Annotated in this window: 46 protein-coding genes and 1 pseudogene (2 of these 47 cut by a window edge); 14 read left to right on the forward strand and 33 right to left on the reverse strand. The window is 40.9% G+C overall.

Going from position 1 to position 57,671, the window contains the following annotated elements; genetic code table 11:
• A protein-coding gene (locus CXF95_RS03345) for a HipA domain-containing protein (RefSeq protein ID WP_101197376.1) crosses the window boundary here: on the forward strand, positions 1-604 show its 3' portion. The gene continues 410 nt to the left of window position 1, outside the view; 604 of the gene's 1,014 nt are visible here — the last part of the coding sequence; its start codon lies off the left edge, out of view; it ends in the stop codon at positions 602-604.
• Between the two features lie 1,201 nt (positions 605-1,805).
• Positions 1,806-2,387 (forward strand): PEP-CTERM sorting domain-containing protein, encoded by a 582-nt coding sequence (locus CXF95_RS03350; protein WP_157828054.1) that lies wholly within the window; start codon positions 1,806-1,808, stop codon positions 2,385-2,387.
• Here CXF95_RS03350 and CXF95_RS29895 read toward each other — a convergent pair.
• On the reverse strand, positions 2,323-2,862 hold the full coding sequence (locus CXF95_RS29895) for a hypothetical protein (protein WP_198556485.1): 540 nt from the start codon (positions 2,860-2,862) through the stop codon (positions 2,323-2,325). The genes CXF95_RS03350 and CXF95_RS29895 overlap by 65 nt on opposite strands.
• Entirely contained in the window at positions 2,790-3,182 is a 393-nt protein-coding gene (locus tag CXF95_RS31335; RefSeq protein WP_198556494.1) for a group II intron maturase-specific domain-containing protein, read from the reverse strand. Before CXF95_RS31335 ends, CXF95_RS29895 begins: the two co-directional genes overlap by 73 nt.
• A gap of 1,078 nt (positions 3,183-4,260) precedes the next feature.
• On the opposite strand from CXF95_RS31335, the gene CXF95_RS03370 reads away from it, so the two are divergent.
• Positions 4,261-5,019: a hypothetical protein gene (locus CXF95_RS03370; RefSeq protein ID WP_101197379.1), complete on the forward strand. Its 759-nt coding sequence runs from the start codon at positions 4,261-4,263 to the stop codon at positions 5,017-5,019.
• Positions 5,020-5,084: 65 nt separating this feature from the next.
• Here the strand turns inward: CXF95_RS03370 and CXF95_RS03375 are convergent, their stop codons facing one another.
• Positions 5,085-5,426 carry a Grx4 family monothiol glutaredoxin gene (locus CXF95_RS03375; RefSeq protein ID WP_101197380.1) on the reverse strand — a complete coding sequence of 114 codons (342 nt, stop codon included), beginning with the start codon at positions 5,424-5,426 and terminating at the stop codon, positions 5,085-5,087.
• Positions 5,427-5,717: 291 nt separating this feature from the next.
• Between CXF95_RS03375 and sodB the strand changes: the two genes are divergently transcribed.
• From sodB to CXF95_RS03395, 4 genes are all read left to right on the forward strand, one after another.
• The gene (gene sodB, locus CXF95_RS03380) at positions 5,718-6,299 is read left to right on the forward strand and encodes a superoxide dismutase [Fe] (RefSeq protein WP_101197381.1); all 582 of its coding nucleotides are present in this window, start codon (positions 5,718-5,720) and stop codon (positions 6,297-6,299) included.
• A gap of 112 nt (positions 6,300-6,411) precedes the next feature.
• Complete coding sequence (locus CXF95_RS03385; protein ID WP_101197382.1) at positions 6,412-7,341, forward strand: S-adenosyl-l-methionine hydroxide adenosyltransferase family protein; 930 nt, start codon at positions 6,412-6,414, stop codon at positions 7,339-7,341.
• A gap of 10 nt (positions 7,342-7,351) precedes the next feature.
• On the forward strand, positions 7,352-7,651 hold the full coding sequence (locus tag CXF95_RS03390; RefSeq protein WP_101197383.1) for a VF530 family DNA-binding protein: 300 nt from the start codon (positions 7,352-7,354) through the stop codon (positions 7,649-7,651).
• A 42-nt stretch (positions 7,652-7,693) separates the two neighbouring features.
• Positions 7,694-8,797, forward strand: a complete 1,104-nt coding sequence (locus tag CXF95_RS03395; protein ID WP_101197384.1) for an NADH:flavin oxidoreductase — start codon at positions 7,694-7,696, stop codon at positions 8,795-8,797.
• A 69-nt stretch (positions 8,798-8,866) separates the two neighbouring features.
• On the opposite strand, the gene CXF95_RS03400 is transcribed toward CXF95_RS03395, so the two are convergent.
• The 3 genes from CXF95_RS03400 to CXF95_RS03410 all read right to left on the reverse strand — a co-directional run bounded on the left by CXF95_RS03400 (position 8,867) and on the right by CXF95_RS03410 (position 14,752).
• Positions 8,867-11,596, reverse strand: coding sequence for a pitrilysin family protein (locus CXF95_RS03400; protein ID WP_101197385.1), 2,730 nt, complete (start codon positions 11,594-11,596; stop codon positions 8,867-8,869).
• A gap of 214 nt (positions 11,597-11,810) precedes the next feature.
• A complete protein-coding gene (locus tag CXF95_RS03405; protein ID WP_101197386.1) occupies positions 11,811-13,859 on the reverse strand; it encodes an NADPH-dependent 2,4-dienoyl-CoA reductase in 2,049 nt (682 codons plus the stop codon).
• Positions 13,860-13,900: 41 nt separating this feature from the next.
• Positions 13,901-14,752, reverse strand: a complete 852-nt coding sequence (locus CXF95_RS03410) for a crotonase/enoyl-CoA hydratase family protein (RefSeq protein ID WP_101197387.1) — start codon at positions 14,750-14,752, stop codon at positions 13,901-13,903.
• A 153-nt stretch (positions 14,753-14,905) separates the two neighbouring features.
• On the opposite strand from CXF95_RS03410, the gene CXF95_RS03415 reads away from it, so the two are divergent.
• Positions 14,906-15,538 (forward strand): TetR/AcrR family transcriptional regulator, encoded by a 633-nt coding sequence (locus CXF95_RS03415; protein WP_101197388.1) that lies wholly within the window; start codon positions 14,906-14,908, stop codon positions 15,536-15,538.
• Between the two features lie 54 nt (positions 15,539-15,592).
• Here the strand turns inward: CXF95_RS03415 and CXF95_RS03420 are convergent, their stop codons facing one another.
• Together CXF95_RS03420 and CXF95_RS03425 are read right to left on the reverse strand one after the other, a co-directional pair.
• Positions 15,593-15,808: a TIGR02450 family Trp-rich protein gene (locus tag CXF95_RS03420; protein ID WP_101197389.1), complete on the reverse strand. Its 216-nt coding sequence runs from the start codon at positions 15,806-15,808 to the stop codon at positions 15,593-15,595.
• 157 nt (positions 15,809-15,965) lie between these two features.
• Positions 15,966-16,844 carry an OmpA family protein gene (locus CXF95_RS03425; protein ID WP_101197390.1) on the reverse strand — a complete coding sequence of 293 codons (879 nt, stop codon included), beginning with the start codon at positions 16,842-16,844 and terminating at the stop codon, positions 15,966-15,968.
• Positions 16,845-17,003: 159 nt separating this feature from the next.
• On the opposite strand from CXF95_RS03425, the gene rnt reads away from it, so the two are divergent.
• The gene (gene rnt, locus CXF95_RS03430) at positions 17,004-17,630 is read left to right on the forward strand and encodes a ribonuclease T (RefSeq protein ID WP_101197391.1); all 627 of its coding nucleotides are present in this window, start codon (positions 17,004-17,006) and stop codon (positions 17,628-17,630) included.
• Between the two features lie 60 nt (positions 17,631-17,690).
• On the opposite strand, the gene CXF95_RS03435 is transcribed toward rnt, so the two are convergent.
• Entirely contained in the window at positions 17,691-18,296 is a 606-nt protein-coding gene (locus CXF95_RS03435) for a peroxiredoxin C (protein WP_101197392.1), read from the reverse strand.
• A 278-nt stretch (positions 18,297-18,574) separates the two neighbouring features.
• Between CXF95_RS03435 and CXF95_RS03440 the strand changes: the two genes are divergently transcribed.
• Positions 18,575-18,769: a bacterioferritin-associated ferredoxin gene (locus CXF95_RS03440; protein WP_101197393.1), complete on the forward strand. Its 195-nt coding sequence runs from the start codon at positions 18,575-18,577 to the stop codon at positions 18,767-18,769.
• Positions 18,770-18,860: 91 nt separating this feature from the next.
• Here CXF95_RS03440 and CXF95_RS03445 read toward each other — a convergent pair whose 3' ends face one another.
• From CXF95_RS03445 to purL, 3 genes are all read right to left on the reverse strand, one after another.
• Entirely contained in the window at positions 18,861-20,786 is a 1,926-nt protein-coding gene (locus CXF95_RS03445) for a M1 family metallopeptidase (protein ID WP_101197394.1), read from the reverse strand.
• A 200-nt stretch (positions 20,787-20,986) separates the two neighbouring features.
• Positions 20,987-21,151: a hypothetical protein gene (locus CXF95_RS29900; protein WP_198556486.1), complete on the reverse strand. Its 165-nt coding sequence runs from the start codon at positions 21,149-21,151 to the stop codon at positions 20,987-20,989.
• 301 nt (positions 21,152-21,452) lie between these two features.
• Positions 21,453-25,349 carry a phosphoribosylformylglycinamidine synthase gene (gene purL, locus CXF95_RS03450; protein ID WP_101197395.1) on the reverse strand — a complete coding sequence of 1,299 codons (3,897 nt, stop codon included), beginning with the start codon at positions 25,347-25,349 and terminating at the stop codon, positions 21,453-21,455.
• Between the two features lie 308 nt (positions 25,350-25,657).
• Here purL and mltF point away from each other — a divergent pair, with 308 nt between their 5' ends.
• Positions 25,658-27,046 (forward strand): membrane-bound lytic murein transglycosylase MltF, encoded by a 1,389-nt coding sequence (gene mltF / locus CXF95_RS03455; RefSeq protein ID WP_101197396.1) that lies wholly within the window; start codon positions 25,658-25,660, stop codon positions 27,044-27,046.
• Positions 27,047-27,392: 346 nt separating this feature from the next.
• On the opposite strand, the gene tadA is transcribed toward mltF, so the two are convergent.
• Positions 27,393-27,878: a tRNA adenosine(34) deaminase TadA gene (tadA, locus tag CXF95_RS03460; protein ID WP_101197397.1), complete on the reverse strand. Its 486-nt coding sequence runs from the start codon at positions 27,876-27,878 to the stop codon at positions 27,393-27,395.
• Between the two features lie 194 nt (positions 27,879-28,072).
• Between tadA and CXF95_RS03470 the strand changes: the two genes are divergently transcribed.
• Positions 28,073-28,315, forward strand: coding sequence for a hypothetical protein (locus tag CXF95_RS03470; RefSeq protein ID WP_198556488.1), 243 nt, complete (start codon positions 28,073-28,075; stop codon positions 28,313-28,315).
• A 500-nt stretch (positions 28,316-28,815) separates the two neighbouring features.
• Here the strand turns inward: CXF95_RS03470 and CXF95_RS03475 are convergent, their stop codons facing one another.
• The 3 genes and pseudogenes from CXF95_RS03475 to CXF95_RS03485 all read right to left on the reverse strand — a co-directional run bounded on the left by CXF95_RS03475 (position 28,816) and on the right by CXF95_RS03485 (position 32,183).
• A complete protein-coding gene (locus CXF95_RS03475) occupies positions 28,816-29,355 on the reverse strand; it encodes a DUF6436 domain-containing protein (protein ID WP_157828055.1) in 540 nt (179 codons plus the stop codon).
• Positions 29,356-29,386: 31 nt separating this feature from the next.
• Positions 29,387-30,865: a methyl-accepting chemotaxis protein gene (locus tag CXF95_RS03480; protein WP_101197399.1), complete on the reverse strand. Its 1,479-nt coding sequence runs from the start codon at positions 30,863-30,865 to the stop codon at positions 29,387-29,389.
• Between the two features lie 878 nt (positions 30,866-31,743).
• Positions 31,744-32,183: pseudogene (locus tag CXF95_RS03485) on the reverse strand (ThuA domain-containing protein).
• Between the two features lie 797 nt (positions 32,184-32,980).
• Between CXF95_RS03485 and CXF95_RS03490 the strand changes: the two are divergent.
• On the forward strand, positions 32,981-35,131 hold the full coding sequence (locus tag CXF95_RS03490) for a PQQ-dependent dehydrogenase, methanol/ethanol family (RefSeq protein ID WP_101197400.1): 2,151 nt from the start codon (positions 32,981-32,983) through the stop codon (positions 35,129-35,131).
• A 242-nt stretch (positions 35,132-35,373) separates the two neighbouring features.
• Here the strand turns inward: CXF95_RS03490 and CXF95_RS03495 are convergent, their stop codons facing one another.
• From CXF95_RS03495 to guaB, 5 genes are all read right to left on the reverse strand, one after another.
• Complete coding sequence (locus CXF95_RS03495; protein WP_101197401.1) at positions 35,374-36,540, reverse strand: 1-acyl-sn-glycerol-3-phosphate acyltransferase; 1,167 nt, start codon at positions 36,538-36,540, stop codon at positions 35,374-35,376.
• A gap of 129 nt (positions 36,541-36,669) precedes the next feature.
• Complete coding sequence (locus tag CXF95_RS03500) at positions 36,670-37,224, reverse strand: YaeQ family protein (RefSeq protein ID WP_101197464.1); 555 nt, start codon at positions 37,222-37,224, stop codon at positions 36,670-36,672.
• A 46-nt stretch (positions 37,225-37,270) separates the two neighbouring features.
• On the reverse strand, positions 37,271-37,729 hold the full coding sequence (locus CXF95_RS03505; RefSeq protein ID WP_101197402.1) for a GNAT family N-acetyltransferase: 459 nt from the start codon (positions 37,727-37,729) through the stop codon (positions 37,271-37,273).
• Between the two features lie 59 nt (positions 37,730-37,788).
• Complete coding sequence (gene guaA, locus CXF95_RS03510) at positions 37,789-39,366, reverse strand: glutamine-hydrolyzing GMP synthase (protein WP_101197403.1); 1,578 nt, start codon at positions 39,364-39,366, stop codon at positions 37,789-37,791.
• A 74-nt stretch (positions 39,367-39,440) separates the two neighbouring features.
• Positions 39,441-40,910, reverse strand: coding sequence for an IMP dehydrogenase (gene guaB, locus CXF95_RS03515; RefSeq protein ID WP_101197404.1), 1,470 nt, complete (start codon positions 40,908-40,910; stop codon positions 39,441-39,443).
• 138 nt (positions 40,911-41,048) lie between these two features.
• Here guaB and xseA point away from each other — a divergent pair, with 138 nt between their 5' ends.
• On the forward strand, positions 41,049-42,395 hold the full coding sequence (gene xseA, locus CXF95_RS03520) for an exodeoxyribonuclease VII large subunit (protein ID WP_101197405.1): 1,347 nt from the start codon (positions 41,049-41,051) through the stop codon (positions 42,393-42,395).
• Between the two features lie 201 nt (positions 42,396-42,596).
• Here the strand turns inward: xseA and der are convergent, their stop codons facing one another.
• The 12 genes from der to lon form a co-directional block, all read right to left on the reverse strand.
• Positions 42,597-44,048, reverse strand: a complete 1,452-nt coding sequence (gene der, locus CXF95_RS03525) for a ribosome biogenesis GTPase Der (RefSeq protein WP_101197406.1) — start codon at positions 44,046-44,048, stop codon at positions 42,597-42,599.
• A 104-nt stretch (positions 44,049-44,152) separates the two neighbouring features.
• Positions 44,153-45,382 carry an outer membrane protein assembly factor BamB gene (gene bamB, locus CXF95_RS03530; RefSeq protein ID WP_101197407.1) on the reverse strand — a complete coding sequence of 410 codons (1,230 nt, stop codon included), beginning with the start codon at positions 45,380-45,382 and terminating at the stop codon, positions 44,153-44,155.
• 10 nt (positions 45,383-45,392) lie between these two features.
• Positions 45,393-46,016 carry a tetratricopeptide repeat protein gene (locus CXF95_RS03535; RefSeq protein ID WP_101197408.1) on the reverse strand — a complete coding sequence of 208 codons (624 nt, stop codon included), beginning with the start codon at positions 46,014-46,016 and terminating at the stop codon, positions 45,393-45,395.
• 71 nt (positions 46,017-46,087) lie between these two features.
• Positions 46,088-47,368 (reverse strand): histidine--tRNA ligase, encoded by a 1,281-nt coding sequence (gene hisS, locus CXF95_RS03540; RefSeq protein ID WP_101197409.1) that lies wholly within the window; start codon positions 47,366-47,368, stop codon positions 46,088-46,090.
• Positions 47,369-47,498: 130 nt separating this feature from the next.
• The gene (ispG, locus tag CXF95_RS03545) at positions 47,499-48,617 is read right to left on the reverse strand and encodes a flavodoxin-dependent (E)-4-hydroxy-3-methylbut-2-enyl-diphosphate synthase (protein WP_101197410.1); all 1,119 of its coding nucleotides are present in this window, start codon (positions 48,615-48,617) and stop codon (positions 47,499-47,501) included.
• Positions 48,618-48,648: 31 nt separating this feature from the next.
• Positions 48,649-49,584: a RodZ domain-containing protein gene (locus tag CXF95_RS03550; RefSeq protein ID WP_101197411.1), complete on the reverse strand. Its 936-nt coding sequence runs from the start codon at positions 49,582-49,584 to the stop codon at positions 48,649-48,651.
• Between the two features lie 9 nt (positions 49,585-49,593).
• The gene (pilW, locus tag CXF95_RS03555) at positions 49,594-50,769 is read right to left on the reverse strand and encodes a type IV pilus biogenesis/stability protein PilW (protein WP_101197412.1); all 1,176 of its coding nucleotides are present in this window, start codon (positions 50,767-50,769) and stop codon (positions 49,594-49,596) included.
• A gap of 42 nt (positions 50,770-50,811) precedes the next feature.
• Complete coding sequence (locus CXF95_RS03560) at positions 50,812-51,957, reverse strand: bifunctional tRNA (adenosine(37)-C2)-methyltransferase TrmG/ribosomal RNA large subunit methyltransferase RlmN (protein ID WP_101197413.1); 1,146 nt, start codon at positions 51,955-51,957, stop codon at positions 50,812-50,814.
• A gap of 128 nt (positions 51,958-52,085) precedes the next feature.
• A complete protein-coding gene (gene ndk, locus CXF95_RS03565) occupies positions 52,086-52,517 on the reverse strand; it encodes a nucleoside-diphosphate kinase (RefSeq protein WP_101197414.1) in 432 nt (143 codons plus the stop codon).
• A gap of 446 nt (positions 52,518-52,963) precedes the next feature.
• Entirely contained in the window at positions 52,964-54,838 is a 1,875-nt protein-coding gene (locus tag CXF95_RS03570) for a SurA N-terminal domain-containing protein (protein WP_101197415.1), read from the reverse strand.
• Positions 54,839-55,082: 244 nt separating this feature from the next.
• Positions 55,083-55,355 (reverse strand): HU family DNA-binding protein, encoded by a 273-nt coding sequence (locus tag CXF95_RS03575; RefSeq protein WP_034899285.1) that lies wholly within the window; start codon positions 55,353-55,355, stop codon positions 55,083-55,085.
• A gap of 238 nt (positions 55,356-55,593) precedes the next feature.
• Positions 55,594-57,671: the 3' portion of an endopeptidase La gene (lon, locus tag CXF95_RS03580; protein WP_101197416.1), read on the reverse strand. It continues 289 nt past the right edge of the window; only the last 2,078 of its 2,367 coding nucleotides appear in the window; its start codon lies beyond the right edge, outside the window; it ends in the stop codon at positions 55,594-55,596.

Here is a 57,671-nt window from a genome sequence, read left to right on the forward strand (position 1 = left end):
TCACAAAAGCGGCCAGCGCCTTTTCATCGAAGACGCCGCCAGTTTATGTTTGGTTGCTCCCGTTAATAAAGGCAGTGATGCATTATCGTATGAACACACGCTCAATACCTTATTCACCGTTAGCGGCCAAAATCGCGGGGTTACCTTAAACGGCTTTTTACAGGTGCTGTTCGCTTATATTGTCGGCAACAATGACTTACACCTGAAAAACCTTTCCTTATTTAGACAACCAAATTCGCATTCGCACCTTATGACGAATTTTACGCCGCTTTATGACGTGCTATCAGTTGCACCCTACCCAAAGTATTATGATGGGGACTTGACTCTGTGCCTACTTCATAGCGAGGTGGATGCTGATTTTTCTGAGGCATATAATCAGTACGGTTACTATACCGGTCACGACTTTCTTGTATTTGGACAGCGGATCGGGCTTTCTCGTCACGCAACCCAATCATTGATAAAGAAGCTTTGTACAACGGTTGAGCGTACATATAAATACATTATCGATGCATCTCAATGCCCAGATGATATGAAGTCCATTATCACATTACACATTGCGGACAGACTTGACAGATTGTCACGCCCTTACCTACTAAAGCCTTAACAGTAGGGGTATCCAAACATGCTAACCTCATCACAAGATACATCGATAAAACCTACGTAATGACCAGCTCATGTTTCTTACATGATAGGACTTATCAGATTGGCTGCCTTTGTATTGACTCGTTTAGGGCTGCTTTTGCTTCATTGAAATGCGGGCAACTAGTGCTCTAAGAATGCTATTCGATGCGAATATCCAAAAACGTGTGAGGTTGAGCAATGGGTAATGGGAAAAGCGCCACTAAATTACCAATGAAATCAGTTGGATAAAAGACGACATGAGTAATTGACCGTGTTGAGGCATGCTTAATCGCTGTTCACTAAAGGTTTTAATCTGACTAACAGGTTTGGAGAGAACAGAGCAGGATTTATCAACGACGCCTTTTCGAAGCCGTCCGTTGTCTCAATCCCAATGGACGGAAGTTTAGCGATGTAACAACTAACTTCTGCAATTCGCTTATTTCTGCTAGTCAGCTATTGGGCGGGTAAGTGCAATACCCGTCATTCGGAGTCACTACAGTTAAACTGATTTTCGCGATAAATTGTAAGTCTAGTTCGCAGCCCAAATAGACAGCTAACGACCTATAGCTGACGTTAGAGAATTCGATCTATCAGACTATATTGAGCGTAAATCAGACATATGATTAAGCCATTGTGAGAGGCGAAATTGGTTTTTAGATAACTAAATTATTTATGGCTATTTAATCTTGTTCTGACCCCGATATTTATTGTTCTGACCCCGATATTTACTGACCCCGATATTTAGACCTGACCCCGATATTTAGACCCCGATATTTACTCACAACATCATTATTTACATACCATCAAACACCACACTTTCGCTGCATTATTAGCAAACCACGGCAAATGAAGCGATGGCAGAGCCCGTGGATGGCCCGCACAGATGACATTTCTATTTCATCCACTTTTAGATAAATTAAGAAGTGTCCGGTTTTTTTACATATTTTATATGTTAATTTTATTGTGATTCATAAGCAGTTGAAATAAATGAATGTTATATATTTAGGCATGATATGTGCTAGAGGATCTACCTGGCTGATTTTGCCAGCTAGATATGAAGAACATGAAAGATTATTTATTTTTAAGTTATGATAAATAACGTTTTTTTAACTTTACCCTTTTCCTATAATAATGTTTTAGGACGAACAATCGTCTCAGGCACACATACTTAAGGGATCTCACTATTGATTTTTAGGAATATATTTATGTTAAAGAAGTTACTACCCCTTATTTTTTTATTTACTGGGTTTCAGGTTAATGCAGCAATTATAGTTGATAACGATACCTACACCACTGTTGACGGCCTAGATTGGTTAGATTGGACGGCGACGATGGGACAGACACAGGCCGCAGCCTTGGGTGACAACGCAGGGTATAGGGGCGCTACTTATGCCGAGCAGGTGCATCTTAATGAAGCGATGTTTGGCACCACATTCACCTACGACTCGGACGGTTTCGACGTTTCGTTTGACGAAATAGCGAACGCTACTAAAATTATCGATTTTATTGCCCTTTTCGGTGCTACTGCCATTGGTGGCCGTTCGTACGCGATGTCGGAGGGTGCAGGATTAGTCGGATTCGACGGCCCAAATAGATTCATGCTTGCCGGATTGTACCCACATATATGGGGCGCCGCCGGTGCGTCAGCTTCGACGATCGGGATCGCATTGGTTAGAAGTTCGGCCGTCCCAGAACCTTCAATTATCGCGCTATGTGGATTAGGGCTCGTCGGTATTGGGTTTGCTCGTAGACGCCGTCAATCTTAATACTCAGTAGTCCTGCGGTAGCCCATTGCTGCCAACGTTTTACATACTGACCTAAGGCTAAAGCCATCTCAATCGAGGTGGCTTTTTTCATTCTTAGTTGTTCATAAAGCTGTCTGTCATGCAATACGTGTTTTTCTACCGTCTTTGCTGCGACGGATAAGTGTTTACCATCAAAATGGTAACCGAGAAAATCCCAGCCCCGACTGATTTTACCGATAAAGGTTTTATCCGGCGCTTGCTCGATTTTTAATTCATTAAAGTGTTGATTGACTATTTGCACTGCCTTACGCAAGTGCCAGCGAGTTTTGGCTAATACAATGAGTCGAGTAGCCCGAGCGAACTGCCCCCTCAGGCTCTCACAGAACCGGACGTGAACGTCTCCGCTCATCCGGCTCTTATCAATCAAGCCTTCGCATACAACAATCGCCAGTGAGCAAACAACCACGGTTGCTTGTGTGCAATACGATTTAACCATTGCGCTGCTCGTCTTCGATGATTGCGTAAACGTTTATACTTTCGCGTCGCCCACATAATGAGACGACGATCTAAGCATTTAAGGGTCGGGTATAACGCTGACTTGTAGTAACGCCCATAATAGTTGATCCAACCTTGAATGATCGAATTGAACATTTGGGCAAGATCTTCCAGTTCTTTGTCGCTACGTAATGGCCAGTTCCAATCACGTGATTTGTGCCGGATTGCTTTTGCAGCCTTGTTGCTGATTGCCGGAGTGAAATTAATAAAGTATTTTCCCCACCGATTCTTTGAACGGCGAGAGCGAAAGGTATAACCCAGAAAATCAAAACTGACTTCTGCATAATCCCCTCGCCTGTCATCATCTTTACAATAGACAACTTTCGTCTTTTTAGGATGAAGGCAAAAAAGGGGTCAAGTTGCTTGCTTCACAATACTCTTGATCAATTCCTCGAATAGGCTAAAAGACCTGCGGGGTCGTTGAAAATCGATAGGGTCAGTGAAATTGATTGACCAGAAGTTCAACGGCGGCTTATGGCACATGGCTGAAGGATAGAGGAAGTTGATGTTGAAGGGTTTTAGCAGCAAAATGCAGCAATATAATTCTTCGTTTGTATGTCTGCTATGTCGGAAAACTTGCCACTAGGATTCCGACCGATAGCATCCACAAATATCAAAAGAGTGAACAATATATTCAGTTTGGGCTACGACCGTTCCTCGCTCTTTGAAGACCTTCATATTATGAATATTCCCCCAAAACAGTAAATTACAACGCACATTTTTACTGGTTAAACCTACACAATCAAGAATTTCATTATGCCACTTTTCCAACTCTCTTCTAATAATCATAGAAGTGCTGGTGTGGATATAAGTTTGGTCTAGTTGTGTCATTTTGTGGTTCAAAATCCGCTCAACGATATAATAATCCACTCCCATATCCCTTAAGTACGAAGAACCATATTTCCTTAAATCATATAGGCTAAACTGCTTATTTGTTATTTTAGCTAGCTTATTTGCTGCCTGTGATTCTGAAATTGGCTTGTAGCCTTTTCGCTGCGGGAAGAGAAACTTTTAGCGAGTTTTATATCTTTGCCAAACTCTGTATTTTTTAAGTAAAACAAGCATTGCTTGGGTTATAGGATGCGATATAGCCAGCCCTGACTTGGTGTTCTCGCTGGTATATGCCAGAGCATATTGTCAAAATAAAGATTAAGATGTTGCACATACGTTGCACAAAATTAAAAAGACTTATAAAACACCTACATATCAATAATTTAAAAACATAAACGCTAAACAGGTGGGGATACCATTGGGTTCAAATAAAATACATTCAACTTCTATCTTATTGATCTCATAGCTATGTATAATCAACTGCATATTCACTTTAATAAAGAATGATATGGCAACCGACCCGTTAGATGATATGCCGAAAATAAGGCTAGAGAAAGATGACTTAGATTCTTTTCATCGCACTAGAGCACAAGCAACCAATAAAAGCTCAAAAAAAGCTAACCTGCCAGATGAGTCACCTTCTGTATCGAACTCCCCATCTTGGTTGGCTATTTTGTTTGTACTTTTGGTTATTGTTGGCGCAGCAGGTTATTGGTCGTTTGAACAATTCAAGGTGTTACAACAAGCACAAAGCCGTATTACAGATCTTGAAAGCCGTCTGTCTGCAACGGGTGAAGATATGGACCAATCAGCTGCAGCCTTACAAATTAAAGTATCCGAACTAAGTGCTAAGACTGAGGATTTGTGGGGCCAAATGGACAAACTTTGGGCATCCGCTTGGCGACGAAACCAGAGTGAAATTGGTGCATTAAATAAAACCGTCATGTCGCTAAAAGCATCAACGGAACAAAGTTCAAAAAGCCTGAACAGTAATACGGCGAATAACAATACAAGCATTGGATTAGTTAAAGAGCAATTGGAGGGTCAAGCGAACTTGCTAAAACAGTTAAATGATAAATTTGGTCAAATCAATAATATAGACGCCGATTTTGAACAGCAACTTGCAAGTTTACGTGAAAAGCTAATATCCACTGCATTAGCAAATAATGACTTAACCAATCAAATTGATGACTTACGTCGAAGAGTCATGGCTGCAGAAAAAAAAGCCAATCAAGTAGAAAACATGCTTACTGGGCCAACTTCGTAGCATTGGTAAATTAAAGATAAAAAAATAGAGCGCTTAGCGCTCTATTTTTTTATCTGGCGTTGGGTTTATTCAGCTGGACTTTCATCCGCTCTTTTAGCCGCAGACTCTTTAATTAAAGTCTGCAATTCGCCTTGTTGAGTCATTTCCATAATGATGTCACAACCTCCAACTAACTCGCCATCAACCCAAAGCTGTGGGAAAGTAGGCCAATCTGCATATTTGGGTAATTCAGCTCGGATATCAGGGTTTTGTAAAATATCAACATAAGCAAACTGCTCGCCGCAAGACATCAATGCTTGGGTGGCTTGAGCAGAAAAACCACAGTTAGGTAATTTAGGTGAGCCCTTCATATATAAAAGTATGGGATTTTCTTCGATTTGTTGCTTAATTTTTTCAATAGTATCCATAACGACTCTCATTTAAATTCTGTTGTTGATGATCTGGCGACAAGTTTAACGTTTTCAAGTAATGATTAATACTCTACTGATCTTTTGTTAGATCGTTTTAATAACTTAGTCGTATATAGATAAGCGTAATAAACTGTTTTTACACTTGAAAAATATTCTCATGTCGCAATATCTTTGTTCTCGGCAAATTAGTTTTAATAAATAACAAACCAGTGCTTTTACATAGCAGCATAAAGTACTAGCATTTACCGATCAAATTAAAATACACATCACACTTTATGGAGAAATAAAATGGCTTTTGAATTACCAGCCCTTCCTTACGAAAAGAACGCACTAGAACCACATATCTCTGCTGAAACCTTGGAATACCACTACGGTAAACACCACGCAACTTATGTCACTAAGTTAAATGGTTTAGTTGAAGGCACTGAAATGGCCACTAAAAGCCTTGAAGAAATCGTCAAAAATTCTGAAGGTGGCGTGTTTAATAATGCAGCACAAATCTGGAATCACACATTTTACTGGAACAGTTTAAGCCCAAATGGCGGCGGCGAGCCTACGGGTGCTTTAGCTGATGCCATTAACGCTAAATGGGGCTCATTCGCAGACTTCAAAGCCGCGTTAAATGATAAAGCAGTTAACAACTTTGGTTCTAGCTGGACTTGGTTAGTGAAAACAGCTGACGGTAGCCTTGATATAGTCAACACTAGCAACGCAGCAACACCTTTGACTGATGCGAGCCTGACTCCATTAATGACAGTTGATTTGTGGGAACACGCCTACTACATTGATTACCGTAATGTTCGTCCTAAGTACCTTGAAGGTTTCTGGGCATTAGTTAATTGGGACTTTGCTGCGGCAAATTTCGCTTAATAGCTAACTATCCAAAAAATAAATATTAGCCCTGTTAATCAGGGCTTTTTTTTTGCTATTTTTCAGCAGACAATGATGATGATGATAAGAAAAAATATAAAAAGAGAAATTTATGTCAGTTACTAAGATAATTTGCGTCATTGTTATGACTTTTTTCATCCAACTTTCACACTCGGCTTATGCTAGCGGTAACGGCATTGTAGTATTCCAATCAGATTTTGGTTTGAGTGATCAAGCTGTATCAGCGATGCATGGCGTAGCATTGGGAGTGGATAAAGACCTTAAAGTAGAAGATCTAACGCATGATATTCCTGCCTATAACATATGGGAAGGGGCATATCGTTTGGATGCAGTCGCTGACTTTTGGCCTGCTAACACAGTATTTGTTTCGGTTGTCGATCCTGGCGTAGGCAGTGAACGAAAATCAGTAGTACTAAAAACCAAGACTAATCATTATTTTGTCACACCTGACAACGGTACTTTAACCATAGTGGCGAAACGATTAGGTATTGCTGAGGTGCGAGAAATAGACGAAAAAATCAATCGATTAAAAGGCAGTGAGGCATCCCACACCTTTCATGGCCGTGATGTTTATGCTTACACCGGGGCCCGTTTGGCAGCCAGCGCCATCAACTTTGAACAAGTTGGGCCTAAATTAGCACCCGAAGTGTTAAATATCCCGTTTGAGGCAGCACGTATCGAAGACAATAAGTTAATTGGTGGTATTCCCATATTAGATCCCGCTTATGGCAACGTATGGACCAATATTCCGATGTCATTATTGCTGTCGCTCACAAAAGCGCAAGACTATGGCAGCCTCTATACACAAGAATTTTTAGTCACCGTAGCGCAAGGGGGTAAGTCTGTCTTATCTGAAACAATCAGTTTTGAACGTTCCTTCGCAGGTGTAGACGAGGGACAACCTCTACTTTACGTTAATAGTTTAGAAAACTTAGCGTTAGCACTCAATCAGGCTAACTTTGCCGCCAAATTCGATATTCAAGCTGGCGGTGAATGGCGAATTGAAATTGCACCTAAATAAAGAACTCCTAATGACTGAACAACAAAACAACCCACTACATGGCCTGACGTTACAGTTCATTCTTGAAACACTTGAAAAGCAGTTGGGCTTTGAAACAATGGGCCAACAGGTCAAGATAAATTGTTTTACCAGTGAACCTTCGATTAAATCTAGTTTGAAGTTTCTGAGAAAAACGCCTTGGGCAAGAGAAAAGGTTGAGCAGCTGTATTTATCCACTATTAAGACTTCGGCCAGTCAAAAGGTTAACAAGCCAAGGGAAGCATTTGTTTGGCCAGATATAACAAAAGATGATGCTGATAAAAATACCTAAGTATCTTTATTAAAGTATCTAAATCAATTCAAGGAAATCTGAATGAGCAAAAATGTAGACTCACTTTTTAAACCTTTTAACTTAAAAAGCTTGTCACTTAAAAATAGAATTGCCATGGCGCCTATGACACGCAGCTTTTCACCAGAAGGCATTCCCACTGAAGATGTAGCGAGTTACTATCGCCGCCGCGCAGAGAGTGGCACCGGTTTAATCATTACCGAAGGTACAACTATTAATGATCCGGTTGCAACCATGGATGGAAAAGTCCCCAAAATATATGGCCAACAACCTCTAGCAGGTTGGGAAAATGTTGTGAAGGAAGTACATGCAGCAGGGGGAAAAATCATGCCGCAACTATGGCATGTTGGTATGGCGCGCAACCCGCAAAAAGCCCCCTACCCTGAATTACCTAGTGTTGGACCTTCAGGTCTGTTGTCACCGGGTAAAAAAGTGGCAGAGCCTTTAACTGTGGCGCAAATTCATAACCTAATCGAAAGTTTCGCCAGCGCAGCCGCCGATGCAAAACGTATCGGTTTTGATGGCATCGAAATTCACGGTGCACATGGTTATTTAGTCGATCAGTTTTTCTGGAGCGGCACCAACCAACGCACAGATGAATGGGGCGGAAGTATGGCTAATCGTGGCCGTTTTGCGGTAGAAATCGTCAAAGCCATACGCGCAGCTACTGGCCCTGACTTTCCCATTCTATTGCGTTACTCTCAATGGAAGCAACAAGATTACACCGCTCGTTTGGTAGAGACACCACAACTATTAGAAGAGTTTTTGGCACCTCTGAGTGATGCTGGCGTAGATGTTTTTCATTGTTCTACCAGACGTTACTGGGAGCCTGAATTTGAAGGCAGTGACTTAAACCTTGCTGGCTGGACTAAAAAACTCACAGGCAAACCAACAATGACCGTAGGCTCTGTTGGGTTAAACGGGGACTTCTTTGGAGCCTTTGCAGGTAAAAGCTCTAGTACCCGCTCGATAGATGATTTAATCGAACGTCTTGATAAAGGCGAATTTGATTTAGTCGCTGTAGGCCGAGCTTTACTGCAAGATCCTCAGTGGGCAAACAAAGTCCGCAAGGGAGATATGAACGAACTAGAAACCTATTCAGGCGACGCCTTAGCGACCCTAGCCTAGTAGTAGTCAACATAAAAAAGCGCCCGTGTACAGGGCGCTTTGCATTTAACTCAAATTGACCTCAATAGATTAACCTTCCACTTTAGTCATATCCCCTGCTTTAATAATTGAGAAGTTTTCTAGTTTCAGATACTTATTCATTACACGTTTGACATCATCAGCAGTTAGAGCTGCCAGCCTTTGTTCATAAGCTTTGTTCCACTGCATCGTTCTATCTACTATCAAGTTACGGCGTAATGTTCGCACTAACTCTTGGTCCTGGGCGCGGCTCACTTTTTTTCCTTGTAACAGCCCAGATTTTGCACTTTTAATTTCTTCGTCAGTAAAGCCGTCTTTTAACATACGACTTAGCTCTTCCTTAAAGCCCACTTCAACCTTAGCCAAATTTTGTGGTGCACAAATCGCATAAGCCCCTAAGGTGGCTTTGTTATCCTCTGAATTCATAGTCATAAACGAACCCGCCCCATAACTTAAACCGTCTTTCTGCCTTAATCTTGTGGCTAGTCGACTATTTAAGAAGCCACCACCAAAGATATAATTACCCAACTCTAATGCCGCTGCATCATCACTGTTTTCTCCGATAGGAAGCATGATGGCTGCAACAAAAGTCGCGTTTTCTTTGTCTGGTGTATCAAAATCAGTTGGGTTGGCCGCTACGTTTATATAAGGTTCTTCCACTCGCTTATAAGCACTTTTTGCGAACCAACTGCCATAAAGATTTTCTAAATCAGCTTTAATTTTATTGGTTTCAAAATCTCCAACAACACCCACCTTGATGTTATTACCACCAAAAAATGACTTATGGAAAGCTTTTAAATCATCTAATTTAAGGTTGTTAAGACTTTCTAAACTTTCCTCAAAAGTTGGCTGATAGTTAGGATGACCTTTTTTATAAGGATTTTGCTTACGACCGTATTCGTTAAATGCCAGTTGTTGTGGATCTTGTAGGTTTTTTTCAATATCCACTTTTAAGGTTGATTTATATTGTTCAAATTCCGTATTGTCGAATTCAGGATCACTCAGCACTTTGTGCATAAGTATTAATGCAGGCTGCAAATTTTCTCTCGTTGTCGTGATGTTAGCCACTAACCATTGTGAACTACCAGAAACACTTACCTGCGCTTTTAACTTGTCAAACTCATCTTGAATTTCTTGACGAGATAATTCGCTGGTTCCACGCATTAACATGGCACTGGTTGCATTACCTATAGTGCCAAGGTTTTGTAAACTGTTTTCAGACCCCATGCTCATCACGATAGAAGCAACCACAGACTCACCCCGAGTCTTTTTAGACAATAACGATAGCTCAGTACCATTACTCAATTGAGTCACAACAGTACGTGAGTCGATATTATCAAAGGAGGGTTCAAACACTTCACCCGCCGCAATTTTTGCACGACCTTGGTAGTCTTTGACCATGTCATTCACATTGGCCACAGCGGGTATTTCTACACGAGCCGGTTTATCTGTTGGGATAAAGTGCCCAGCGGTACGATTGTTGCGCTGCAAATAGGTATTCGCTACGCGTTGTACATCTTCGGTGCTGACTTGTTCAATTCTGTCACGATGTAAAAAGTATAAACGCCAATCGCCCATCCCCAACCATTCGCTTAAATTTAATGCGATACTTTCAGATGAATTAAATGACAATTCAATATTTTTCAATAAGTTGCGCTTTGAACGTTCAACTTCTTCATTGGTAATAGGTTGAGTACTCAATTCCTCGAGCACCGCTACCATGGCGTCAGAGGCAAGGCTTAGATCCGCTTTTTTATCGACCTCTGCAAAATAAATAGCTAGGCCTGGCTCCTGCCACTGGAAATTAAAGCCATAAACACGACTGGCTAATTTCCCTTCTACCAAGGTTTTATGTAATCGACCACTTGGCGTGTCACCTAATATTTGACTCAATACATCAATGGCCGCGTAATCTTGGTGTGAGCCGGCAGGAATATGATAAGCAGCTCCTGTCATTTGCACGTCACCGACTCGCCTGATGGTGACACTTTTTTCACCATCTTGCGCAGGTTCAGCAGTGTAAAGGGGCCTGATTATTCTGTCTGGTTTTGGAATGGGTGAGAAGTAGGTATCCACTAACCCAATCATATCGGCTTCTGCAAACTTGCCCGCCACAATAAGCGTTGCGTTGTCTGGTTGATAATACATGGTATAAAAAGCTTTCAATCGATCGATAGGCACATTTTCTAGGTCAGAACGGGCGCCAATGGTCGATTTACCGTAGTTGTGCCACATGTAGGCCGATGCGGCGATCTTCTGCAGAGTGATACGAAACGGGCTATTCTCACCACGCTCAAATTCGTTACGAACCACTGTCATTTCGCTGTCGAGATCTTTTTTGGCAATAAAAGAATTCACCATACGATCTGATTCCATGCTCAGCGCCCAATTAATATTTTTGTCGCTGGCTGAAAAGGTTTCAAAGTAGTTAGTGCGATCAGTCCAAGTGGTGCCATTTGGACGGGCACCATGAGAACTCAACTCTGCAGGGATGTCTTTATGTTTGGGACTGCCCTTAAAAACTAAATGTTCTAACAGGTGAGCCATGCCGGTTTCACCGTAATTTTCATGTTTTGATCCCACATGATAAGTGACGTTAACAGTGACAGTTTCTTTGGTTTGGTCTGGAAATAATAAAACACGTAAGCCGTTATCGAGATAATATTCGCTGATCCCTTCAACTTCGGTCACTTTTTCAAACTTCTCTTTGGCAAAAACCAAAGATGACGCAACCAAAGTGATACTCATCACTGCGCCAATAAAAATAGGTCTTTTGAACATCCGTTTTTCCTTATAATTATGTCAACCATGAGACATGGCTGCTTAGATTAAAGCCTATCAACAATAATTGATTTTGATGACCAAAACAATTGATCTCAACATTCATTAATGTGAATTAATGTTACCGGAAATGTACGCAGGAAAAATATGAATAGAACACAAAAAAGCCGATTCACAGAATCGGCTTTAAAGGTATCACTTTAGAATGGGCATGTTATAAAAGGGCAGCTAATCGCGTTCCTTGACTAATCGCCCGCTTGGCATCTAATTCTGTTGCCACATCCGCACCACCAATTAAATGATGAGGTTTAGTCAAGCCATCGAGCAATTCCCTGAGAGGCTCTTGACCAGCGCAAACAATCACGTTATCGACGTCCAATACCTGCACATTATCATTCACCTTAATATGCAAACCCGCATCATCAATTTTTAGATACTCAACACCAGCCAGCATGCTTACACCTTTACTGAGCAAACCTGCTCTATGGGCCCAGCCGCTGGTCTTACCTAAACCTTTACCCACTTTTGTTGATTTACGCTGTAATAAATAGATTTCTCTAGGTGATGGTGTAGGGGCAGGTGTCATTCCTTCAATACCGGATCGAGATCCAAACGTCATATCAATTCCCCACTCTTTCATAAAAGCAGGAATATTTTGACTAGTAGACTCGCCTGCATGGGACAGATATTCGGAGACATCAAAACCAATTCCCCCAGCTCCTATGATGGCGACTTTCTTGCCAACTGGCTTTTTATGCACAATCACATCAATGTAACTCAGCACTTTACTATGCTCAATTCCTTCAATAGGAGGTGTCCGCGGAGCAATGCCTGTAGCAATAATCACGTCATCAAATTCGCTGCTATTAAGAGTGTTTGCATCTACACGGGTGTTGAGTTTTATGGTGACATTATGCAATTCCATCTGGCGAGCATAATAACGAAGGGTTTCAAAAAACTCTTCTTTCCCAGGGATTTGTTTAGCAATATTGAATTGCCCACCAAGCTCACTTGCAGAATCAAAAATGGTTACCTTATGACCACGTTGAGCCGCTGTAGTAGCCGCGGCTAAACCAGCAGGTCCGGCACCGACGACTGCAATATTTTTTACCACTGTGGCGGGTTCAATGACCAACTCGGTTTCATGACAAGCACGTGGGTTAACCAAACAGCTACTGGTTTTGCCTTCAAATACATGATCTAAACAAGCCTGATTACAACCGATGCAGGTATTAATTTCGTCTGAACGATTTTCAATCGCCTTTATTACAAACTCAGGATCGGCCAAAAAGGGTCTCGCCATTGAGACCATATCGGCATCACCGCGGGCTAACACCTCTTCTGCCACTTCAGGGGTATTGATACGGTTTGAGGTGATAACAGGGATAGACAACGCTTTTTTAAACTTTGCGGTTACCCAAGTAAAGGCGGCACGTGGGACTTTGGTGATAATAGTGGGGATACGTGCTTCATGCCAACCAATACCGGTGTTGATAATAGTAGCGCCTGCTTTTTCAATGGCTTGGCCTAACTCAACCACCTCATCATAAGTCGAACCACCTTCGACTAAATCCAACATCGATAAACGATAGATGATAATAAACTGCTCACCCACAGCTTCACGTACTCGACGCACCACTTCTAGAGGCAAGCGAATACGATTTTGATATGAACCGCCCCACTCATCCTCCCTATGATTAGTGCGCGCTGCAATAAATTGGTTTAAGAAATACCCTTCAGAGCCCATTATTTCTACACCATCGTAACCCGCTTTTTGCGCTTGTATTGAGGTATCAATAAAGTCTTGTATTTGCTTTTCTATGCCTTGTGCATCCAAAGCTTTAGGCTTAAAAGGGTTGATGGGTGCTTGCACAGCCGATGGAGCAACCGAAGCGGGATTATAGGCATAACGCCCAGTGTGTAATATTTGCATACAGATTTTGCTGCCATGCTCATGGACTGCATCGGTAATCATTTTATGTTCGGCAATGGCTTTATCAGTATCTAAACGTTTGGTATCTTTGTGGGTTGCGCCTTCATCATTTGGCCCTATTCCACCTGTAACAATTAGGCCTACGCCTCCTTTAGCCCGCTCGGCAAAATAAGCCGCCATGCGTATATGACCATTGGGCGCTTCTTCTAAGCCGGTGTGCATTGACCCCATCAGTACGCGGTTTTTTAGTTGAGTAAATCCTAAATCTAAGGGTTTAAGTAAATTGGGATATTTTTCCAAGCCTTGCTCTAAAGCGGTGTTGTCTGTCATGTGATTGTTGATCCTATTATTTATTTATTGAATTATCGGGCTTACATGCCAGATGATTTTTTGTGTAGGTCGGCATAAACAGGTAAACGTTGGGTCTGTCCTGCAGCCATGGCTTCTTGTACATCGGGCATTTGGAACATGCCGCTTTGCCAGGTGGCCATGTAAGTTAAACTGTCTGCGACATTGTGATCACGTGTGTAGTTAATCATTTCTTTACAACCTGCCACAGCCATAGGTGAATGCATCGCAATCTTGGCAGCAATTTTCATAACGCCTTTAAGCATGGCGTGTTGATCTTCAAACACTTGATTAACAAAGCCACATTCTTTGGCTTCGCTACTTGGCATGTTGCGGCCTGTATAGGCTAATTCGCGGATTAAACCTTGTGGCATTAAATGGGGCAAGCGTTGCAACGTACCTACATCAGCAGTCATACCTAACTCTGTTTCTTTAATAGTGAAATAAGCATCTTGGGTACAATAACGACTATCTGCTGCACAGATCATATCCACAGCCCCCCCGATGACGCCCCCCTGCACGGCGACTAATACCGGCATACGCACTTCTTCAAGTGCATTAAAACTATCTTGTAGTTCAAGTACTAATCTGCGAGTTCGTTCGGCACGGCGCGCTGGCTCACCTTGAAAGTCTTTTGCCATATTAGTGAAAACTGACAAATCCATTCCAGCACTAAAATGTTTACCCTGGGATGAAATCACAATCACCCGAGCTTGGGACTCTGCATCAATTTGTCTAACCACCGCTGGCAGCTCCCGCCAAAACGCTGGCACCATACTGTTAAGTGCTTCTGGGCGACATAATTGGATATGAGCAATATGATTTTCGATGCTCACAGATAACGTTTCTAGCGCAGATAAATCGAAATTCGGCACAGGTTTTCTCCTTAGGTTAGCATTGCGTTAATTACTGAAAATCAGTGGATAAAGCCCACACTGTTAACAAAAAATTAAACTAGACAGCGTCAAGATAAAAGCATATGTTGACGCTGTCAAGATAACAAACATCAAATTTATTAATAGTCGGTTATGAGTCAACAAATAGAAAAAAAGCCTAAACAAAATAAGCCCAGTTATCATCATGGAGATTTGCGCAGCACGCTTCTAAATGCTGCCAATGTATTGCTAAAAGAAACGGGTATTGAAAGTTTATCTTTACGCAAGTTAGCCGACAAGGTTGGGGTGTCCCGCACCGCACCCTATCATCACTTTAAGGATAAAAATCAATTACTTTGCGCTATAGCTGAACAAGGTTTTGTCCATTGGCAACAAGACGCTGAATTAATTTTTAACCAAACAGGATTACGTCCCAAAGAACAATATCGACAGTTTTTTCATGGTTATATTAGTTACGCAGCCGATAATCCAGAATTGTACGACTTGATGTTTGGTCGCACCATTTGGAAGCAAAATAGCGCCACTAATGCATTACGTGATGTGGCTTACCCGAGTTTTCATTATCAGGTAGGAATGACTAAAAAATGGCAACAACAAGGATTAATGCCCAGCGGTGAAGATACGTTACGTTTGTCCCAAGTCACATGGGGCACTATGCACGGTATAGCCCGCTTATTAATTGACGGCATTTACGCTGACCGCAGTCATATTGATGAAATGTGTGATTGCGCGATTAATTTGTTTACACTACAAATAAGTGTTTAACAAAGTTTGTGAGCTTAGGTGTTAATTGCTGAATTAGACTAAACGTCTCTGCATTCATTTCCAGCCTTGAACCCATTGTTCTATGTCTTTTAAGTCTCTCCACTTAATCTGTATTGAACGTTTAGACATAATCGCTTCTGTCAAACATGACATAACAGCTCCCTGTTCATCATATTCGACCTCAATAATGAGGAAGTGCTTTTCTTTATTCAAAGGCACCACTGCAGTCCATTTACTGTGTAGTAGTTTTTTGGGGGAGATTTTGTTCAATATGATTCCTAATGGCTTAAGACTCTGACGTTGCTAATACCTTAGATATTGTCAGAATGACTAAACGAAAGGTATCACTTGCTAAAAATGATGACTTGACCTTGAAAATCCCCAAGACTTGCAAATTATCATGGAGATCAACCTAACAAACATATTATTAGGGCTTGGACATTCTAATGACCACTCGACGGTTTTTAGCGCGAGTACTTTCAGTGGTATTCGGTGATGAATGACGCCTTTCACCATGGCCAGTTACTTCTATTCGCTCTGGTGAAACGCCCATAGAACTGAAAAACGCTTTTATTTCCACAGCTCTGCGTATAGAAATTTGTTTGTTAATCGCTCGTCCGCCATAACTGTCAGTATATCCATCTAACAAAACTAATTCTAAATCCGTATCTTCTTTTAAATATTCGCCAATCATGGCTAAACGTTTCTGTGAGTATTTAGTCAAATTAGTATTATTGAATTGATATGTGAGCACGGAATACGCAATGTCTTGAAAACTATAAGGTAATAAATTTGCCACACATTCAGCAAATTGTTCATAAGGTAGTGCAAAATTACTGGCGTTTAATCCCACAGCCACTTTGTCATATTGGTTATACCAATCCTGATAATAAATAGTTGGCCAAAAGCCTTTTTCCAACTCAGTCAACATAGTCCAAGCGGCTTGTTCAGGTAAGTCACCATTGTATTGTTTACGAATGGTCATGTCGGCAATAGTACGTTGTACTTGGCCCGGCATCCATTTTGGTGGCACTGAATACACAGCCGCGACGCCATAAGATTTAGGCAGACGTAACATATCCAGTTCAAATTCCATATTTAGCTGCTTGGACGCAACACTGCTAAACATAGCCTCGCCATAGCCAGGAAGTGTATGGCTTAACGTACACTGTAAACGAGTTTCATCTTTAAGTTGCCAAGTTGAATTCTCAACTTTGGCGGTATACTGCCGTAATGAAGCCATGGAATTAGCAGACAGCGACACCAAGGTGACACACATAATAGTTTTTATAATTTTATTGATCATGGATAAGAAGCCCCCTGCTTCTGGACATTATATCGACAAAATACCGTAAACGTTTAGTTAATTAAGTTTGATTAAAATTGCGGTGGTTTAACGTTTTAGGCTAGCTACTGAAAAAGAACCTTGTCATAATCACTTCTTACAAAAACTCTTTAGGTTTCCATGTCAGAATCATTTGAAATAAAAAATCGTTTTAGGGGATATTTCCCTGTGGTCATTGATGTTGAAACAGCTGGATTCAATTCACAAAACGATGCACTACTAGAAATTGCCGCGGTCACCACTAGAATGGACGAAAATGGGTTCTTCTACCCAGACAAAACCTTTCATTACCATGTGAATCCGTTTGAAGGCGCTAATTTAGAAAAAGCGGCCTTAGATTTTAATGGCATTGATCCTTATTGTGCCCTCAGAGGTGCACTGGACGAAACAGAAGTGATGAAAGACCTGTGTAAAAAAGTCCGTAAAGAACAAAAAGCAGCAGATTGCCAACGCTCGGTGATCGTTGCTCACAATGCGGCTTTTGACCAAAGTTTTGTGAACGCAGCTATTGAGCGCAGCCATATTAAACGCAGTCCCTTCCATCCATTTGTGTCCTTTGATACCACCACATTATCCGGCTTAGCTTTAGGGCAAACTGTGTTGATAAAAGCCTGCATGGCGGCTGGTATTAGTTTTGATCAAAATGAAGCACACTCAGCCTTGTATGATACAGAAAAAACGGCAGAGTTATTTTGCTACATTCTCAACAGATGGCAAAGCTTAGGTGGTTTAGAAGCACATAATTGAGGAAAAATTGACATAAAAAAACCGCTTTCGCGGTTTTTTTATGTCTGACTTATTTTTTAATTATAAGCTATCGGCATTCTCAGCTAAGTAACTAGCTACGCCTTCTGGACTATCGACCATACCTTTTGAACCTTGCGTCCAACCAGCTGGACATACTTCGCCATGTTCTTCATGGAAGTTTAACGCATCAACCATACGTAACATATCATCAATATTACGACCAAGAGGTAAGTCATTCACAACTTGATGACGAACTAAACCAGCTGCATCAATTAAGAAAGAACCACGGAAAGCCACGCCTGCATCAGGATGCTCAACATCATATGCTTGGCATATATCATGTTTAACATCGGCAACCATAGTGTATTTAACTGGACCAATACCGCCTTCGTTTATAGGCGTATTACGCCACGCGTTATGAGTAAATTGAGAATCGATTGAGACAGCAATCACTTCAACACCACGCTTAACAAATTCTTCGTAACGTTTATCAAAAGCTATAAGTTCAGATGGGCAAACGAAGGTGAAATCCAAAGGATAGAAAAACAATACCGCTTTTTTACCTTTAATAGCTTCACTTAGGGTAAAACTGTCAACAATCTCACCACTGCCTAGTACGGCTGCGGCGGTAAAATCTGGGGCTGGACGACTAACTAATACACTCATTAAATTCTCCTGTTTATATGATTGAATGGACCACAAGCTGCTAATTATTTCTGTAGGACCAAGTAATATTATAGTTTTATTATAGCTACTATCAGACATATGAGTGCATTTAGATGAAAAACAATGCTTAGCATGAGAAATAATTCAATGCTAAGTATCTAATTTCAAATGAGTTTGTTTTTTACACAGCATTAGTAGGAACAATGCTGATATCAAACACTTGACCTTTATGCAAATAACAATTATTCTTATTTGCATAAAGATTAATAGAGTGTTTTATGTACGTTTGTTTATGCCATGGCATCACAGATAAAGCGATTAAACAGGCTGTCTTAGAAGATGGAGTGGGTAATATGCGTCAACTTAAGCAACAGTTAGGTGTCGGCACGCAATGTGGCAAATGTGTTCAAATGGCGCAAGCCATTATTGACAACACTATTATTGATGGGTCTTTGTTTAAAGAGGTGTGTTAATACTGCTTTTCTATCTAATAAATCTCTCGTTATTTACAACAAAAAGCCAGTCACTTTGACTGGCTTTTTGTTGTTTGGATCTCTAATAATGTTATTGAACAAAGCCTTCATTGGCTTTAACAGTTAATGGATGATAACCAGCTTTAGCTTCATCAAAGGCCTTTTTAGCCATCACTTTACCTTCAGGGGTTTGCGATAATGCTTTATATAAAGGTTTAACTAACTTATTACGACCGATAGATGTTAGATAATCATGCAATCGGGTAAAAGCTGGCTGATACCAATTATTAACGCTGATCAATAACCAGCTATGGGCAATCTCATTATTTTTACTATTGGTTAAGGCAAATACTTTATCTAAATCGGCTAATTGCTCTTGACTTAATTTTTCAGGCATATTGTTTAAAAAATACAACCATTGATGCACTACCCACTTTTCACTACTAATTTCATCAGCCTGAATGCTTCCTGCTAACCAAGCATCTCTTGCTTGATCAACAATACTAAAAGCATCAGATTCTGGAACAGGAGCATCCTCAGGGATACCAGGTTGGTAAATCCATTGCTCTATTCTTTGTTTTGATAACTGATCACTATGCTCTTTAAGTAATGTTTGTTCCAAATAACTAACGAATTGATCTGTTGTGATGCTTTTGAAAGCAAAGGTTTCAAAGTAGCCCAGTAAAAATTGGTCGAAATTTTCTCTTCCCACTTTGTGCTCTAATTCGCGCAAAAATAATGCGCCTTTCTCATAAGGAATATTACTGAAAACGTCATCAGGATCTCGGCCCCTTAAATCAATGGCCATAATCTGATCTTTGGCAGGCAACGCATCAATATCTGCCTGCAAATCTTGACGACCTAATACCGCTTCCATCTCAAATCGTTCATCTCCATAGACCATCTGCATGATTCGATAAGTCAAATAAGTGGTAAAACCTTCGTTTAACCATAGGTCTCTCCATGTTGCATTAGTCACTGTGTTACCAGACCAAGAATGGGCTAACTCATGAGCAATCAACGACACTAAACTTTTATCACCAGCTATTACAGTGGGGGTAATAAAAGACAGTCTTGGATTTTCCATACCTCCAAAAGGAAAAGATGGTGGCAAAATCAATAAGTCGTAGCGATCCCAACTATAAGGGCCAAAGGCTTTTTCCGTGGCAATAAGCATAGACTCAGTATCAGCAAACTCAGCAGCAGCAGCATCTAAAATACCTTGTTCGGAGTACACCCCGGTGCGCTCGCCCATTGATTTAAAGTGTAAGTCACCTACTGCTAAAGCGATCAGGTATGACGGGATAGGTTGAGGCATCGAGAATGCATACACCCCGTCTCGTTCGGTGTCAGGATCGTTAGACGCACTCATTACGGCTAGTAATTCCTTAGTGGTACGAATAGTCGCGTCATAGGTCATTCTGACTTGAGGAGAGTCTTGGAGCGGAATAAAACTGCGAGCATGAATAGCTTGCGCTTGAGTGAATAAAAACGGATGTTTTTTACCTGCAGTTTGCTCTGGGGTTAACCACTGTACGCCAGATGCTTTAGGTGAGGTCTGATAACTAATCAACACACTATCGGCAGCAGCCGGAACCTCAATGGTTAGGGCAGCACCTAAAAACGAATCACCGTTGCCTAAATCAAAATGAACCTCTTTCCCCATAGCAGTAACACTGTTGATAGTTAAGTCACGTGTATCTAATATCAGTTGCGTTGCATTTGGATCTACTTTCTGAAAATCTAACTCAGCCGTTCCCACTAACACCTTTTTGGCAAAATCCACTGTCAAATCCAAGTTTAAGTGAGTCACTTTAATAGACTCTGGATTGGCAAACGAATGATAATCCTTACCGACTTGGATCGCATTTGTTGTCACATCAGCAGAAGATACAGATTTATCTACTTTAGGGTTAGCGGCGGTACTAGATACAGTGTCATTAGATGACATGTCCCCAGAACAACTGCTAAGAATGGTTGCAGTCAATGCAGCAACAATAAAATATTTTATAATCATGGTTTTACCTGATAGAAAGTACTTATATAAATTGTGGCATATTTACCGACACATAAAAATATGTAATCGCTGGGGTTTGTTTGAAATAACAAGTCGTTGAGCATAAATATACACTGCGATGCAAAGTGGAAGCAAAAATGGCAAACAATGAAATATTGGACGACGGTCTAGATGCGTTTTTATAAAGCGAAGTGAGCTTCCTAAGTGTGAGGGTGCATCTTGATTAGGCACTCTGGTGAAGCGTCTGTAGAAATCTGAGAAATAGTAGAAGACTTGGCCGAAGCACTAAAAATAGCAGCAACAATCAGAAAAATAACCGTGACTATTACACCGGTTAAACCAAAGCCTTTATTCGAACGATTCATGAGCGTCTCTTATAATTTTAATTTTTAATTTTATCGAACACATATCTTTTCACACTTTATTAACATGCAGAATACGAACTCCTTGTCAACATTTCACTAAATATTAATCACTATTTTACTGATATACAAGGGTTTTATTATTTTTTTAACAAAAAACTTGAAATTGTCAAAAACTTAAGGTGAATGAAGTTGTAAATTTCCCAATCACCTAAAAAAATCGATATCAATAAATACTAGTTATATAAGTCAATTTATACGCCTTTATACAATATTTGAGCCCAACTTTTAATAAAAGTTCCCTCTAGCCTAAATAAACTCGAGCGTTTCTAAACATGCGCATCCAAGCACTGTCTTCTTGCCAATCATCAGGATGCCAAGAGTTTGCCACAGTTCTGAATACCCTTTCAGGATGGGGCATCATAATCGTTGACCTACCATCATTACTGGTTAATCCAGCAATGCCAAGTGGAGATCCGTTCGGGTTAGCGGGGTAGTTTTGGGTGACACTACCGTAATTATCCACATATTGCAGAGCAACGGCAGCACTTTGTAAGGCGTTTAGTGCGCCTTGTTCGGTGGCAAACTCTGCTCGACCTTCACCGTGAGAAACTGCAATGGGCATTCTTGAGCCCTGCATACCATCAAAAAAGACTGATTTTGATGGTTTGACTTCTAACATCGCTACACGTGCCTCAAAGCGTTCAGATTGATTCGACACAAAATGTGGCCACAGCTCTGTACCAGGAATAAGAGACTTCAAATTAGACATCATCTGGCAACCATTACACACACCTAGAGAAAAAGAATCTTGGCGCGCAAAAAACTCAGCAAACTTATCTCTGGCTTGATTGTTAAACAAAATAGATTTTGCCCAGCCCTCCCCGGCTCCTAAAACGTCACCATAAGAAAACCCGCCGCAAGCCACTAAACCTTTAAATGTATCTAAAGATTGTTTACCCGATAATAAATCACTCATGTGCACATCAACCGCACTGAACCCAGCACGATCAAATGCAGCAGCCATTTCAACATGGGAGTTCACGCCTTGCTCACGCAGTATAGCGATACGTGGGGCCACACCTTTGAGAATATACGGAGCAGCAACATCTTCAGTGACATCAAAACTTAAGTGTGCATGTAAACCGGGATCTTTGCTATCAGCCTTAGCGGCGTGCTCTTGCTCAGCACAACTTGGATTGTCCCGCAACTTTTGCATATGACGCGTAGTTTGAGCCCAAGTTTGACGATAAAACACACGGCTATTTTCAAGAACAACTTGTCCGTTTTGTTTGAATACAATCTGGTCAGTGTTATTGAGGCTACCAATACTGTGCACTAGATGCTGGATTTCATACTTAGCAAACACTTTTAATACACGTTCTTTTTCAGCCACAGAAATTTGTACAACAGCACCTAATTCCTCATTAAATAATAATTCAAGTGCTGATCCGCTGAGTGTATCTAAATGGATATCGACGCCTGATTTGCCAGCAAAGGCCATTTCCACGATAGAGGTAAATAAGCCACCATCAGATCTGTCGTGATAAGCCAATAAACGTTTTTCATTGACTAATTGCTGCACGGCGAGAAAGAAGCCTTTTAATATTGAGGGAGAATCGACATCCGGTGCCACATTTCCTAGCTGCTGATATACCTGAGCTAAACAAGATGCACCTAGACGATTTTGCCCTTGTCCTAAGTCAATCAGCAATAATTCAGTTGCGCCTACTTTACTTTTTAATTCTGGGGTTAAAGTATTGCGAATATCTTGTACTGCTCCAAAAGCAGTGATCACCAAAGAAAGTGGTGATGTAACCGATTTGTCACCTTGATCATCCTGCCAAGTGGTTTTCATAGACATCGAATCTTTGCCTACAGGAATAGTAATATCCAAAGCAGGACATAACTCTTCACCTACTGCTTTGACCGCTTCATACAAACCTGCGTCTTCACCTGGATGCCCTGCTGCTGCCATCCAATTGGCTGATAAGTTGATACGCTTTAAATCACCAATATCCGCTGCGGCTAAATTAGTTAACGCTTCCCCAACTGCCATTCGTGCAGAGGCGGCATAATTAATCAATGCAATAGGTGTGCGCTCTCCCAAAGACATAGCTTCACCCTGATAACTATCAAAGGAACTGGCAGTCACTGCCACATCGGCCACTGGCACTTGCCAAGGCCCGACCATTTGATCTCTGGCGACTAAACCTGTTACTGAACGATCCCCAATAGTGATCAAAAAAGTTTTTTCAGCCACAGTCGGTAAACTTAACACTTTGTACGCTGCCTCAGTTAAATTCATCAAACTGGTGTCAATCGCTGGCGTGTCAAGGGTTTTAGATGTTACTTCACGATGCATTTTAGGTGTTTTACCTAACAATACTTCGAGGGGCATATCAATCGCGTTGTTATCAAAATGTTGGTCACTAAGGGTCAGGTGCTCTTCTTTAGTTGCTTCGCCCACTACCGCAAAAGGCGCACGTTCACGGCGACATATGTCAGCAAAAGTCTCAAGGTTTTCTGGAGCAACCGACATCACATAACGTTCTTGTGATTCATTACACCACACTTCTAAAGGTGACATGCCAGGCTCGTCATTAGGCACATTGCGCAATTCAAATTTACCACCGCGTCCGCCATCACTCACTAACTCTGGGAAGGCATTAGATAAACCACCCGCACCCACATCATGGATAAATTGAATGGGGTTTGCATCTCCCATCTGCCAACATTTATCAATCACTTCTTGGCAACGACGTTCCATTTCTGGGTTACCACGTTGTACCGACGCAAAGTCTAAGTCTTCGTTAGATTGACCTGACGCCATAGATGAAGCTGCACCGCCGCCCAAACCAATATTCATAGCTGGGCCACCTAAAGCAATTAATTTAGCCCCAACGGTGATTTCGCCTTTTTGAATATGTGATTTACGAATATTGCCCAAACCACCAGCGAGCATAATGGGTTTGTGATATCCCCTCACCTCTTCGCCGTTAAAACTGATGACTTTTTGCTCGTATGTACGGAAATAGCCTAAAATGCTGGGACGACCAAACTCATTATTAAAGGCCGCTCCGCCAAGGGGTCCATCCATCATAATATCGTAAGCACTGACAATACGCGCGGGCTTACCGAAGTCTGTTTCCCAAGGTTGCTCAAAGCCGGGGATACGTAGGTTAGACACAGAAAAACCGATTAAACCCGCTTTAGGTTTAGAGCCTCTTCCCGTTGCGCCTTCATCTCGTATTTCGCCACCAGATCCTGTAGCGGCCCCAGAAAACGGCGCAATAGCAGTAGGATGATTATGGGTTTCGACCTTCATCAAAATATCGATATCTTCATGATGATAACGGTATTCGTTATCCTGTGATGCTGGGAAAAAACGCCCCGCAAAACTACCTTCCATCACCGCTGCATTATCTTTGTAGGCTGAATGTACGTTTTCACCGCACTGTTCATACGTATTTTTAATCATTTTAAATAATGATTTAGGCTGTACTTGACCGTCGATCGTCCAGTCCGCGTTAAATATTTTGTGACGACAGTGTTCAGAGTTGGCTTGGGCAAACATATATAACTCAACGTCATTAGGATTGCGTCCCAATCGACTGAAATTATCAAATAGATAATCCACTTCATCATCAGCTAAAGCTAAACCTAAACGAATATTGGCTTGTTGCAGCGCAGCCTTCCCCTGACTGAGCATATCCACAGAAGCCAAAGGAGTCGGTTCACTTTGCACAAACAACGACTCAGCAGTTTGAAAATCAGACATCACTATTTCTGTCATTCTATCGTGAAGCAATGCTTTTACTGCCACTGATTGTGCGTCTGTTAAATTACCTTCTTGCATTTGCAGATAATAAGCCACGCCTCTTTCTAAGCGCTGCACTTTGTCTAAACCACAGTTATGGGCAATATCTGTAGACTTTGAAGACCAAGGCGAAATAGTTCCAGGCCTAGGGGTGACCAAAAATAAAACACCTTCAGGCTTGTGTTCTTGGATAGTGGGACCGTAAGTTAACAACTTGGTCAGTATTGACTCTTCTTGTTCTGTGAGTGGCGCTGAAACCATCACAAAATGTGCGTATTCAGCATAAACACCAGATACTGGTAGGCCATGTTCGGCAAATTGAGCAAGATATTTTTCAATTCGAAAATCGGATAAAGCAGGTGTACCGCGAAGCACTAACATAAAGCCATTACCTATAGCAGAATTCGCATATCACTTAGAATTTGCGAATCGATGAATGAGGAATTTTAAGGCGCGAATTATAGGGTAATTTCACTACATTTATAAGCATCAGTTTCGCTAAAAACCTAGTTTTTTGTTTTAATTCATAACTTTACTTGCTTTGTGATATGACCAAATAGTCTACTTTGTTAGACTCACAGCTAAACAAAGCACTGGATGAAACCCGATAACTTGTTCACAATAGGATCTCATATACAATACTACCTAAACATGAGGGTATAGTTATTCGTTTACAGCGCAGTCTCATTTTGCTTCTAATACTACTAATTGGTGGCTGTAATGACATCAAACAATCTTCCACCTTGGGGGATATACTAGATACAGGAGTATTAAAAGTTGGCACCACTTATGGGTTAACCACCTATTACAATGGCGCAACTGGGCCCGTTGGCTTTGAATATGAACTGGCCGAAGGTTTTGCAGATTACCTTGGCGTTAAACTTGAAGTTTTCCCCTACTACAATTTAGACGACTTATTTCCTCAATTAACTGATGCTCATCTAGATATGATTGCAGCCGGCATAAGCGTTAGCCCCGAACGATATCAAAGATTCAAATTTGGCCCAGGTTATCAGCGTGTCAGTGAAAAACTGGTATTCAAGCAAGGTAAAGAATGGCCCCGATCGATTAAAGATTTAAAAGGTGACTTGGTTATCGCTGCAGGTAGTAGCCATCATGACTCACTACTTCGGTTACAAAAGGATAATGAACAACTTAGTTGGCAAGAAACTGACGACAGTGATATGGAGGAATTACTAGAGATGGTGTTGAGTGAAGAATTGGATTACACCATAGCCGACTCCAATATTTTGGCCTTAATGCGCCGCCGTTACCCTGATCTCTCTATCGGTTTTTCCATCAGTCCCGAACAAGATATTGCTTGGGCAGTCAATAAAGATAGAGATGATTCTTTGTTGGCCGCGCTAATTGAGTATTTTGGCATCATCCAGAACAATGGGATTTTGGCTGCTTTAGAAGACAAATATTTTGGTCATGTTCGACAGTTTAATTATGTTGATACTAGGGAATTCATAAAATCTTCAAGAGAAGTTTTACCCGAATTCAAACCATGGTTTGTGCAATATTCGAATGATCTAGATTGGCGTTTATTAGCCGCTATGAGTTATCAAGAGAGCCACTGGGATCCCAAAGCTATATCTGTAACAGGTGTTCGCGGCATGATGATGCTAACACTGATTACAGCTTCAGAATTAGGCATTGTGTCTAGGCTGGATCCTGAGCAAAGTATTAAAGGCGGGGCAAAATACCTAACTAAACTTCTTAAACGTATCCCGGATCGCATTACACAACCTGACCGTTTATGGTTTGCCCTGGCGTCTTACAATGTGGGATTGGGGCATTTAGAGGATGCTAGAGTATTAACCGAACGCCAAGGCGCTAATCCTGATATGTGGATAGACGTAAAAATAAGACTACTTCAATTAAGACAGAAAAAATATTATAAAACAACTCGTTACGGCTATGCACGTGGCAACGAAGCTGTCGCATATGTCGATAACATTAGACGTTACTACGACACACTTGTTTGGTTAGACGAACAACAACCGCAAATGTTAGAGCCAGAAATCACACCGGACGAGACATCTACACAAGATGGCTCGGAAGTAGCTGATTAAGCTACTATTCATATTAGGCGTCTCATTAACCCAATAGCTAAACTTCTCGTTTAAAGTCATACCATCGATTGAATTAATTTGCCTAAAAAGTTCAATTGTCATAAATTTTTAACAAAGTTCGCTTATGGTGATTAAACTTTAATGAGTTTTGTAGAGTATAGATAAAGAATGAATAGGAATTACAATGAAAAAACGCACCACTTTCATAAATAGAAATCGCTTAGGTAGCAACAGCAGAAGACGTCAACTACTCAAACGTGTTCATCAGAAAGTGATATCACGTCGCCAAAATTTTCAAATAATAGAGGCCACTGAAGAATTATCACAAGCCTGCTGAGACAGCTTGTCAGTCTTTGTTCTTCAATTGTTTCTTTTGTTTCCTGCGCAACTTGAAAAACGCTGATAACTTATCACCACATTGTTGAGCTAATACACCACCTTGCACTTCGACACTATGATTCATTCGAGGGTCGCCAAGTAAATCGAGTAAACTTCCCACGGCTCCTGTTTTAAAATCTGCAGCTCCAAACACTAAACGATGGATACGACTGTGTATCAATAAACCTGCACACATAGAGCAAGGCTCCAGTGTCACGTATAAACAGCTGCCAACTAACCGGTAATTCTCTAGGTTTTTCCCTGCTTCACGAATAGCCATCATCTCGGCATGGGCAGAGGGGTCATGCAAACTAATAGATTGGTTCCAGCCTTCTCCAATAATCTGATTATCTTTGACCAACACCGCGCCTACAGGGATTTCTCCTTGCTGCTGCGCGTTGTGAGACAAAGATAAGGCATGGCGCATCCAGAATTCATCTTGTTCAGTGCTCAATAGGTGTATTTCTCTAATTTTGGTTAATTACGTCACTCAATTGGCCATTTTCGCCAAAATTAAAAATAAAAATCCGACTGAAAAACTCTAACCACTTGATATGTATACTTTTATAATTATGGTCAATAATTTGCTTTGTAACTGGCATAAGCATAAACTTTTTATAAATCGTGACAAGGGAAAGGGGATAAAACATGAATATCACAGCCATAGTAATAGTCGCAGTAGTCTGTTGGGCAATAGTCGAACTAGTGAATGGTCCAAAAGGTAAGAAAAAGGATAAAAAAGACGCCGACCAAATTAACCTGACAAATAACTTAGAAAGTGACATGGCTATTATGCGCCAACGGATCGAAACCTTAGAAAAAATTGTGACCGATGAAAAATACGATCTCAATTGTCAATTCGATGATTTGAAAAAAGATAAAGTAGCCTAAAGTACAAACCGAATTGAAACCTGCCATTCAAGATAGAAACTGAATAGAAAAGTTTGAAGTCACCTGTGTACATCACTTTAAATCGGATGATTGACGTGCCACAGAGTCATTCTTAATTGTTTATCTATTGATGTTATACCAAAGACTCACATAACCCACTTTCTAAGTGGGCTTTTTTAATGTAATGAAATGATTTTGGGCCGACTAGGCGACATATAAATAAACGTGAAAGCAACCAAAGGAAACCTTCTGGATCATAATGTAGGATTCTGTAAGTGATTCACACAAAGCAGATATCGATGACACTCTTCCCCCTAGCGCTCACCTTGCTTTAACTTTATCCATATACTAAATTATTTGTAATGGTAAACCTGATCATAAAAGAGTTGTTTAACTTAAGTTAGTAGCATTTAGGTCCAGGCTATTAAAGATGCTGCGTTTTAAAATTAACCTGTCCTCATCAGTTTCTTGGGCGTTGATTGGAATCGGAGTAAAAAAGCTCACACTTTACTGCAATAACAACCTGTTGCTTCCAGAGGTATGATAGCTCCCAAAGTCGCTGTTCTATCAAGATAAGGTTCAACTGTGCCATTTCCCGAAAGGCATCCTATGCCTGTTGAGTAGGGACCCAAGTAAGCCAAGCTGCCTTCAAGATCAAATACCGCAATGGCGGGTGTGCTGCTAAGGATATCTTTCAAACCGGGAATATCTTCGACATTTACTGCTATGTTTGTTTTACCGAAGCGAGAAACCTTGTCTTTCACTTCATGAATATGACGGCTTGCGGTGAGTTGACAAAGACAATCATCTTCACTAATGATATGAACGACACTTTTAGCTAATGGTTTATCTAAAGCACCAGAGATTAACAGTGAAAATTTACTATCAAATTCAGGTTGAATCGACGCTCTATATAACGAGCCTGAAGCATCAAAGAGAACCTCTGTAGATTTGCTTGCAAAGAAAAGCCCGAAGATGACGGTTATTAACCATATGGGTATAACCGTCATTAATAAGACATTATTCTTATTAAACTGCACAATGCTTTAGCCGCACTATGCTTTAGCCGCACTATGCTTCGAATTTTCCAAGTTCATTTTGTAGGCCAACCACCTCTTTTTGTAAATCCATCAGCTCATTCATATTGTCATCAATACTTTGAACTTGAAGGTTCGTTAAGTTGGATAATTTTTTAGCAGAATCAGATATTGTTGCAGACATTGCTGAATGCTCCTCTGTCGCAGCGGCTACTGAGCTTGTGTTTATGCTAAATTTCTCAATAAGATCGTTAACACCCTGAATGCTTTCACTCGCCTCAGTGGATCCTTTGACGTTATCATCAACTCGATTTGCGCACTCAGACATCTTCTTAACCGCCTCAACAGAGCCTTCTATTAACTTATTCGTAATTTTACCAATTTCTTCTGCGTTCTCTCCTGTTTTGATAGATAGCGTTCTTACTTCATCCGCAACAACAGCAAACCCTCTGCCATGCTCGCCGGCCCTTGCTGACTCAATGGCTGCATTCAAGGCTAATAAATTAGTTTGGTCAGAAATACTCTTAATGGCAGTCATCGCCACATCAATCTCGTTACACATTTTAGATAGGTTTTCTATTGTTTGAGCGGCATTGTCGATGTCTAACTTTAAACTTTTAGCATCGTCGGAATTGTTATCAATAATCCCCTTTGCTTTTAATGAGCCTAACCCAGCTTCTTTGCTAAGAGAATCAATATCCACCACGCTTTTCGCAACATCAGCGTTTGCAAGACTAACCTGCTCTAAGGCTAAAGTAATATGCTCAACTTCATTTTGATTTTCCTTAGCCATTTTCATAGAATCTACTGAACTTTTAGACAAACTATCTGACAACTGTTTGGTGTTGTCACTGCCTAATTTTACAACCGTCACAAATGATCGCAGCGAAGAAAGTAGTCGATTAAAGTCATCAATAGCCTTGCTGTCGCCAACTACTGGATTGGTGATGTTAATTTTATCTGTACCCACAATTTCATCCACCGCATTACTGAGCACATAACCTGCTTTTGATTCCGACTCAGAGCTTCTCGCTGAAATAACCAATACAATTCCTTCAGCTACCGCAAAGAATGCATGTATTGCTAATATGCCGTATGACAGATGACCTTCTTCAAAGATATAAATCCCTGATACTGAACTTTGTAAGGCAAAGAAACCAAAGTGATGGACAGTAACAATCAACACACCAGTGACTATGACTTTCCAGTCACGGTAGATACTTAAGAATGCAAGCATGGTGAATATTTCGAAATGCATCTCAGTTAGACCCATTAACTGCTGGATGTGAAGAGCTGTGATTAATTGTGTACTCGCCGCAACAACATGCCGAGTAGCGCTGCTATAGGGACTTGACTTCATCATAATTAAAGGTAAAGCAACAATGATTGTACCGATCGTCGCCCCCATCATGAGTGTATCTGTGAAAATGCCGATAATGATGGCTGCCAACCATTGAGCAATTAAAACCACTGTAAATATATTGTTTGCGTCTTTATGCCAAGGGTAATTCATACATAACACCTATATCGTTTATTTAAAGGCCGCCTTTTCACACTGCGGGCATATGCTTGTAATCAAAAAATTTAATCTTTGTATCACTTTAAGGATCAATCATTCCATTGACACACCTGCCGTCTGTAGAAGATAAACTGTGCATATTTTTCTGTCCGAAAAAAATTAACTCTTCTCTATCGTCAGTACACCAAAAAACATAAATGTAAGACGCCATAACAATAACGATTTATTGCTGAAATTTTGTCTCTTAGTTAACGTTTACACCACATATTGGCCGTTAATTCAAAATAAAATGTTCCCCATTTCTGATTTATCTTATTCATGTATAATGATTAATCAAAGTCAATGCAACATAAATTCTAGCTGCAGCCATATATAAAAATGATGATAGGCACTGTAATACAGATAAGTGTGAAGATTGTGCTTTTACAAATAATTGCGGCGGTTTCGTTGCTAGTTACCTAAACGTGATGCCAACCATATCTGGATTTTTATTGGACCTTGGTAGCATTCTTTATCAAATGCAGAATCGATGTTCAGAATACATTTTAAATAAAATGACCTATGAACTGTAAAACACTTGGTTCCAGTTGACTTGAGAAAATCAACGGGGGAAATATTGACCTAAATAGCGTTTTTAACACTCCCAAAAGGCCACTAGAGTTATAGGTTAGCTAGTAATCAGGCAATGCAGATACAAAATCCAAATTCACGTCAAAAACATCGGATTCAAAATAATTAGTTCTGTTTTGCCTGCCTCTATTATAGTCTCTGGCCTTCAGTAGAGTAGGTATTTAACTATGATACGAATAGTGACCACAAATATCACAAATGTTTATTGTAGGTCCCTATTATCCTCTTACTACTGCATCAAATTATCGCATGCCTTTACCCGTAGCCGCCCAATACACACCACCGAATATATGCTGTTGTAACAGACTATAGGACCAACCTGAGCGCATATGGCCTAAGTTTGTATAAAAAGAACGACCGCCATCAAAATTGTGATACCAAGATACAGGGTGAAAATCGCCCATACCATCGCCTTTAACTTTTCCCCAGTCTGCTTTCGGGTCATAGGTTGTCTCGTCGATAGACAAAATATAATTTAAGCCTGACACTTTTTCATCGCCAAACTCATACCATTCATCAGTCCACAGAAAGCTTTTTGGTAAACGTTCAACACCAAGAAAATTGCTGTTAAGGACATCCACTTGGGCTGTTTGATTAGTGGGATGGATCACAAATAATCGCCCACCAACTTTGTATACCAATCCCATTCATATTCAGTGTCTGTCGCGCTGTGGATCCCCACAAACCCCTTACCGGCTTTGTAAAATTTTTAAAACGCTTTTTGCTGTTCATCGTTTAAAACATTTCCAGTGGTGTTTAAAAAGCAACCGATAATATAATGAGTAGCACTTTATTTGACAAAAGTTGCGGATAAGTCACTGGTAACCTAATTATTGATATTTTTTATTGGAGAAAGTTGCGTGATCTGATTATTTCTCAAATTTTCAATGATACCGATATTGATGCTCAGCGAGATAGATCCAAACGTCATGGGGTCTAGAATATAACCGTCATCCCGACTCTAAGCAATGAACAACAGGCGATTCTTAAGCTGCAATCTTAAATAAAACTCGGCTATTGGGATAACTTGTGGCTGATGATAAAAGGAAATTGCGTGGCACAATGGTCTCATCTAAATCCTTCAGGGACTGACCACTTTGACTAAATATTTGCTCAATAGAATGAATCACGTATCAGAGATAAGGAGCTGTTATAGCGCAGATTGTTGTGCAAGGACTCCCTAAGAAAGTCGAATGTATTTCACCGCTTAAATCAACAAGTTCGATGCCCATTGTATAGAACTGCTACTTTGTATACTCTTTTATAAAGTAAATGGGTTAAGGGGATCATATGTTATTTGAAGTTAACTTTTATACTGGTCATCGACAGACTGTTCATCGACGGGATTATGATTACTCATGACTTTATTTCTATTTTCACTTAAGACATATATACCATGTTATGTGAATTCAAAAACAAGCTCCGTCCAATATAGAAATGGATGAACTCGTAATATGTCCCTATAAATAGAAGGTTACAATGCATAAAACCATCACACTATTATCCATGTCTTGTATTTTTCTCTTTGCTTGTGAGCGAAGCGAAATCTCTGACACCCCACCCCTTATTTCGGATACAAAAGCAGCAAGTCAAACTCATTCAGTCACTGCTGAAACGATCATTCGAGCTGACTCATCTGGGTGGTTGTCACATGGGCGAACATACTCAGAGCAGCGGCATTCCCCCCTAAAAGAAATAAACACAGAGACCGTGGCAGAACTTGGTTTGTTTTGGTCCTTTGATCTTGGAACAAGCCGAGGTATTGAAGCAACCCCCATTGTGCATAACGGCATTATGTATGTCACATCAACTTGGAATATCGTGCATGCCCTCGATGCGAGAACGGGAAAGCAGTTATGGCGATTTGATCCCGTAGTGGATAAAGAACAGGCAAGTAAAGGCTGTTGTGACGCTGTGAATAGAGGCGTGGCTATTTGGGGTGACGCGGTATTTACAGCAACCATTGACGGCCGGTTAATTTCGCTCAATGCACAAACAGGTCAAAAGAACTGGGACATCAATACCATTGATAAATTTTACCCCTACACGATTACTGGCGCACCACGAGTTGTCAAAGGCAAGGTGATCATTGGTAATGGGGGAGCAGAACTTGGAGTACGGGGTTATATTTCAGCTTATGATGCGATGACCGGCGAGCAAGTTTGGCGTTTTTTTACCGTACCAGGAAACCCAGCAGATGGCTTTGAAAATGAAACCATGGAAATGGCAGCAAAAACTTGGACAGGGGAGTATTGGGCTGCCGGTGGTGGTGGCACCGCTTGGGATTCAATGGCCTACGATCCCGAACTAGACTTATTATATATCGGGGTAGGTAATGGCACGCCATGGAACCAGGCTATTCGAAGCCCTGATGGCGGCGATAACTTGTTCTTGTCGTCGATTGTTGCTGTGCGCCCTGATACAGGTGAATACGTGTGGCATTATCAAACGACGCCCGGTGAAACTTGGGATTACACCGCTACGCAGCATATGATATTAGCGGATTTAAAACTTGCAGGTGAAACCCGTAAAGTCATTATGCAAGCACCTAAAAATGGTTTCTTCTATGTGATTGATCGTGAAACGGGTGCCTTTATTTCTGCGAAAAACTTTGTGCCAGTCACCTGGGCTACCCATATAGACCAGACCACAGGGCGTCCAGTAGAAACTGAGGGGGCTCGTTATGTGGGAGAAACACCTGCTTTACAACTGCCTGGACCCCTTGGTGCTCATAATTGGCATCCTATGTCGTATAGTCCAGACACAGGTTTAGTGTATATTCCTGCTCAGGAAGCACCCCATGTTTATGCTGAGCAAACTGATTATAAAAGAACTAATGGTTTTTGGAATACAGGTACAGAACTGAGTGCCGCGGCGTTGCCCACTGATAAGGCAACCTTTAAAGCATTAAAAGCGATGGTAAAAGGGCGATTATTAGCTTGGGATCCTGTCACGCAAAAGCCAGCATGGTCCTTTGAACATGGCGGCCCGTGGAATGGCGGTGTGTTATCCACATCTGGAAATTTAGTTTTTCAAGGAACTGCAGATGCACATTTTGCTGCTTATGATGCCCTTACGGGTAAGCGAAAATGGCGTTTTTATACTCAAACAGGTGTGGTAGCAGCCCCTATTACCTATCAGATAGACGGTGAACAATTTATAGCGATAGCTTCTGGTTGGGGCGGTTCTTATGTCTTGAGTGGAGGGGGTGTTTTCCCTACTGGTAGTAAGGCTAATGTTGGCCGGGTAATGGTCTTTAAACTTGGAGCTAAAGCCACCTTACCGGAGTTACCAGACGATAACTTTATATTACCCGATACCCCCAAGTTACTTGATGTATCTGAAGAAGTCCTCGCCAAGGGAAATCGTGCCTACGACAATAATTGTCTGGTGTGCCATGGCTTTCAAGCCTATTCCTCAGGCCTCATTCCAAACTTACGTTATTCTGCAATAACCAACAGCGAGCAGGCTTGGAATAGTGTGGTGGTAGGTGGCGGACTAGCAGAACAAGGCATGCCAAACTTCGGCAAAATAATTGATGACGATACCGCTGAAGCGATACGGGCATATGTTATCTCTGAAGCAAATAGTGTGCGAGGTCAGGAATTCTACCAAGCTATCGAAAACTAAGACGTATAAAAGCATAGAACAATAAGCACTATCCTTGAGTTTTATAACAGACCTGAATTGAGGAAATACAGACTTTACCTAACTGGCAACAGGCAGTTAGGTAAAGGACATTTTTTGAAGTCAGACTGGCCGCTATCCTTACGCATCCGATGTGAAAATACGATTCAAATTCAATGTTCAACGGCTTATGTCGGCCTGTGAGGTTATAACATGTATACTTTGCCAAGATTTTTGTTCTTAGGTTACTTATTTATAATCTCCGGCAAAATCAAGCCATTTTTTCTCATATAGGCGCAAGCATACATACTAAGTAACTTGTTTTGTTCTTCTTTCGTTAGTTCGACCAGTCTAGCTTGTAAATAATGAGTAGCGGCTTGGGTGTAATGGTCAGACTCAGTGGTATTTTTATCAATGATGACACCATCTTTACTCAGCATTTCAGCGGCAACAGAGCCAGTGGGAAAAGATTGGTATCCTTGCAGTATTTCCTGATCGATATGTCCAGCCGCTTCTTTTGCGGTACTAAACTGAGCTGCCAATACTTCACCAAAATGAATATGCACCCTACCCTTTTGACCGGTAATACCGTTGACAATGCTTCTGACATCTTCATTATCAGGCTTGTCATAACAACCTTCACGTTCAACTTCTTGTAATTCTTTGGCTTTATTGATGTCACAGGGATCAAACTCATAAGAGATGGATACCGGTACAATGCGTAAACTTCGAATGTATTGTGAAAACGCAACGTCTTTAGACTTATTTAATGCCAACATAGACAAAATAGCGGGGTTGGTGATGTCGTTACCATCTTTTGCGCGCCCTTCTCTTTGGGCTATCCAAATATGCTGTTGCTCAGTATTTAAGGAGAACTCAATATATTCACTTAACAATTTTGCTGCCGCTAACTTTTCACGTCTATCGGTGGCTGAACGTTTCACGATAAAACACTTATTTAACCTGATAAGATCAGCTACCCATTCTTTTTTAAGTAAATTATCACCTACCGCAATACGCACTGTATCTTGGCCATTGATATGCAGAGCCCAATTCACAAAAGCGGGATCTAAGGCAATATCACGATGATTACTCATAAACAAACAGGCTTGAGATAAGTCCAGTTTATCTAAACCACTAACAGTAAACGATTCTGTAGTCGTGTTAATCATTCGCTCCATATAAGGTTCAACTAATCGTTGGAAGTCTCTATGGGTAGTGACATTGGTGATTTGTTTGATGATGTAATGACGGGTAAAAAAACCTAGAGTCGGCCGCATAAACTGCGGCCATGCACTAAATTTGAAAGCAACGATGCTATCGATAAATTCTTTGTTTTTAAAAAGCTTCGGTAAAACGACACATAAATCTGAGTCGTCAAAGGGCCGAATTGAATCAAATTTAGTAGGCATATTATTTTTTGTTGTCTCTACTGTAAAACAGGCGGCATATTTTGCCGTTTATACTGCCAACGAGCAAACTCTTTAATCATGGTCTGCGAAATACAGACACTTTTTGCTGCTAAGCCGATTAAACGCGGTTTAATTTTCATCTAGCTGTAAGGCTTGCCAGTTTACTTCCACTTGCTCATGTTCGGCGGCGATAAATGCTGATTCACCACTTAATGTGACTGAAAATTCTACTTTTCGGGCCAGTAAAGCACTCAACGCTTGGACCTCTTGCCAATCAAAACTAAGTACATTCACCGGTAAGGTACTAAATTGTGCTTGTGATTGTTTCCACCAGGCATTGGATTTTGAATTGAAACTGTACACATAGGTTTGTTTCGCCAAGCGACAGCTTTTTTTAATCCGCTCAAAGCTTGGCTCGCCAACATCTACCCAAAGATGTAGTTGATCATCTAAACCTCGCAACCAAATATCAGGTTCATCAATCGCACTTAAACCTTTAGTGAAAGCCATAAGGTTTTCATGGTCTTGATAGGCATGCAAACAAAACGCTAAAACTCGCACCATCATCCGCTCTTTGGTTTCTGATGGGTGTAAAGCAACGATTAAATTGAGGGAGTCAAAATAGTCATGGTTAAGATCAGATACAGATAGTTTGAATTTATAAATAGTTGGCTTTAAAGCCATAGGTAAGTGCATCCAAAGTATAAAGGCGTGCCACTGCGGACGCCTATTAAGATAATTTCATTTCAATAAGCGAGGTTTTAAAGCCTAACTTTTCGTAGGCTTTCCGTGCAGAGTTATTATCCGCATAAGCTTCAAGATAAAAGTCCTGCATACCTTGAGTTTTACCCCAACTGATTAATGATTGGATGACCAATTGATTAATCCCCTGCCCTCTATGTGTCGGTGCCACGTACATAAATCCAAGATAAGCATCAAAGTCATGGGTCAAATGGGCTTTTGACTCTCTGATGCGAACATAACCCGACCCCACAATCACCCCGGCATCTTCTGCCACCATGACTCTAGAATTTCCGCCGTCAATTAACGCCCCAATATCGTAATAACAAATATATTCAGACTTTAAAGAATCGTTAAAGGGTCGCTCTGTAGCGATAATACCTTGCTCAAATTCTTTTAATATCGGCAAGTCTGATTGCACAGCTGCTCTTATTATCAGGTCACTCATAGGGCGTCTGGCCTTCTTAACTTAACTTATGAACATAACTTAACATATTAATGACTGTGTTATTCCCACTCAATGGTAGCCGGCGGTTTACCAGAAATATCGTAAACTACACGGGAAATCCCATCAATTTCGTTGATAATACGATTCGATACTTTACCTAAAAACTCATAAGGTAAATGTGCCCAGTGTGCAGTCATAAAGTCGATAGTTTCTACCGCTCTTAATGACACTACCCAATCATACTTACGCACGTCACCCATCACACCTACCGATTTAACCGGCAAAAATACCGTAAAAGCTTGGCTGACTTTTTGATACAGATCGGCAGCATGTAATTCATCAATAAAAATCGCATCGGCACGACGTAACAAGTCACAATATTCTTTTTTCACTTCACCTAATACCCGTACACCTAAACCCGGCCCTGGGAAAGGATGGCGATATAACATGTCATAGGGTAAACCTAGCTCTAAACCAATTTTGCGGACTTCATCTTTAAATAGTTCTCGTAATGGTTCCACTAACCCCATTTTCATATCAGCAGGCAAGCCCCCAACATTATGGTGTGATTTGATCACATGAGCTTTACCTGTAGCAGAAGCAGCAGACTCAATAACATCAGGATAAATAGTTCCTTGTGCCAGCCACTTGGCATTGACTAACTTTTTAGACTCTTCGTCAAAAACTTCAACAAATATTCGACCAATAATTTTGCGTTTAGCCTCGGGCTCAGAAGTGTCAGCTAAAGCGTCAAGAAATCTATCTTCAGCTTCAATTTTTCGAATATTCAGTCCAAAGTGATCGCCAAACATATCCATCACTTGTTGGCCTTCATTAAGACGCAACAAACCGTTATCAACAAAAACACAAGTCAGGTTTTTACCAATAGCACGATGTAACAGCATTGCCACAACAGAAGAATCAACCCCACCGGACAAACCTAAAATAACTTGGTCATCACCGATTTGCTGTTTCATCTTTGCAATTGCATTTTCTATTATAGCTGCAGGTGTCCATAACTTTTCACAACCACAGATGTCGAGTACAAAATGGGATAAAATCCGTTCACCTTGGCGAGTGTGAGTCACTTCGGGGTGAAACTGAACACCGTAAAATTGTTTTTCTGTATTCACAAAAGCCGCAAATGGACAGCTTTCAGTTTTAGCTGTAGTCACAAAGCCCGGAGGCGCAGCACTTACCTTGTCACCATGACTCATCCAAACATCAAGCAAGGCATTGCCGTTGGCACCTACATGATCTTCAATGTGGTTCAACAAAGTCATATCACTAATCACTTCAACCTGTGCATAGCCAAATTCACGTTTATTGGAACCTTGTACTGCGCCGCCAAGTTGCTCAGCCATAACTTGCATGCCATAACAAATACCCAATACAGGCACACCGGCTTGATACACATACTCTGGTGCTCTGGGCGAATTTTCAGCATGAACAGATTCTGGGCCACCAGATAAAATAATACCGTTGGGGTTAAATTCACGAATTTGATCTTCGCTAACATCCCATGCCCAAAGTTCACAATAAACGCCAATTTCTCTGACGCGGCGCGCAATCAACTGGGTATATTGCGATCCAAAGTCGAGGATCAAAATACGTTGGTCATGGATATCTAAGCTCATTTGGGTACTCTTTTAAGAAATAAAATGTGAACGCTGTGTGGCTAACAAACAACGTTCATTTGAAATAACACAAACTAACCTAAGCGGTAGTTTGGTGCTTCTTTAGTAATACTCACATCATGCACATGGGACTCTCCCATTCCAGCAGATGTCACTTTGACAAACTGTGGTTTAGTGCGTAACTCTTCAATGGTAGCGCAACCGGTCAATCCCATAGCTGAACGTAAACCACCCATTTGTTGGTGAATAATATTAGAGATAGGTCCTTTATAAGCAACACGGCCTTCAATGCCTTCAGGAACTAACTTCTCTGCACTTTTACTGTCTTGGAAATACCTATCAGAGGAGCCATTATTTTGATCCATAGCGCCCAAAGAACCCATGCCACGATAGGATTTAAAATAACGCCCTTGATACAATTCCACTTCACCCGGCGCCTCTTCGGTTCCTGCCAACATGCTACCGACCATCACTGAGCTCGCACCCGCGGCCAAAGCTTTTGCAATATCGCCAGAAAAACGAATCCCGCCATCAGCGATTACTGGCACATCAGTACCTTTAAGAGCTTCAACCGCATCAGATACCGCAGTAATTTGTGGCACACCACAACCTGTAACAATACGGGTGGTACAAATTGACCCTGGGCCAATTCCAACTTTAACCCCGTCAACACCAGCATCCGCTAAGGCTTTGGCGCCCTCACCTGTAGCAACATTACCTGCAATTAGTTGCACGTCTGGGTAATCTTGACGTACCTTCCTCACTCGGTCGATGACGCCTTGGGAATGACCGTGGGAAGTATCAATCAGTAATACGTCAACCCCAGCTTCAATTAACGCTTTAATACGTTCATCTGTTCCCGGTCCAACACTCACAGCGGCTCCAACCCGTAAGCGGCCCAGTTCGTCTTTACAAGCGTTAGGTTTGCTTTCTGCTTTTTGGAAATCTTTAACAGTAATCATGCCAGTCAGTTTGAATACATCATCAACCACCAGAATTTTTTCTATGCGGTATTCGTGCATTAACTCAAGCACTTGTTCAGAGGGTGCCCCCTCTTTGACTGTGACCAAATCATTTTTCTTAGTCATAACACTGGAAATAGGTTGTTCTAACCTTTTTTCAAAACGCAGATCACGACCCGTTACGATACCGATTAGGTTGTTATCTTCATCAACTACGGGGAAACCAGAGAAACCATGCATTTTGCACAAGGCATTAATTTCACCAATTGTGGCTGTGGGTAGCACAGTGACAGGGTCAGACACCACGCCACTTTCGTATTTCTTCGCTGTTCTTACATGTTCAGCCTGTTGTTCTGGCGTCATGTTTTTATGAATAAATCCGATACCGCCTTCTTGGGCTAATGCAATAGCTAAACGCGCTTCAGAAACGGTGTCCATTGCGGCAGAAATCAGGGGAATATTTAAACTAACACCACGGGTTAATCTTGTTTTAAGATTAGCGGTGTGAGGGAGTACAGTTGAGTGCCCGGGTACTAACAAAACATCGTCAAACGTAAGGGCTTCTTTAGCGATCCTTAACATGCAATATCACCTATAAATGCGGATTTAATTGCGGCGCAATTCTAGCGGCTTTAGGCATATCAGTCTAGATATATATCAGAATTGGGAGTAAATCAGGTAAACTTCTTCATAATGTTTTATTAGAGATCCCAGCAATCAATGTTTCCAGTCCATAACACAACAAAAAACATCCTTACTGTTAGTAAACTCAATCGCTTGGCCCGCTCGGTTTTAGAAGCCGAAATTGGTCAAATCTGGCTGTCAGCTGAAATTTCAAATTTTGTCGCGGCTAGTTCTGGTCATTGGTACTTCACCCTTAAAGATGATCGTGCCCAAGTCAAAGGGGCAATGTTTAAAGGTGCAAATCGCAAAGTGCATCAAAAGCCTAAAGAAGGTGACAAAGTTTTAGTCAAAGCAAACATCAGTTTGTATGAGCCAAGAGGTGATTACCAAATCATCGTTGAGCATATGGAGCCAGAAGGTGAAGGACAACTTAAACAACAATTCGAAGTATTAAAACGACAATTAGCCTCAGAGGGGATATTTGCACAAGAATTTAAAAAACAGATACCCGAAATTGTCTTAAAAGTAGGTATAGTTACCTCACCCACCGGTGCCGCGTTGCATGATATTTTAACTGTACTACAAAGGCGTAATCCTGCGATTGAAGTGGTTATCTATCCCAGTCAAGTGCAAGGTGATAGCGCAGTTTCGCTTATTTGTGCGGCAATTACTCAAGCCAACCTCAGAGACGAAGTAGATGTGTTAATTGTTGGCAGAGGTGGCGGCTCTTTAGAAGATCTCTGGTGTTTTAACAGTGAACAGGTGGCCAGAACAATATTTGCCTCTTCCATACCTATAATAAGTGCAGTCGGTCACGAAATAGATGTGAGCATTGCAGATTTTGTGGCAGATATGCGTGCTCCAACCCCTTCAGCCGCAGCCGAACTGGTGAGCCAAGACCAATCAACGTTGCACAATAAAACCTTAATCCTACAAGACAAGTTACTTAAGGCCTTTAGCCGTTTGCAACAAGCACGCCTTCATCAGCATCAGGCTGTAAAACAGCGATTACTGCATAACCACCCGCAAAAGCAGTTAGAACAAAAAAGCCAATATGTTGATCAATTACACGCCTCTTTACAATCAGCAATCAAACAAATTTTAACCCAGGTAAAACAACGGCAAGAGCATATATATAGTCGACTCTCTTTAACCTCACCGCAGAAACTGCTGCAACGTCATCAACTAAGATTGCAAGAATTGCAGACAAAATTACAAAGAAGCTGCCAACAACTAGTAGACAACAAACAGCAAAAATTACTCAATAATATGCATCTATTAGATACCGTAAGCCCGTTAGCCACCTTGGCACGAGGTTACAGCATTAGTTTTAAGCACGGAGAAATAGTTAAAAATACCCAACAAGTTCAAGTTGGCGATGTATTAGTGACTCGTTTAGAAGACGGAGAAGTACACAGTAAAATTAACCAGATACAGGAATAATCATTCAACTAAGAAATGTGAACTTAATCAAACTTGTGGATAATAACTTGGCACAAAACAAACAATCTAGTCATACGATGGCGTCGCGCTACCATATTAACTAAAGTAGCGCCTGCCCTGAAATATCTATCTACATATCAAATAAATTAACCGTTATTTTCACATTCTAATTGAGCTCAGATTTTAATTGAGTTAGCTAGGTTATTTTGCATTTTTATGCAAACGTATAAGTTGTCTACGTTTACGACGTTGTGAATCATTTAAGCTGCTGTGGTCGGTTTGGAAAGGGTTCACACTCTCTCTAAATTCAATTTTGATTGGCGTACCCATGACTTTTAATGATTTACGGAAATAATTCATCAAATAACGCTTATAGGAATCCGGTAAATCTTTTAACTGATTACCATGGATTACGATAAGAGGAGGATTGTATCCACCAGCATGAGCATATTTCATTTTAACACGACGGCCACGCACTACAGGCGGCTGATGATCTTCCTGGGCCATATCCATAATACGCGTCAACATAGAGGTATTGACCCGTTTAGTTGCTGAAGAGTAGGCTTCTTGCACCGATTCAAATAAGTGCCCGACTCCCGTGCCATGTAATGCTGAAATAAAGTGTAGACGGGCAAAATCGATAAAGCCCAAACGTCTGTCTAACTCACGTTTAATTTCTTCTTTAATAGTTTTATCTAGACCATCCCATTTATTCACTGCTACAACTAAGGAGCGACCGGCATTGAGAATAAAACCTAATAAACTCAAATCTTGGTCGGTAATTCCTTCCTGAGCGTCAACGACAAATAACACCACATTCGATTCTTCAATGGCTTGTAATGTTTTTACAATAGAAAACTTTTCCACTGCTTCTGAGATATTTCTGCGTCTTCTCACCCCTGCAGTATCGATCAGAATGTATTCTCTATCGTCACGTTCCATAGGAATAAAAATACTGTCTCGAGTCGTACCAGGTTCGTCATAGACCACCACACGTTCTTCGCCTAAAATACGATTGGTAAGAGTAGACTTACCCACATTAGGTTTACCCACTATCGCTAACTTTATAGGCAGAGCTTGTAATTTAGCAAGCTGCTCATCGGCGTCTTCCTCTTGAAGCTCTTCATCACTTTCTTCAGGAATGTGCATATCTGGAAATTCTGCAGCAATAGGCGCAAGAGAGTTTTGCAATAATTGTGTTACCCCTCTACCGTGAGCGGCAGCTATTTGATTCACATCCCCCAGACCTAAGGCAAAGAAATCAGCACTTTCGGTATCGCCATCAATCCCATCAACTTTATTGGCAACCACATAAACCGGTTTTTCTTGTTTACGTAGGTGCTCAGCGATACCTTGATCTGCCGCGGTCATGCCAGTACGGGCATCAACTAAAAACAACACCACGTCGGCCTCTCCAATAGCCAACAGGGATTGTTCGGCCATAACCACATCAATGCCTTGTTCGTCGCCACTAATGCCGCCAGTATCGACCACAATAAATTGTAATCCTTCATATTTGGCTTGCCCGTATTTTCTATCCCGAGTGAGGCCGGGAAAATCAGCCACCAACGCATCTCGAGTGCGTGTTAGACGATTAAATAAGGTAGATTTTCCAACGTTTGGGCGGCCAACTAAGGCAACAACGGGTAACATAAATACATATCCTGTAGACAAAAACGGCTTAGAAACATTCCAAGCCGTTAAAAAATTATTAGTGTGATTTTTAGTTAATTAGCAAAAATCACACAAAACCTGCTTTATGGCGTTTTAATAGCCACTAATTTACCATCTCGAGTTTGGGTGTATAAGATGTCTCCATCAACCACTGGCGAGTGGTAAATACCTTCGTCTTCATCATCCCCCCCCACTTCTAAGCGGGCGACAATTTTACCATCAGCTTGGTCAAACCAATGTAAATAGCCATATTTATCGCCTGCTACTAAATAGTTACCAACGGGTGTAACCCCTGTCAACAAACGACCTTTCAGTGCGCCTTGGCTCCATAACTCAACACCATTACGACTATCTAATGCATACACATTACTGCTTACATCAACTAAATATAGTGTGCTGCCCGACAATGACAAACGACGAAATGACTTGTATTCACGTTTCCAAATGATACGCCCTGTACGCAATTCAACAGCGGCAAGTGAACCATCATAAGAGATGACGTAAACATTGCCACCCGCCACTAAAGGCTCGCTATCAATATCAACAATTCGTTCTAACTCGGTCACGCCTGTAGCAGCCGAAATCACTTGCTCCCAAGCAGTCTGGCCTGTTTCAAGAATATTAACGATCAGTTTGCCCGTTGCAGTACCTATAATAGCACCACCGTTGACCGCAGCTGGGGAAGATACACCACGCAATGACAAAGGTGGTACATCGGACTCAGACGACCACACTTCTTCGCCACTATCTGCATTTAAGGCAAATATAAATCCAGAGCCAGTGTTGATCAGTACAATACCCGCATCAATAGCAGGTGATGCTAAGACTTCGCCTTTAACCGTTGTGATCCACTTTTGTTCGCCGGTATTGGCATCCAGCGCCACAACTTCACCGTTTTCAGTACCAAAAAAGACCGTTTCATATGCGACACTAATACCACCAGCAATTTTAGCTGACAAACCATTCGACCAGAGTTTTCTGACTCCTGAGGTCAAACCTTGTTCGTCGTAAATAGCAAAGTTTTTAGACCATATCTTTTTACCTGTAGCTTGATCGTAGGCATTGACTTGGCCTTGGCGGTTTGCCGCAAAAACTTTGTCATATGCCACTGCTGGCCTAAGTTTTGAATAGAATTTACCAATCCCCACACCAAAATCTACTGACCAAGTTTCGGTTGGGGTAAATTGTGCTTCAATAGGCTTGAGCCTGCGGACCTCTAACTCTTCTTCTTCGTAAAACCAATTACTAATTGTGGTACAGCTTGATAACAAAACAGAACTGATTAACAGCATGAATAAAAAAGATTGTTTCACTATTTTCACCTTAGCCATTGGCCGCAATGGCTAAATTATCGAGTTTCATTTTCAAAACTTGATCACGATCATTCGTTTCCAAAGCAGCGCTATAAGCTGCTCTGGCTTTATCAAATAACTGTTGAGCTAGGTATACGTCACCCTTAATCTCTTGGCTTTGACTTTTAAATGCTTGGTCTGATACCTTCTCTGCACTTGCTAGGGCTAGTTCGAACTCACCTTGTTCTATTTGAATACGAGCTAAACGAAGTTGTGCTATTGACTGAACGGCTGTTAATTTGGCATTGCTGGCAACAAACTCAAGCTGTTTGGCCGCTTCAGCTAAGTCTTTGCGTTCGATGGCTTGTTGTGCCATTTCCAATGCCATTAACATGGCATAACCTGTGTCACTATGACTATCGATAAAAGATTTGGCTTGTCCAAAGCCTGCTTCACCTTTGATTAATTCTTCAGAAGCTTTTTCATAAGCAAAAGAGGCTTGCTCTTTTGCGTCAATTTGTGAGTCGTTATAATAGCGCCATCCTAAAAGTCCACCCAAGCCCAATAACGCACCAATAATTAGCGATAGGCCATTTTCTTTCCAAAAGCGTTTAATGGCTTCAACTTGTTGTTCTTCTGTTTCGTACTGTTCCATCATCCATTCCTATTACTGCTTGGCCATTGAAAGTTTAATGGCACATAATGTTAATTCAAAAATTTACGCTTTTAGACATTAAATAGTTTTTGTGTAAAGTGAGTTAATTCATTAATTGAAACTGTTTCTTGAGGTTGCTTTTCTCGCAAGTATTTAACTGCAACTTGCTGTGACGCCATTTCATCCTGACCGATGATAAAGGCGATACTGGCACCACTTTGATCAGCTCGTTTCATTTGTTTCTTAAAATTCCCACCACCACAATGATTCATCAATTTTATCTGTGGTAAGGCATCTCTTAGTGTTTCACTGACCTGCCTAGCATATAGCTCAACAGATTCATCCATAGCAGTGACATAAATATCGACTACCGATACTAAATTTTTATCCAATTCCAATGTTTTTAGCATTAACACTAAACGTTCTATTCCCATGGCAAAACCTACGCCCTGAGTTGCTTTACCGCCAAGTTGTTCAACTAAACCGTCATACCGTCCACCAGCACAAACCGTTCCTTGGGAACCTAAACTATCAGTGACCCATTCAAATACTGTACGATTATAATAATCAAGCCCACGCACCAAAGCAGGGTTAACTCGATATTGGATACCTAGGTTGTCTAAACGTTCACATAATCCTTGAAAATGTTTGGCTGATTCTTCATCAAGGCAATCAATCATTTTTGGGGCATCTTTTACAGCGTTTTGTACTTGTGGATTTTTACTGTCAAGCACTCGCAATGGGTTAGTCTGTAAACGTCTTAAACTATCTTCATCTAACTCAGACTCCCGTGTCTTCAGAAATGCCACTAATTGTTCTTTATAGGACACTCTAGCCTCAGCAGAACCAAGAGAATTAATTTCTAAGATGACGTTTTGACTGATGCCAAACTTTTCCCATAACCTTGCACTTAGCAATATCACTTCAGCATCGATATCAGGTCCAGCTAAACCAAATACTTCTACACCAAATTGATGAAACTGCCTGTATCGTCCTTTTTGTGGGCGTTCGTGGCGGAACATTTGGCCTATATACCAGAGGCGTTGCTGTTGGTTATACAGTAAGCCATGCTCATTTCCAGCACGCACCACACAGGCGGTACCTTCTGGTCGTAACGTGAGACTGTCTGAGTTGCGATCTGAGAAAGTGTACATTTCTTTTTCGACTATATCGGTCACTTCACCAATAGAGCGCTTGAATAAATCGGTGCTTTCAACAATAGGCGTGCGAATTTCTTGATAACCGTAACTGGCGACCACTTGGCGAATGGTAGATTCGACGTACTGCCAAAGCCCTGACTCACTAGGCAAACAGTCGTTCATTCCTCGGATAGCCTGAATTTGTTTCGACACTAAAAATAATCTCTTATTCAATAATTAAAAAAGCCACGCATTATAGGGGCTTTAAAGATAAACGTAAAATAATGAAGCTAAAAAAGGCATAAAAATAATGAAATTTTAGCTAAGACAATTTGCCAGTTAACTAACCTAAGTGTTTTATCTCTATCTTACGGCTTTTATCAAGCTGATTGGCTTTTGCTCGAATACGTTTTTCAAGTTGATCCACTAAGTCATCATTAGACAAACGTTCTTTTTGACGTATACCGTCCAAGTAAAACCCACTCATATTCCGCGCACCCGTTAAGCCCAGATCCGAAATTTCTGCTTCACCCGGACCATTCACCACACAACCAATAATAGATACATCCATTGGAGTAAGTATGTCTTCCAATCTCTGCTCTAAGGCATTCACTGTGCTTATCACATCAAATTCTTGGCGAGAACAACTGGGGCAAGCAATGAGGTTAATGCCTCTTGAGCGAATACGTAATGACTTTAATATGTCAAATCCAACTTTTATCTCTTCTACGGGATCAGCCGCCAAAGAAATTCGGATGGTATCACCAATGCCTTCTGCCAATAACATGCCTAAGCCTACCGAACTTTTAACTGCACCAGCACGTAAGCCACCTGCTTCAGTGATACCTAAATGTAAGGGTTGATCAATTTTATTAGCTAATAGGCGATAAGAGCCTACAGCCAAAAACACATCAGAGGCTTTGACACTGACCTTAAATTGATCAAAATTGAGTTTATCTAAAATGTCCACATGACGCATTGCGGATTCAACTAACGCTGCAGCGGTAGGCTCACCATATTTTTCTTGTATGTCTTTTTCTAAAGACCCACCATTAACCCCGATGCGAATAGGAATGCCTTTATCTTTGGCACAATCCACGACTGAACGCACTCGGTCCATACTGCCAATGTTGCCAGGGTTAATCCGTAAACAATCCACTCCGTATTCTGCCACTTTTAATGCAATACGGTAATCAAAATGAATGTCTGCAATCAATGGCACTGTGACTTGTTGTTTAATTAATTTGAAGGCTTCAGCTGCTTCCATTGTAGGAACAGACACTCTGACTAAATCGCCTCCAACAGCTTGAATGCGTTTAATTTGCGCCACTGTTGCATTCACATCTGTTGTAGATGTATTGGTCATAGACTGCACAGCAATGGGCGCACCATCACCTATAGGCACATTACCTACATAGATACGTTTGGAAGGTCGGCGATTAATAGGTGATTCAGAAAACATAGTGATAATTTAACTCTGGTTATTCGATTATTTATTCAGACAGGGGTAAATCAAATTTGGCAATACGGCCAGAAGGCAAGAAAGACATATCTATGAATTCCCCTGCATAGCGGATTTTTACCACTTCTGGCGCACCTAAAGTCACCTCAAAAGGAGGAATACCAGTGACTGGCATGACTCTGTCTTTGACTTTGACCCCATAAGCTATTTTTTCACCTGTGGCATCGGTCAGATTCATCCAGCAATCACCAGAAAATTCAAATATCAACTTAACGGGTGCGGCAGTTTCGACAACTGTTGTTTCTGTAGCATCAGTCAGTATGCCTAAACTACTGGTACCACTCTCACCGTCTGAAGGAATAGATTGATTACCGGTTAATAGCTCTTCGGAAACAGCGGCATCATCCAAAGACGTATTTCCATTGTTCTCCGTGGGTATTAAGGTCGCAGTATCTGAGTTTAAGGTTTCTTCAATTGGCAATGCTTCTTGGGAAATATCGTTTTTAACAACAGTTTCTGGATAATTAACCTCATTTGATGCTGTGGTCTCTGTTGGGCTTTGTTGAAACCACCAAATAACCACTAGGGCAATAATTGCGGCCAAAATCAAATACGTTACTAACATCAACTTGTCATCATTGGCCTGATGAGCAACTCTCCGTGAAAAACTTTGAAGTTTGACAGGTTCTTTTTTCTGAGTGCTTAGCTTTTCAAAAGCGTTCAGGATCTCTGCCTCTTCAACATGAACATGTTTTGCGTAGAGTTTTAAATACCCCCTAACAAAGGTCAACGAAATATTAATATCGAAGTTGTCTAGTTCAATGTCTTCAATAAGAGCTCTTTTTAATTTCATTTTATCAGCAATGTCCTGAGTCGATAATTTAGCACGCTCACGAGCCTGTCTTAATATTTGACCCGGTCCTTGATTAACAGACTCTGGTTGTTGTACTTCTTCATTTTCAATCATAGTTTAGCTTTACTCTACAACGCTTGGGGCAACTAAAAATAACTTCTTACCTTCGAAAATAGCCGACGCATCGGCTAAGCCATTCCAGTCTATCAGACGTTGCATTTTGATGTTGTAAAGAAGCGAAATACGATACAAGTTCTCGCCACTGGCAACAATATGTAACTCTGGTATAGCTAAAATTTCTGACTCTTCTTGAGTAACCTGCTCTGGTTGTTGTTCTGCAACCGCTGCACTTGTTTCGGTAATGTCATCCGTTTCTATTTTATCGTCTTTTCCATTTACCAATAAAATTTTCTTTTCTGGTGTTGTCGCTACAACCTCAGAGGGTTTTTCAACGGGTTGTGATTCAAGCAACTCTGATGCTGTATTCACGTCCTTGGATAATATTGAAAGCTTTGTGGTTTTCTTCTCTATTTCCAGAGGCGGCTCTTGGTCAGTTAACATTGTTTTTGTGACTGGATCATTAGGATACATCCTTAACAACATTTCTGAATAACCTTTTGCCGCAGTATCGTTGCCGATGCCACTCTCTATCTGCATTGCCATCAACAGGCTTTGAGGACTTATCTGAGCAATTTTTTCATAACGCCTGAGAATTTCTCTGGCTTCTTGCCACTGTTGTGCCTCAACCAATGAACGTGTAAGTAAAAATAAACTGTTCGCTCTTCCTGGCTGGTGATTAACTGCATTACGTAAGTATTGAATGGCGTCTTCAGGTTGCCCTTGGCTTCGGCTACACAGAGCTAAATTTTCATAGGTTTCAGCACTGGAAATATAACTGCTGGTATTCACTGCTTTGAGAAAATATGTCTTTGCATTTTCATAGTCACCATTCTGGCATAAAAAAGCCCCATAACTATTCGCAATGTTGGCATTTTTTGGTTCAAGATCCATAGCAAATTGATAAGCACTTTCTGCTTGCTCTAACTCATTCACACTTTGATAATAATAAGCCATAGCAAAATTAGCATCTGCTGATCTTGGTGCAAATTCTAATGCTTTGTCTAAATTAAATTTTGCTTGGCTAAAGTTACCGTTTTTAAGATAAGTCAAACCAAGAGAAACACGGGTTTGGGCAGCTTTTAACTGATCAAAATTATCACCAAAACTTTGGTTATTTTGACTGATGCATCCGCTGAGTAGCATCAGGGAAATACAAACAATACTGATAATGTTTAGCATGGAGTTCATTAGGACCTTTTAGACATATTGGCTATAAAAAATCTATTGTGTCATTTTGACTGAAATGCTCTCGCCCTTCAGCTGTTTTTTCAACATTCTTTTAGTACGATCCACGACTTCGCCCACTAACTGTCCACAGGCCGCATCGATATCATCACCTCTAGTACGACGAACGACAACTATGAGCCCATATTCCATAAGGACTTTAGCGAAACGATCAATCCTCGAGTTACTAGAACAGGTATAAGGTGAGCCTGGGTAAGGATTAAATGGGATAAGATTTATTTTACATGGCGTATCAGCCAATACTTTTGCAAGTGCATGAGCTTGGTCAGTGCTATCGTTAATCCCATTTAACATCACATATTCAACGGTTACTTTACCTTGGTTGGCGTTTGACTTAGCCAAATATCTTCTAACACTGGCTAAAAACACCTCAATTGGATATTTTTTATTAACTGGCACCAGCACATCACGTAATGCATTATCAGGCGCATGTAATGATATAGCCAACGCAACATCAATTTGGTCACCCAACATATCAAGTGCAGGAACCACACCTGAAGTGCTTAAAGTCACTCTGCGTTTGGACAAGCCAAAAGCAAGATCATCCAACATCAGCTCCATGGCAGGCACCACATGTTTAACATTCAGCAACGGCTCGCCCATCCCCATCATCACCACGTTTGTGATGGGACGTTTAGCAGTATCATTGTTCAAACCTATTGTTGTTGCGACTCGCCACACTTGGCCAATAATCTCAGACACTTTTAGATTTCGATTAAATCCCTGCTGACCTGTAGAACAAAAAGTGCATTCTAGTGCACAGCCAACTTGTGAAGACACACATAATGTAGCTCGGTCGCCATCTGGTATCCAAACTGTTTCGACTTCTTGGCCACCTTCTAGCTTCAATGCAAATTTAATGGTGCCGTCTGCAGCATTTTTTTGATAGGCAATTTCTGGCGCTTTAACTTCACATTTAGACTGAAGTTTAGTTCGCAAGGCCTTATTGAGGTTGGTCATTTGATCAAAATCTGCCACCCCTTGTTGGTAGATCCATTTCATGATTTGTTCTGCTCTGAAGGGTTTTTCTCCCATCTCATTAAAAAAGGAACGTAAACCTTCTCGAGTTAAATCAAGTAAGTTAATTTTTTTAGGTTGGGCAGATACCACTTCAGTTGACACAATAAACCTCAATACTCAGACGAAACTACTGCCATTTTAACTGATTACTCAGTTTTTGCAGCACATATAACAAATAACAAATAACACAAAAGGGAGCCTAGGCTCCCTTTATTAAAGCAAACTTAAACTTAACGAGTGCGTGGGCAGATTTCTTCATCACTAAAGAAATAAGCAATTTCACGTGCTGCTGATTCAGGTGCATCTGAACCGTGACAAGCATTCTCATCAATTGAAGCAGCATAATCAGCACGTAAGGTGCCCGCTAGCGCTTCAGCTGGGTTAGTAGCACCCATGATTTCACGATTTTTCAAAACAGCATTCTCACCTTCCAACACTTGGACCATAACGGGGCCAGAGGTCATGAAAGAGACTAAATCGGCAAAAAATGGACGTTCGCTATGCTCAGCGTAGAAACCTTCTGCTTGTTCTTTGCTCAAATGTAGCATTTTAGACGCCACTAATCTTAAGCCAGCAGACTCAAAACGGTTGTAAATAGCACCGATAACGTTCTTAGCAACCGCATCAGGCTTAATGATAGAAAAAGTGCGCTCTAAGGCCATGTTCTTAACTCCAGTATTAGTATATTTGGTCTTAATATTTTGTCCTAAGGGACAGTTAAAAAGACACATAAAATTTCGCGCGGATTATATGCAATTAGAAGGCAAATACCTAGTATAGATTGCATATTATTCTGTTCTCCCTAAAATCAAGCTTGGCGTAATTTGGAGACGAGGTGATCTTGATTAAATTTTTAGTACTTATTCCTGTGGTGTTGTGTTTAATTTGGTTTATTTATTTGAATAAGAAGGGCTATAGCTTGGGAGATGGAAAACAAGGGTTTATCTATATATTCACTTTTTGTGCTGTCATTGCAGTATTTTACAGCTCTTTATTATGGATTTCTGAATAGGCGGCTATCTAATCACGTTGTTAGCCAAAATTGACATAATAAAAAAGAGCGATAAACGCTCTTTTTTTATTATTTAGGTCAACATAAATCAGATTACTAATAAATCTCTATGTCTGCTTGCGCTTTTAAAGATTCGATTACAGCACCATATAATATTTGAGATTTACTCGATACCAGACGACTTTGTAATGAAGTCAATTGTTGAGCATTTGCTTGTGCAGCTGAGTTAACTTGAGTTAGTTGCACTAAACTGACATCTCCAGTAACTAAGTCAACGACACTTGTCTGTGCTGCAGATAGTTTGAACAAAGCATCAACAATAGTCTGTGACAAAGTTGCATCATTGCGAGTTACCTCTTGCTTCTCTTCCCAGTTGATCTCTAAAGCGGCTAATTTAGAATTAACATCTTCACTGCCAGCCAGTGCCGTTTTCACTTCTAAGGCCCAATCTCTGGCAGCCCGTTGAGCAGCTTGTGCAGTCAATGTCTGTTGTATTTGTTCTTTAACTTCTTCTATCGCTTTGGTTCGCTCGGGCTCATGTTCGGCCACTCTGACAACCATTATGTGATTGCTACCTAGCTCTAGCACTTCACTGTTAACCGCATCTTCAATTAATTCAAAACTAAACGCACTCGTTAAGACGTTGGGGTGAGACACCACTTCTGGCGCATTCGCTCGACTAAACAAAGGGGTTGTCATTATCGATTTACCGGCAATGCCTGCAACTTCATCAAGATTGTTCGGCACCTCAAAGGCCACTTCTGAAATCCTTTGACTCAGTTCGTAAAAACGCTCTTCTGCTTTGAACGTTTTAACTTTGACTGTTATCTCTGCTTTAACGTTGTCAAAGGAATCAACTTGCTCTGGCTTAACATCCGTTAACTTAATAATATGATAACCAAATTCACTTTTAACGACACCGCTGATATCACCTTTATTGCTTAGTGCAAATGCAACGTCTTCAAACGCAGGATCCATGATGCCTTTGCCGAACCAACCTAAATCACCGCCATTTTCAGCACTAAAAGTATCGCTTGAGAATGTTTTAGCTAGTTCAGCAAAATCGTCTCCCGCTTGTATCTTGGCCAACACGTCTTCAGCCTTAGACTCAATGGTTTGGTCTTCTTCAGCACTTTCGAATAAGATATGCGCCGCCTGACGTTCTTCCTCAGTACGATAATTACTAAGGTTTTGTTCATAGTATTGTACAAGCTCATCTTCATTAACTTCTATCAAAGGCAATAAATCATCTAATTCCAGTTCAATATAAGACAAACTGACTTTCTGGTCTGTATCAAATTGACTAATATTGCTTTGATAATAATCTGAAATTTCATCATCACTGATGTTAACTTGTTCAATAAATTTAGCCGCAGAAATATTCAGGTAACGAATATCACGACTTTGTTGTTGCAAGAGGTGTGCTGTTTTTGCTTCACCTACTAATGCGAATTCGGTTCCCATTAATGACTGTGAAAGTTGCCTACGCACCATATCAACACGCATATAGTCTCTAAAATTATTAGTTTGAAAGCCTGCTTGGCGTAAAAGTGCAAGATAACGGTCGTTATCAAACTTACCATCTACTTGAAATTCTTGCATACCCACTATAGCTAGCTTAATTTGCTCATCGCTGACTCTCAAGCCAAATTCTTGTGCTGCTTGGTCAAGCAATTTTTCACTAATAAGGCGGTCTAAGATACCCTGTCGAAAATTTTGTAAGTATGCAGTATCACTTGCTAAGGTTGCGAAAGCGTCACCGAACTGAGATTCCATACGAGAACGTTCGTTTTGATAAGCACGCTCTAATTCATCAATGCCTATTTCATCACCATTAACAATGGCTGCGGCGCCAGATGATGATGAATTGATATAACTCCCTACACCAGCAAATACAAAACTCAAAATAACTAATGCTAAGATCCCCATTGCCCAAGGGCCTTGTGATCCTTCTCTGATTCTTTCCAACATACTAAATTCCAAACCCCAATTGAGCTGTTATTGATAAGTACTAAGGTTACCTAATTTAGATAGTCTTAGTCGCAAGCGCGCGAGATTATATACCAACCGAGTGCATTTATTAATGATTGTTCGCAGTGAATTCAAAAATAACTAGTGAGCGATTATTTAAAATTAAAACGATGACAGATACAAACTACACATAAACAAAAGGCGATGATAAATCATCGCCTTTTGTTATCAATGAACTAAGTGATTAGTTACAAGCGTCTTTTAATGCTTTACCCGCTTTAAACGAAGGCACTTTAGCTGCTGAAATTTGAATAGTCTCACCAGTTTGAGGATTACGACCACTGCGAGCGGCACGTTCACGAACCGAGAATGTACCGAAACCAACTAATGCAACTTGGTCTCCATCTTTAAGTGCCGTAGTTACAGCGCCAGTCAATGCATCTAATGCACGACCTGCAGCTGCTTTAGAAATATCTGCACTTGCAGCGATGGTATCAATAAGATCTGACTTATTCACAATATGAACCCCTTCCATTGTTATTATATTTGTGGCTTGCACTATGCAAAGCCAAACGTTTATATCAAGCATGAAACTTAACTTCAAGCTATATATTTACAAATCATTAACTTTCAATGAATCGTCTCAAGCCCTTTTGTGACAAGGCCTAAAGAGAATCTGCGCTAAAGGCTACCACAACTATTTACATAGTGAAGCCCTTAAATTAAAAAAAAATTAAAAAAATACGCCTTTCTGCTTACTTTTTAACCTTTTTTATCACAACTGGTGTAAATTTATCCGGATGCTCTTGTAAGGCTAATTCTAAGACTTCATCAATCCACTGCACTGGGTGTATATTTAAATCTTGTTTTACGTTATCTGGAATTTCTTCTAAGTCCCGTTCATTCTCTTTTGGAATAATCACTGTCTTAATTCCACCACGATGTGCAGCGAGCAATTTTTCTTTAAGACCACCGATAGGTAACACTTCTCCCCTAAGGGTAATTTCACCTGTCATAGCCACATCACACCTAACCGGATTACCCGTTAGAGTAGAAACTAATGCCGTGCACATAGCAATACCTGCGCTAGGGCCATCTTTGGGTGTGGCTCCCTCGGGTACGTGTACATGTATATCGCGTTTTTCATGGAAATCATTATTAATACGTAGTTTGTCTGCTCTACTGCGCACGACTGTCATCGCAGTTTGAATAGACTCAAGCATCACGTCACCCAATGAACCGGTGAAGGTCGTCTTGCCTTTGCCTACTACAGATGTGGTTTCTATGGTTAATAATTCGCCACCAACTTGGGTCCAAGCTAATCCTGTTACTTGGCCTATTTGATTAGTTTTGTCAGCTTTACCGTAATCAAAACGCTGTACACCCAGATATTCATTCAGATTATCTTGATTAACCAACACTTTGGTTATGTTTTTACCAAGCAGGATATTCTTCACTGCCTTACGACATATTTTAGAAATTTCTCTTTCTAAGTTCCTAACACCTGCTTCTCGAGTGTAATAACGAATAATGCCAATAATGGCACTTTCCTCAATCACCAACTCACCTTCTTTTAAACCATTGCGAGTTATTTGTTTATCTACTAAATGTTGGATGGCAATATTAAGTTTTTCATCTTCGGTATATCCCGATAGACGTATGACTTCCATTCGATCCAATAAGGCTTCGGGGATGTCCATACTATTAGAAGTGGCAACAAACATAACGTCGGATAAATCGTAATCTACCTCTAGATAATGGTCACTAAATTTATTGTTTTGTTCAGGATCCAGTACTTCCAACAATGCAGAAGATGGATCGCCACGCATATCCGATGACATCTTATCTATTTCATCAAGTAAAAAGAGTGGATTTTTCACCCCCACTTTAGCCATTTTTTGTACCATTTTACCAGGCATAGAACCAATATAGGTACGGCGGTGGCCTCTAATTTCAGCTTCATCTCGCACTCCACCTAATGCCATACGTACATACTTTCTTCCTGTGGCTCTTGCGATAGATTGACCTAAAGAAGTTTTACCCACTCCCGGAGGCCCAACTAAACATAAAATAGGCCCCTTGAGCTTTTTAACGCGTTGTTGCACCGCGAGATACTCAATAATACGTTCTTTGACTTTATCTAAACCGTAATGGTCAGCATCCAATATTTTATCAGCAGCAGCGAGATCTTTTTTGACAACACTTCTTTTGACCCAAGGCACATTCGTTAACCATTCAATATAACTGCGCACAACCGTTGCTTCTGCCGACATGGGCGACATCATTTTTAATTTAGCTAATTCTGCGGTGGCCTTTTTCTGAGCTTCTTCTGGCATTTTGGCATTGGTGATTTTTTGTTTCAGAGCTTCAAATTCATCTGGCGCTTCATCAAGTTCACCTAATTCTTTTTGAATGGCTTTCATTTGCTCATTCAAATAGTATTCTCGCTGACTCTTTTCCATTTGTTTTTTAACACGTGTGCGAATTTTTCTTTCAACTTGGAGCAAGTCTATTTCGCTTTCCATCAGTGCCATTAGGTACTCTAAGCGTTCTGTAATGCCCAGCATCTCAAGCACTTTTTGTTTCTCTGACAACTTCAGAGGCATATGCGCCGCCATAGTATCAGCCAAGCGCGCAGCATCTTCGATGCCACTCAATGAGGTCAATACTTCAGGTGGGATTTTTTTATTAAGTTTGACGTATCCTTCAAACTGAGAAATAGCTGAACGAATTAGCACTTCTTGCTCTGACTCAGCTAATTCGGTATCTACTGAGCTTTGTACATCCGCGATAAAAAAATCTTCAGTACTGACAAATTTATCAATTTTGCCTC

Source organism: Paraglaciecola sp. MB-3u-78 (assembly GCF_002835935.1).
GTDB lineage: Bacteria > Pseudomonadota > Gammaproteobacteria > Enterobacterales > Alteromonadaceae > Paraglaciecola.

Coding starts and splice junctions, on each gene's coding strand:
- CXF95_RS29895 (WP_198556485.1), bottom strand. CDS start 2,862: ATGGTTAAATCGTATTGCACACAAGCAACCGTGGTTGTTTGCTCACTG.
- CXF95_RS03370 (WP_101197379.1), top strand. CDS start 4,261: ATGGCAACCGACCCGTTAGATGATATGCCGAAAATAAGGCTAGAGAAA.
- CXF95_RS03375 (WP_101197380.1), bottom strand. CDS start 5,426: ATGGATACTATTGAAAAAATTAAGCAACAAATCGAAGAAAATCCCATA.
- sodB (WP_101197381.1), top strand. CDS start 5,718: ATGGCTTTTGAATTACCAGCCCTTCCTTACGAAAAGAACGCACTAGAA.
- CXF95_RS03385 (WP_101197382.1), top strand. CDS start 6,412: ATGTCAGTTACTAAGATAATTTGCGTCATTGTTATGACTTTTTTCATC.
- CXF95_RS03390 (WP_101197383.1), top strand. CDS start 7,352: ATGACTGAACAACAAAACAACCCACTACATGGCCTGACGTTACAGTTC.
- CXF95_RS03395 (WP_101197384.1), top strand. CDS start 7,694: ATGAGCAAAAATGTAGACTCACTTTTTAAACCTTTTAACTTAAAAAGC.
- CXF95_RS03400 (WP_101197385.1), bottom strand. CDS start 11,596: ATGTTCAAAAGACCTATTTTTATTGGCGCAGTGATGAGTATCACTTTG.
- CXF95_RS03405 (WP_101197386.1), bottom strand. CDS start 13,859: ATGACAGACAACACCGCTTTAGAGCAAGGCTTGGAAAAATATCCCAAT.
- CXF95_RS03415 (WP_101197388.1), top strand. CDS start 14,906: ATGAGTCAACAAATAGAAAAAAAGCCTAAACAAAATAAGCCCAGTTAT.
- CXF95_RS03425 (WP_101197390.1), bottom strand. CDS start 16,844: ATGATCAATAAAATTATAAAAACTATTATGTGTGTCACCTTGGTGTCG.
- rnt (WP_101197391.1), top strand. CDS start 17,004: ATGTCAGAATCATTTGAAATAAAAAATCGTTTTAGGGGATATTTCCCT.
- CXF95_RS03435 (WP_101197392.1), bottom strand. CDS start 18,296: ATGAGTGTATTAGTTAGTCGTCCAGCCCCAGATTTTACCGCCGCAGCC.
- CXF95_RS03440 (WP_101197393.1), top strand. CDS start 18,575: ATGTACGTTTGTTTATGCCATGGCATCACAGATAAAGCGATTAAACAG.
- CXF95_RS03445 (WP_101197394.1), bottom strand. CDS start 20,786: ATGATTATAAAATATTTTATTGTTGCTGCATTGACTGCAACCATTCTT.
- CXF95_RS29900 (WP_198556486.1), bottom strand. CDS start 21,151: ATGAATCGTTCGAATAAAGGCTTTGGTTTAACCGGTGTAATAGTCACG.
- purL (WP_101197395.1), bottom strand. CDS start 25,349: ATGTTAGTGCTTCGCGGTACACCTGCTTTATCCGATTTTCGAATTGAA.
- CXF95_RS03470 (WP_198556488.1), top strand. CDS start 28,073: ATGAATATCACAGCCATAGTAATAGTCGCAGTAGTCTGTTGGGCAATA.
- CXF95_RS03480 (WP_101197399.1), bottom strand. CDS start 30,865: ATGAATTACCCTTGGCATAAAGACGCAAACAATATATTTACAGTGGTT.
- CXF95_RS03490 (WP_101197400.1), top strand. CDS start 32,981: ATGCATAAAACCATCACACTATTATCCATGTCTTGTATTTTTCTCTTT.
- CXF95_RS03495 (WP_101197401.1), bottom strand. CDS start 36,540: ATGCCTACTAAATTTGATTCAATTCGGCCCTTTGACGACTCAGATTTA.
- CXF95_RS03500 (WP_101197464.1), bottom strand. CDS start 37,224: ATGGCTTTAAAGCCAACTATTTATAAATTCAAACTATCTGTATCTGAT.
- CXF95_RS03505 (WP_101197402.1), bottom strand. CDS start 37,729: ATGAGTGACCTGATAATAAGAGCAGCTGTGCAATCAGACTTGCCGATA.
- guaA (WP_101197403.1), bottom strand. CDS start 39,366: ATGAGCTTAGATATCCATGACCAACGTATTTTGATCCTCGACTTTGGA.
- guaB (WP_101197404.1), bottom strand. CDS start 40,910: ATGTTAAGGATCGCTAAAGAAGCCCTTACGTTTGACGATGTTTTGTTA.
- xseA (WP_101197405.1), top strand. CDS start 41,049: ATGTTTCCAGTCCATAACACAACAAAAAACATCCTTACTGTTAGTAAA.
- der (WP_101197406.1), bottom strand. CDS start 44,048: ATGTTACCCGTTGTTGCCTTAGTTGGCCGCCCAAACGTTGGAAAATCT.
- CXF95_RS03535 (WP_101197408.1), bottom strand. CDS start 46,016: ATGGAACAGTACGAAACAGAAGAACAACAAGTTGAAGCCATTAAACGC.
- ispG (WP_101197410.1), bottom strand. CDS start 48,617: ATGTTTTCTGAATCACCTATTAATCGCCGACCTTCCAAACGTATCTAT.
- CXF95_RS03550 (WP_101197411.1), bottom strand. CDS start 49,584: ATGATTGAAAATGAAGAAGTACAACAACCAGAGTCTGTTAATCAAGGA.
- pilW (WP_101197412.1), bottom strand. CDS start 50,769: ATGCTAAACATTATCAGTATTGTTTGTATTTCCCTGATGCTACTCAGC.
- ndk (WP_101197414.1), bottom strand. CDS start 52,517: ATGGCCTTAGAGCGCACTTTTTCTATCATTAAGCCTGATGCGGTTGCT.
- CXF95_RS03570 (WP_101197415.1), bottom strand. CDS start 54,838: ATGTTGGAAAGAATCAGAGAAGGATCACAAGGCCCTTGGGCAATGGGG.